The following is a 56,079-nucleotide window of genomic DNA, read 5'->3' as shown; positions in this document are numbered from 1 at the left end:
CAGAGGAGTCGGCCCAACCCTCCCTCCCGTGCGGCTCGAGCCGCCCTCAATCCGGCCCGGCAGATCGCATCCGCCAGGAAAATTGCGACCGCCCGTTCCCAAGCTTCGCGTCGGCCGACCACGATGCCGATCCTGGGTGGCCCCCGAAGCCACCGTTCTCGAAGGCTGGGGAGGCGGCGCCTGATGGCCGGACCCTCCACCCCTGCCCAGCCGCCGGGTGGCAACGGCACCATCGACGTCAAGCCGAGCGACCTCTGGTCGGTCTCCGGCCGCGTCGCCGTACAACAGGACTTTCTGGTACGCGGCGCGAAGAGGCTTCTGGAGGAACTGGGCAAGTACCCCGATGCAGGAGGCGCAGGCACCGAGGCCCAGAAGTTCGCCCAGGCGTACAAAAGGATCGGTGACCGCTGGCTGGAGGTCTGGGGCCGGTCCGTACTCAGCGTCGGCGGTGTGGCAGTCGGGTTCACCGAGACGGCCAACGCCTACACGAACGCCGACGTCGCGGCCCACCCCAAGCCCGGCAGGACAGCCGAGCAGCGCCCCCGGCCCGCGGTCATCGACAAAGACCCGAACCTCGGCTCCATCCCCGACATCAAGTGGGGCGACGACGACGGCGGCGACGACATCCTGCGCGGCCTGATGGAGGGCATACCCGAAATCGTCCGGGACCTCCTCCATCCACTGTGCAAGAACGTATTCCGGGTCGGCAGGGTGGCAGACGTCTACCCCTATCCGGAACAGCACTACCTCAACTCCCTCTGTCACAGCTGGATGAACGTCTCCATCACCGCGTCGCTGGGAGCGGACCAGCTCACCCAGGCCGTCGGGGCCATCACCAGCCACCAGCAGGCCGAGTGGGAGGCCGCGATGCGGACCTTCTGCAGCGCCCTGTGGGGAGGAACAGCCTGGGGGCAGCAACAGCACGGCTACCAGTGGGCGCAGACCGCCAACTCCGGCCGCGGCACGCCACGCGTCCCCACGGGCAGTCAGCCCGTCCTGGCCGTACTGAAGGACACGGCGATGACATCGCCACCATCTTGCGCGAATACGCGGAAGCCGCCGTCGACCTGAACCGCGACGTCAAGGACGAGCTCGACCGCGCCATGTGGAAAGCCGCCAAGGACATCATCGAGGACCTGGCCAAGCCCAAAGATCTGAAGAGCGCGCTCGGCGCAGCCACATCTCTCCTCGGCAGCGGCGCCGGCCTGCTCCTGTCGTTCGACGTCAAGACGGTACTGAACCTAGACACCGGCAAGTTGAACGGATCGTCACCAAATACACCGGCATCCTGGACGGCCTGACCACCCGGATGACGGCACTGAAAGGGCCGCTGGACGAGGCGTACCGCAGCGCCCCCAAGTTCGAGGCCGGCGTCGCCCGTGCGCATGGCTTCGGGGCCCGGGCCCTGGAGGAGTTCAAGGGCTCGCAGGTGTGGATGAAGGTCGACTCGAAGGGCGACTACGACCTGAATCTCGCTGCCAACGAGTACATGGCGGACGGCCACACGCTGGACAAGCACGTCGGTAAGACGGACGAGCAGCTGGCGCAGCGCCTGCGCGACCAGCAGGCGAGTGGACCGACACAGGCCTGGCCACACGGCAAGCCGAGGATCGGCAGCTCCTCCGCCTTCCCGAACTACCAGCGGGCGGAAGATCTGACCGAGTACAACCTCAATAGGAACAAGGCCACCATCGACGTGTGGATCAAGGGCCCGCCCCAACTGACGGACGGAGATGTCGAGAAGTTCCGTTCGACCGCCCCGCCCGGCGAGACCAGCGGCCGCAGCGTGTTCAAGCAACCGGTGGATCCGAGCGACCCGACGTCCGGTTACAAGGAGGGAGGGACCGGTGCCAAGGCGTATGACGTAAACGGCATCGAGACGCGTCTCAAGTACGACAGCAGCCGCAACCCGCCCTTCACTGTCATGACGTCGATGCCCTACAAGCCCTAGGTGTATGCCCCGCCCAGAAAGGCACGTACGACATGCCCTCCGTCAACCAGACTTCCTGGGACGCCGCGGTACGCCACCTGTACAGGGACGCATACGCCTATATCGCCACCGGTCCGCGCCGCCATGAGGACTGGACGCGCGATGTTCCCCCCCTGATGAGTCGAGGCGTACCGGACCCCCGAGGCTGGGTTCGCATCGACGACGCGGAAAGGGACTCCGAGCGCGTGGGGAACCCCGCGTGGCCCTTCGCCCCGCACCCTCCGGAGTACGTCGCGCCGCGCCTCAAGGAGATTGACCGGAGCAGCGCCGAGAACCTGCTCCTGGCTCTGACGGAGTCCGGCTGCACCCTGTCCAATCTCCGGTACTTCGACGAGTCCCCGGCCGAACTGCGGGCGATGGCGCGCACGATCCTCGAGCGATACGGGAACGGAGCCTCATATCACACCAACGTCAGCAAGCGTGGTAGTGCGCCGGGCACACTCGACTTCAGCTTGGAGAGCCTGGGGTACAGCCCGCTGAGCATCTTCACCGAGGACTGCGGTCTCGTCATCGTCTCGGCCACCGAGGTCGGCCTGTTCTGGTCTTTCTCCGACTGGTGATATGTACGAGCACAGTTCCTGACCAGGTGATTCGAGAGGATGCCCCGTGCTGACCCGTTCCGCTTCCTACCCCGACCGGGAGACCGCCCAGTGGGCCACCCAGCAGGTGGTGACCGCCAACGAGCAGGCCATTCACCGCTGGCTCGCCCAGAACACCCGGTCCCGCCTCACCATCGAGACGGCCTGGCCCTCCCGAGAAGAACCCGTGGGACGGGTCCAGCTGGAGGCCGAGCTTCTGGCCGGGCGCGGGCCCGTGGATGTCCGCGCGGCGCGCGTGGTGCTGCGCCGCGAGCCGTCGAACCCGCACGGCTTCGTCGTCCACACGACCATCCCGTTCTACCTCTAGGGATCGCAGGCACATGCCCATGAAGCCCCTCGAACACGACCGCCGCTACGGCGAGCTGGACCAGGTCATGCGCGCATACCTGGGGCAGCCCGCCGACGACACCCCGGAGCGGCGCAGCCGTGCCCTGGACGCGTACCTCCGCCACACCTGGCACACCCGCCCCTCAGCCATCGCGGAAGCGGAGCGCCAGCTGCGCGAGTACAGCCGCAACCCCCCGGGCCGCATCCGGCTCAGCCTGGGCGAGTTCTACGCGATCCCGGACACCGGCATGCCCGAATCGAAGATCGGTGAGTGGCTGACGGTGCTGGCCGACCACCTGAAGCAGAGCATCGAAGAAGGCGACGTCCCCAAACCGTCCTCCCCTCAGACCCACTGGGAATGGCATATGCGGTTCCCCGAGACCGCGCAACTGCTCGGCGGCTGGTTCTCGCAGGACATCGTCGACGAGTTTCCCGACCACGACGCCGCCGTCACCGACTACACCGCCACCACCGACCCCCAACTGGTCGCGCGCCTCGTGGGCGAACTCCACGAGCTGCTCGCCCTCCCTCTGGACGAGGGCGACTACGCCTTGGCCGCCGCCGAGCTCGGCATGGAGGTGGGCCCGCCCGAACCGTTCTCCCACGGAGCCTGGTTCCAGTCGCTGGCGACGACGCTACCCAGTATCTGATCGGAACTCGCTATCGCTGCCCACGCGCGCACGAAGGCGTGGGCAGCCCACGACAGGGCGGGTGGGAACATTCTCAACGCCCCCGCCGGCGCGGGACTACAAAAGCCCAGGTCACAGCCTCACAAAGACCATCCTGGATGCGCGATGGCCCATGTCCGCCACACCTCCGCCACACACGAAACACCCCCGAAAAACGTGTATCCCCAGGTCAGAACGATTCTGCCTGGGGACACTCGGTGGGGCGGGTGGGACTCGAACCCAACGAGGTGACGCCTCTCACCTGCGACGCTGCCGGAATACCCGACGAAGCAGCCCATTTCCGTCCGGCTGAATCCCGCTCGATCCAGCTCCAGCGGATGCGGTGCAGCGTTCGCTGCACCGCATCAGGTCACGTCGGGGCTGAGCACAGCCGATCAGGGCGTCGGTCTGTGTGACGGCGTCGGCCTCGACCGTGGGATCTGAGCAACATCGGTTCCACCGCCAGGCCGCATGATCGACCGGACTGCGGCGTCTCAGGGCCGCGGCATCCGGGCCCGCTCCTCCTCGGCTGCGAGAACGCAGGCCTTGATCCGATTACGGTCGACTTTGCCGGTGGAGGTCCTGGGCAGCGGGTCCGTCACCATCTCGATCACGCTGGGGATCGCCGCGCGCACCGTTCGCTCCGAGCAATGCAGGCGCAGCGAAAGGCTGTTCACACTTCCCACATCGGTCAGCCGAAGGCGGGCATGCAGGCGATGACCGGCGACCGGATCGGGGAGGGCGATGACGGCGGCCTCGGCAACGGCCGGGTGGTCCAGAAGGATCTGCTCCACACTCTGGGTGCTGACCTGGAAACCACGCACCTTCACCAGGTAGTCGGTCCGGCCGATCACGCTCAGGGCGCCGTCCTCGTGCAGGGTGACCACGTCACCGGTGCGGTAGTAGACAAGGCCGGGTGCACCGTCCGGGTGCGGGGCGAAGGTCTTCGCGTTGGGCGCGTTCACGTATCCCGCGCTCTGGAAAGGGGTGTTGACCAAGAGCTCACCCTGACCGGGACCGGTCAACGACCGGCCGTCCTGGCCGATGATCAGCCAGCGCACACCGGCCAGCGGCCGGCCGATCGGCAGCGGGGTACGGAGGGGCCGGTCCTGGTCCACTTCGTGGAGGAAGCTGTTGTTCGTCTCCGTGCAGCCGTAGTTGTTGTACCAGCGTGCCTTGGAGAAGGTGGTGGACACCCCGGCCAGCACACGAGCGGGCATGCTGTCACCGGCGAAGATGACGTGCTCGGGCGTGTCGAGAGGACCGCTTTCCGCTGTCGCCTCTGCGAGCAGCTGGAAGAGCATCGGCACACCCTGAACCACGGATACCGCGTGATCGGCGACCAGATCACGCAGATAGCCGGCCGAGGCACCCCTGTCCGGGTCGACCAGCACGACGGTGCCGCCGTACGCCAGCGTCGTCCACACGTCCAGCATGCAGAGATCGAAGTTGAGCGGCGCGTAGTTGAGGACAGCGACGCCGGTCGCGATCCCGAAGGTGTCGGCCGCCCACTCGGTGAAACGGCCGACCGCCCCGGACGACAGCGGAACGACCTTGGGCAGACCGGTCGAGCCGGACGTGGTGAGCATGAAGGTCACGGCTTCGTCGTCGACGGCCGCAGCCGGGGGGTACTCCTCACAGCCCATAGCCACGGCTGGATCCACCACCCGGTCGACGGGTGGAGCGTCGGCGAGGCCGAGCACCACCGCGCATCCCGTTTGCTGGAAGAGGGCTTTCAGGGGCGCCTCGGGAAGCTCGTGCGACGGCAGGAGGAAGGAGCGGCCGGCCATCAGACAGCCGAGCACCAGAGCCACGGCTTCCGGTGACTTGCGTACCAGCAGACCGACGGGACGGTCGGCGTCCGGCGCCGCCTCCTCGACCTGGGTGCGTGCCCTGACCGCCATGGCGTACAGATCGCCGTAACTTACGGGCCGGTCCTCCCAGACGAGCGCGGGTGCGCCGGGCTGGGCGGCCGCGCGAGCCGTGAACGATGCGACGAGCGAGCGGGTCATGCCGCACCACCCGCTTGCGGCCGCTCGGCCGTCGCCCGGATGGTCCGCACGGAACGGAAGTTCCCGGCCGTCAGTTCAGGGCCGGTCAGAGTGATGCCGTGCTGCTTCGCCAGCCAGCTCGCGATCTGCAGCACCCCGAGGCTGTCGATCACTCCCGTCGTCAACAGATCGTAATCCGGGTCGAGTTCGGTCCACTCGACATCGGAAAGAAAGCGCTCGACGACGAATCGGGCGATCTGATCCTCGGAGATCCTGATCAGTTCCTCCGGCTCGATCCCGGACTCGGTGGTCATTTCTGTTTCCCATCCTGGGGTCGTGACATGGGGAGCACAGCCTCGTCTCGATGTTCCGGTCTCACACCTCGAGGAGCGTGCAGAACCAGTGCATCCCGGGGGAGGCGACACCCGCGAGGGCGACGAGGTCCCCCGGCGCCAGCTCTCCGGCCTCCTCGTGCAGGTGAAGGGAGACCAGTTGATCGGCAGCGCCCATGTGGCCGAGTCGGCGGGCGAGTTCGGCGTTGGTGCGGGCGACGTGGATGCCGATCGCGTCGGCGGCACCGTGGATCGCCCGTTGGCTGTCGTTGAAGTAGACGAGCCGGGTCAGTTCGCTCCGGTCCCGGCCGGCCCGCGCCAGAGCATGATCGACCACGTCGGTGAACCGTCCGACGACCTCCCCGATGAACCGCCCGAACCGCTCGGGGTCCGCGCCGAAGTGCTCGTAGACCGCGATCATCGGGTCCAGGTCTCGGTGGGTACGGCCCGGGGGCGGTACGGGGTGGGCGGAACCACCGATGTCGATACGGAACAGATCCGCGAACTCAGGATTGGTGAAGCTGGCGGAGGAGAGCCGACGGAGGCGTGGATGCCCCCGGCGCAGGACAGCGGCGGCGGCTCCGTCACTGGCGATGGTGCCGTTGAAATCCATCCGGTTGGTGTGCGTCTCGCTGACCACGTTGACCATGGCCACCAGTACGGTGCCCGTGTCGGGCGAGAGCGCCATCGCACCGGCTGCGTGGTCGAGGGCCAACGACCACGCGGCGCAGGACTGGGTGAACAGCACGGTCGGGGTGCCCTGGGCGTCGAGCGCCCTGGCCACCGCCGCCGAGGGGTCCCATCCCAGGTACTGAGGGATGTCCGAGTGGCCGAGGACGATCAGGTCCACGTCCTCGATGCCGAGGCCGGCGTTCTTCAGGGCGACGCGGCACGCCTCAGCCGCCAGGTCGACCGCGGTCACCCCGTCGGCCACCCGGTGATAGCTCTCGTAGCCCAGTTTGGTGACAGCCTCGGGATCGGGAAGGTACTCGTGCGCGGTTCCCGCCACATCACGTGGAGTGCCGAAAGCGGTACCGGTCGCGACGATGCCCATCTCCGTCGGAGTCTCCACTGGTCGTCCTTCAGTTCTCACGGGTATCGGTCCCCCGGGCGGTGAGTACAGCTTCGAGGCCGAGGCCCCAGTGCAGCAGGGACTCGTCCTCACCGGCACGGCCGACGCACTGGAAGCCGAGCGGGAGGGCTCCCGCGGGACGGGCGGTGGGGATGGTGAGGCACGGGAGGCCGACGCCGCTCCACGGCAGGGACATCACCGAGTCTCCGGCGCTCTCCAGGCCGAGCGGAGCCGGTCCGGTGGCGGCAGGGGTGATCCACAGGTCGACGCCGTGCTCGGCCGTGGAGGCGGCCAGCCGGTCACGGAACGCGTCGCGTCGCGCCAGTGAGTCGGCGTGGTCGGACGCCTGGGCGCCCTGGCCCTGGCGGATGGCCTCGGCGGTGCGCTCGTCGTAGAGCTCCTCGTAGCGTGCGAACCGGTCGGCGTGCGCCTGGGACAGCTCGTAGAGATTGATCACGAAGAAGTCGAAGACTTCTTCCTCGAAGTTCTCGAACATGGGGACGCTCACCACGTCGTAGCCCGCCGTGCGCAGCGCGGCCACCTGCTCGTCGAAAGCGCTACGGGCCTCCGGCTCGGCGAAGTTCATGTACGGACCCTCCGGGATGCCGAGCACCGGCCGGCCGGGGACCGCACGGTCGGACCGCCAGTCGTCGCACAGACAGCTCGCGGCCAGCGCGACGTCGGCGACCCGAGCGGTGATCATGCCGACGGTGTCGAAGGTCGGGGCGACGGGGAGAACACCGTCCAGCGGAATGCGTCCGTGGCTGGGCTTGAAGCCGACCACTCCGCAGTACGCGGCGGGGCGGATGAGCGACCCGATGGTCTGGGTACCGATGGCGAGGGGCACCAGACCCGCGGCGACGGCCGCGGCGGAGCCGCTGCTCGTTCCGCCCGGGGTGTGCTCCGGACGGTGCGGATTACGGGTGGCCCCAGGCGCCGTGACGGCGAACTCGCCCGTCACTGTCTTCCCCGCGATGATCGCCCCGGCATCGAGCAGCCGGTCCACGACGGTGGCCTGCCCTCCTGCCATGGCCTCGGGCGGCAGTGCCGAACCCGCAGCGGTGGGCAGCCCCTCGACGTGGATGATGTCCTTGATCCCGACCGGAACACCGTGCAGCGGAGGCAGGTCTCCCGGCTCCGTCCCGCGCCGGCCGGCTTCCTGGGCCGCGTGGGCCAACCGGTCCGCCCGGCCGGGCTCCGCCACGAAGGACTGGACGGTGCCGTCCACTTCCGCGATGCGCTCGATGGTTCTCGCCGCGTACTTCTGCGGCTCGACAGCACCCGTCCGCAGGCTTTCGGCGGCGTCCGTCAGCGATATGGGCTGAACAAGATCTTCCATGGTTTCCTTCATACGTTCCGGTCGGCGGGCATATGTTCCGGTCGGCGGGCCGAGGCCCGTCACCGCTGCTGTGCCTCTCCAAGCGTCTTGGTACCGGTCGCCGGAGTGGGGATGTCGTTCTCCGGAGGGGCCGTCGGCCCGCTCTCCTCACCGGGGGGCGGCACGCCCGGCGGGAGCAGTTCCTCCACGTCGGCCAGCGGGATGTCGAGCACCCTGAGATACCGCCGCGCCGCGTGCAGGGTGACAGCCAGCAGGGCCATGGCGGCGGCCAGCACCAGGATGGCCCTCTCCACGCCCGCCGCGTCGGCGAGGATGCCCGCTCCCAACGGGCCGATCCACTGGACCCCTTGGACGAAGAAGCGACTGGTCGCCGCGACTCTGCCCTGGTACTGGTCCGGGACCAGCCGGACCTCGTACGACTCGGTCACGACGTTCATCGGCACCATGCTGATCATGGCCACCATCACCACCAGGCCGATCTGCCACGGCTGGGAGACCGACACAACTACGGCGAAGGAGGCCATGAAGACCCACGCGGAGATGATCAGGACCCGCCGTGCGCCCAGCTTGCCCATCAGCAAGGGACCGAGGACCGCTCCGATGACACCACCGGTGACCGCGAGCGAGGTGGCGAGACCGACCGCCGTGGGCCCGCCTCCCCGATGCTGTATCAGCACCACGAAGAGCAGGATGAAGCCCTCGGCGACGGCGTTGAGTACAGCGCCCCAGATGAGCGTGAACACCAGGTAGTCGCTGCGCCTGATCATGCGCAGGCCGTCGCCCACGTCCTTGGCCAGGCTGGACCTGGGCCCGTCGCCCGGGTGCCGATCCGGGCCGAGGGGCCGGCGGATCAACAGGGAGCCCAGGGTGACGAAGAGGAAGGAGACCGCGTCGAAGAGGAACGGGATCCAGCGGCCCATCGCGTAGAGGAGGCCACCGAGCGGAGCGCCGACCAGCTGGGCGACCATGTCGCGCCCCATCCCTTGGGCCGTCGCGGTCGCTATCTGCTCCTTGGGGACGATCCTGCGGAGAACCGGCATCGAGACAGCGACCCGCAGGCCGGCCGCCAGACCACTGACCAGGGCCATCGCGCCGATCGCGGTGATCGAGGGGGCGCCCCGGTACACCAGCAGGGCGACGACGCCCATCGACACCGCCTGGACCAGCGGTGCGAGACAGAGGATGGCGCGGCGGGACACCCGGTCCGCCAGCGCCCCGCCCACCGCGAGGGTAGCCAGCTTGCCGACCATGTGCAGGACGGTGATGACGCCGGCTTGGGCGGCGGATCCGGTCAGGTGGAGGACCAGCAGCGGGAAGGCGAGCGTCGACACGCTGGTGCCCAGCGTCGACAGGCCGTTGCCCGACCACCAGTACATGTAATCGCGATCCCGCCACAATGACGGGGGGCTGACCGAAGCCGGCCCGGTCTCCTCGGGACGCGCCTGCGCCATGGCTAGTCGTCCCCTGTCCTTTGTCTCCACGCTCGTCCGGGCGTATGCCGCCGACCTGCGATGCATGCTGGTCGATGGAGAACAGGCCGGGCCAGGCAGCGCACCGGCAACTCACGGGGCGGGAATTGCCGCTCGATCGACCGGACCACGGTCGTACACCTCGATGGTCCCGGCGCGGATCCGGCCCGCCCCGCCACCGGATCGAACCCCCGACGCAGGACCGGCGCACCGCTACCGGAAGAATCGCGACGCCCGCGTAACCCGTTGTCCAGCAGGAGGAGGCGAGGCGTGATCGCTGAGGTGGTGCCCACCGAGGTGCGAGCACGGGAGGCATTCGACGACGACGGCCCGGACGGCGCCGTCACCCTCTTCGCCACCGAACAGGCGGTGGTGGAAGGGGTGCTCGACGAGCGGCGCAAGGAGTTCACCACGGTGCGGGGGTGCGCCCGTGCGGCACTGACCGCCCTTGGGGTGGACCCGGCGCCCTTGGTGCCCGGCCCCCTGGGCGCACCCGGTTGGCCCGCGGGGGTCGTGGGGAGCATGACCCATTGCCGGAACTATCGCGCGGCCGCTGTCGCGCTGACCAAGGACTTCGCGGCTCTGGGCATCGACGCGGAACCGCGGGAGCCCCTCTCCCCCTTTATGGCGGAGCGGATCGTTTCGGACGTCGAAGCGAGCTGGCTCCGGCAGGACTTTCCCTCGGCCGCCGGTCTGCCACTGGACCGTCTGCTCTTCTGCGCCAAAGAGGCTTCCTACAAGGCGCTCTCGCCGTGGACGGGAACCCGTTTCGGCTTTCGGGACTTCACTGTTCGACTGCGGCCCGACGGCACGTTCCTCGCAGTTCCCCCGACGCCTGAAACACCCATTTCATCCCGCGGCCCAGCTGGGTTCACCGGCCGCTGGGCGGCATGTTCCGGCCTCCTCCTGTGCGTAGTGGCACTTTCGGCCAGCTATGTGTCGTCCGACCTCCTGGACGATTTGGCGTCGAAAGCAGGGAAAAATTGGGACAATCAGAAACAAGCAACCCGGCGGAACAGCTGATCTTCACCATGCGGCAATGTCATTTCAAGCCAATCTCGCCCGTCCGAGAGCACATCGATGCGGTACTTTCAAGCCGTCATGAGCGTTCGTCGACTCGGTCAGCGCCCCTTCGGGGACGGTAGCCACCATCGACCTCGGAAGAGTGCGGCGTTTCTTGTCCGGGCGCCCGGAAGGACGACGTGTTGGACGGGCGCTGCGCAGGCGATACGAGCAAGCATGCCCTTGCCGTACCCACGCCTCCCCATGCACGTGCTCCACAAGGAACGAATAGGCACATGCTGATGATTTCAGCATGTACATCGGTGGGCCGTGTGATTGCCGACGAGTCACAGCTGGTCAAAGCCGGAGCGGTCCGAGCCGTCCTGCTCAGCCGAATTTTCTGCCGCCTCCACATCTCCCACTCGGATGAGGTCTTGGAGTAGGGTCCTCCGTAATTGCAGGAGATGCTTCACTGAGCCGCTCGTCAGCGCACACGCGAACCTCACGGCGCTACAAACGCCACGGCTCGCCTATCGGCACCACCGCTCTCATAAAGAATGCGGCGACCGGATTTTCGCATCGCGCGGATGCGCACGACTGGCACTGTTAATAATTCACGGGGGGCTTACATGCCGATTCTGAAGGAACACTACTCTTTCGACAGAACAGACATTCATCAGCTCCGCGACTTCCTGGTCAATCAACGCAGACTGTCCGGCTGGACGCAGGAGGAGCTCTCCGACCGCTCCGGCGTCAGTGTCCGGACCATCCGCAATCTGGAAACCGGCTCCAACACCAATCCACGTCGGACCTCCGTCAGCCTGCTGCTCACCGCGCTCGGCGCCACCGCCACCGCGTTCCCCGAGCCGACGCCCTGGGACAGCGGGCGCAGGCCGGCTCTCGGGCAGTCCCCGGACCTCCAATCCGACCCGACAGCACTCCCGCCGTGGCAGGGCCCCCGGCCCTTGGGCGACGCGTTGGTGGGCCGCCAGGCCGACCTGGGGCACGTCCTCTCCGCCGCGCAGCGCAGCCGGCTGATCGTTCTCACCGGACCCGGCGGAGTGGGCAAGACCCGCATCGCCCTGGCAGCGGCGTCCCGGCTGCGCCCGCTGTTCCAGGGCGGCGTGGCGGTCGCCGAACTGCACGACATCCCGCCCCAGCATCTGGAACCCGCCGCCTCGGCAGCTGAGTTGACGCGTGTAGTGCGGCGCCTGACCAGCAGCAACGAAGGCGGTGTGCGGGGCGGTGCCGGGCTCGGACGGCGGCTCCTGGTCCTGGACAGCGCCGAGCATGTCTCGCAGCATACGGCGCGGATCGCGCGGCAACTCCTCGACGAGCACCCCGGGCTCCAGATCATCGTGACCTCGCGCCGCGCCCTGGCCGTCGGCGCGGCCGAGACCTGGGAGGTCGAGCCGCTTTCGTGCGACCGACGGGACGGCTCGGACACCGAACTCCCGAGCGCGGTGGAGCTGTTCCTGCGCCGGGTACGGGCCAGTCTGCCGACGCTCGACCTGGGCAACCGCCTGCCGCTGGTGCAGCAGCTCTGCCGGCTCCTCGACGGCATGCCACTCGCGATAGAAGTGGCCGCGCGAGGACTCAGATCGCTCCCTCTCACCACCCTCCTGCACGACGGGACGCTCTTCCACCTGCTCGCACATGTCGACGCCGGTGACCTGTCGCGGCACCGCACGCTGTCGGACAGCGTGCGGTGGAGCTACGAACTGCTGCCCGCCCCTCATCGCGAGTTGCTCCGTGAGCTGTCCTCGCTGCCCAGCACGTTCTCCCTGGACGCGATCCCGGCCCAGGCGGGCGGGGGGTTCGGTAGCACACGCGTCGCCCACCTCCTGGCCGAACTCGCCGACGTCTCACTGGTCCAGATCAATCGGGGGCAGCAGTACAGATACGGGGTCCACGCACTCGTACGCCATTGGGTCACACAGGAGGAAGCCTCGACGGACCTCGGACGGTCCGCCGAGCAGGCCCGCGACCGGCCTGTACTCGCGGGCAGCGCCTGACGCCGGGCCATCTGACGCGCCACCGGGGACCGCGGCCCGCTCATGCCTGCGCCGGCCCGGCAGCTGACCTGACCGTCTGGAGCGAGAAATGCCGCGGGCCTTCGAGGCTCGACAGCATCAGCTCCTCCAGCCACGGCAGGCAGCTCTCCTCCAGCTCGGTCGTGTGGTCGAGCCGCCGCAGCAAGCGCTGAAGCGCCAGCACCAGCCATCCGCTGCCGCCCGGCTCCGCGCGCTCCCGCTCGAACGAGTAGAGCCAGGTGTAGAGGCAGGAGGCAGCCGCGTGGTGGACGCTGTGCTCGGTGGCCTGATCCTGCCCGTGCGTGGAGGCGGCGTCCGGCGCCTCGGCGGCGATCCGCGTGTAGAACTCGGTCCGGCGTCGGGAGAGCTCGCTGAGAACCTTGACGAGCGCGGCGCCCTCGGGACCGGCGAGTTCGCGTTCCGCGATCCGGCGGGCCTCGTCGGCCGCCGGACCCCAGCCCCGGGTGATCTCGTCCTCACTGGCGTTGGTCAGCCGCAGCGCCCTGCCCGACGGATGCCACTGCGGGGCGTCCTCCGACCAGTCGAAGAGCTGCCGCAGCACCCCTTCCCCGCCGACGGCGGGACGGTCGGCCACTCGCGCCACCGCGGGAAGCTGTGCGGCGATGCTGTGGAGGTTGACGTGCGTGGTCCCCTCGAAGATGCTCGCTATCGCATGGTCGCGCTGGAGCTTCTGGAACGCGCCGGAAGCCACGCCTTCCCGCAGATAGCTCCGGGCTCCGAGAACCCTGGCCGCCTCCTGCACCACCTCCTCGCCAAGGGTCGGGACGAGGTATTTGACCACCGACGACCACAGGCTGAGCCGGGACGGCACGATGGAGAGCGAACGCGCCACCGGCAGCGCCGTGCACTCCGCGATCAGCAGGTCCACATGGGCATGGACCAGATGCCGCCGGATGACCGGAAGCTGGTAGATCTCCTGTCCGTAGAGCACTCGCTCACGCGCGTGACGCAGAGCGATCCGCAACACCGAGTCCATGGTGCCGATGGACAGTGCTCCGATCGCCGTCCGGGTGATCTGGAGCACCTGAAGGATCCCGACCAGTCCGGACCCGGCGCGCCCGAGGAGTGCGCCGGCGGGCACCCTGGTGCGGTCGAAGGTGATCCCGCTGAGGTCGTGACCGCGCAGCCCGACCGTCCTCACGAACGGGTGGTTGGTCCAACTGCCCTTCTCCATCTGCTCCTTGTCAAGGAGCAGCAGGGAGGACCGCGAACCGTCGATCGCGGCGTAGACGGTGACGAAGCGGCCCCGGGTCGCGTTGCCGACGGGCCACTTCTCTCCGGTCAGGAGGAAATCGTCACCGTCGGACTCGGCCACGGTCTCGTTGGTGCCGAGATCGCTGCCGTGGTCGGGTTCGGAAACCGCGAAGCAGGCCAGTTCTCCGTCCAGGAGGGCACCCGCGACCCGTGCGCGCTGCTCGTCGTTCCCCCACAGCCAGACCGAGTTGACCCCGAGGAGCGCGGAGCCGAACATCACCGCGAGCGTCAGATTGCGGCGCGCGAGCGTACGCGTGAGCAGGAAGAGGTCTTCGAGGTTCCGGAGCCGGCCGCCGAAGTCCTCGGGCACCAGGTATCCGGAGAATCCCCACGATCTGAGCAGCTCCACCGCCCCTGGTGGAAGACTGTCGTTCTCCTCGTGCGCCACGATCTCGGCGAAGCTGAAGGGGCCGCTCTCGGCGGCCGGGTCACCGAGCGTCCGCTCCAGATCGGCGACCAGCGCGTGGGCCGGGCGCTCGCCCGCGGGGCCGCTCATACCAGGGGGCTGTCGACGCCGTAGCGGCTGAACATGCCGTCCAAGGCTTCCGCGTCGGGCAGTTCCGCCCGGCCCGCAACCACCTCGGCGCTGACCAGCTCGATCACATCACTGACCCGCTCCAGCTTCATGGCGGCCTCAGGGTTCAGCGCCTGGAGGGTGAAGAGATCCTCCAGGTTGTAGCCGAGCTCCGCGAGGACCAAGGAGTGGAAGCCGAGGTCACCGACGAGCCGGTGGTCGAGATCGATCCGGTCCAGCTTGCGAGGCGCGACCACCTGGACCATACCGACCACCACGGGAGCGATGGCCTCGGTGCCGATCGCGGCAGGAGTGTGAGTCATGCCGTCGACGCTAGGACCCGCCGATGACCGGGCCCAGGCAACGGGCCCGGCAAGCGCGCGGCAACTAGAAGCCTGTCGGGCAACCCGGCCGACCATCCGTCCAGGGCATCATGACGCCTCGCCAGTCGTCATGGCCCCAGGAGGTGGACCCGGCCCGGCCGTCGAGGCGTGAACAGCGCTCCGAGAACCCGCCGCCCCGCCGAAGCTGCCGCCCGCCTGCCTTGCCGGAACCGGGCTCGGCGAGGAGGCTGACCGGCATGAGCACAGCGGACAGCACGCCGGCAGTCGACTGGGTCAGCGCCCGGTTCACCGTCGGGAACCCGCGCCTGAGGCTGATATGCCTTCCGCCTGCGGGCAGTGGCGCGGGCGCCTTCCATGCCTGGCGACCTTACGTCCCCGAGCACCTGGAGCTGGTGCCGGTGGAGCTGCCGGGCCGCGGCTCGCGGATCGACGAGCCCGTACCGGACGATCTCGACGCACTGGTCGAGGCCCTTCTCCACGGCCTTGAGCCGGAACTGAACCTGCCCTACGCCCTGTTCGGCCACAGCTTCGGAGCCGTGGTGGCGTACGAGCTGGCGCTGCGGATCGAGCGGGCGGGGCTGCGGCCGCCCAGCGCCCTGCTGGCCTCGGCGTCCCGCGCGCCGCATCTGCCCCTGATGCGTGAGCCGATCTCGGCCGGCTCCGACGACGAGCTGATCGCCTGGCTGCTGAGTACCGGCGGGCTGCCGCGCGAACTCCTGGCCTTCCCCGACTTTCTGAGCGATCTGCTGACGGCTGTCCGGGGCGACCTGGCCCTCGCCGAGGGCTACGTCATTCCGCACCCGGTCGCGGTGAGCTGCCCGCTCTTCACCTTGGCCGGCGAGGACGACACGGTGGCCCCGGTGGCACAGGTCAGACCGTGGGCCGCGTACACACCGGCGGAGCACCGGACCCGGGTGCTGCCCGGCGGTCACTCGTTCCCGGGCACCCACCCCCGGCAGACGATGTCAGCGGTGCTCGACTCCCTGCCGGCTCTCCGGTGAGGCTCACCGGCTGGGACGAGAGACCGCTCAGGAAGTTCGAGTACACGTAGGTCGGCGGGCCTGTCGGACGAGCCTGCGCGACCAGGTCGCGCAGGCTCTCCAGGAGGGCCGTCAGCTCGGCGCGGGCGAGGAACGCGCCGAGGCAGAAGTGGGGCCCGTAGGCGAACGTCAGGTGCTTGTTGGGGGTCCTCGCAAGGTCGAACTCGTCGGGCTCGGCGAAGACCCGGCCGTCGCGGTTGGCGGAGGCCAGCCAGGTGGTGACGATGTCGCCCTCCTCGACGAACTGGTCGCCGAGGAAGAGGTCCTGGGTCGCGGTCCGCCCGCTGTGCAGGGCAGGGCTCGTCCAGCGCAGTACCTCCTCGACCGCCGAGTCCACCGTCACCTCACCGGACTTGAGGGCCCGCCACTGGCCGGGCCGCTCCATCAGCGCCTGGAGCCCGCCGACCATCGAGAAGCGGGTCGTCTCGTGACCGCCCATGATGATGCTGTAGCAGTTGAAGACGATCTCCTCGTGCGTGAGGGGCCGCCCGTCGATCTCCTTGGTCACCAGCAGGCTGACAACATCGTCGTACGGTTTGTCGTGCCGGGCGGCGGCAAGCTCCGAGAAGTAGAGCAGCAGCCCGTTGCGCGACGCCCAGGTGGCCTCCTCGTCGGGGAGCCCGTCCTCGGTGGACAGGGCGGAGGAGGTGAGCTCGATGATGTGCTGCCGGTCGGTGGGCGGCACGCCGAGCAGGTCGCAGATGGCGGCGAGCGGGATGTGCGCGGCCACGTCGGCGGCGAAGTCCACCTCGCCCCGCTCCACCGCCTCCTCGACCAGCCGCCGGGTACCCCGCCGCACGCTCTCGACCACCACGTCGAGGGAGCGTGGCGAGAACGGCTTCAGCAGGGCGCTGCGCAGCGCCTTGTGCGGCTGCCCGTCCGTGACGGCGAGCATCCTCCCGGCCGCCGAGTCACCGCCGGCGAGCAGGGTGTCCAGCACGTTTCCCCGCTCCGAGGTGAAGCTCGCGCTGTCGCTGAGCACCGAGACGACGTCCGCGTGACCACTGATCACCCAGAACCCTGGACGGCTGTCGTTCTCGGGCTGCCAGTGCACCGGCGCCTCGTCCCGCAGGCGGCGCCACAGCGGCCCCAGGTCGTGGTGGGCGTGCAGGAGCGGATCGGCCAGATCGACGGCGTCGAGCGGGCCCTGGTCGAGCGCGGGGCGGGTGTCCATGGGGCGGTTTCCTCGGACTCGGTTACGGGCGGGCGACAGCGGAAGGGCGCGATGCGGACAGCGGCCGGGCGCCGCCGTCCGGGTCAGCGCATCGGCTCGGTGGGGCCGGGGAAGAACGCTGTGGTGGCACCGGCTGTCTCCGCGCCGTCCACGGTGAACTGCTGACCGGAGATGAAGGACGCCTGCGGCGAGGCCAGGAAATGGAACACGTCCGCGATCTCCTCGGGCAGGGCGTGGCGCCGGGCCGGGATGCGTTCGTTGACCTCGTCGAGCATCGCGTCGGTGTACTCGGCGCGCTGCATGGGTGTCAGTACGGCGCCGGGGGCGACGCACGCCGTCCTGATCAGCGGGCTCAGCTCCACGGCGAAGGTCTGGCACAGCGAGGCGACACCTGCCTTGCTGGCGTTGTAGTCCGCGTAGAGGGGGTAGCCGCGCGACCCGTTGACGGACGCCGTCGCCAGGAGCACCCCGCGTCCCTCCCGCAGCATGTGCGGAACGGCGTGCCGCCACAGGGCCAGGACACCCATCAGATTGACATCCAGGGTGCGCCGGGCGTCCGCCTCGGTGAGGTCGAGGATGGAATGCCGGACGCTGATGCCCGCATTGGCGATGACGACGTCGATGCGGCCGCGCTCGGCGTGCACCCGGTCGACGGCCTCACCCACGGCGGTCCAGTCCGCGATGTCGAGCATGACCGTCCGGATCTCGCCTCCCCCCTCGCGAGGGCCGTCCACCGCGTCCCCGGTGGGTGCCTGGATGTCGAGATTGACCACGTGGTCGCCCGAGCGGGCGAACCGCTCGGCGGTGGCGAGTCCGATACCGCTGGAAGCGCCGGACACGATGACTGTGCGCATGATGCCTCTCCTGCTCCTTCCGCCCGACCGGCTCAGACGATGACGCGGTGGTTGCCGAGTACGTATCCGCTGGAGTTGCGGCGCAGGTTGCGGCTGACGGTGAGCTTCTTCAGCCAGCGGTCGCTGCCGTCGTACCGGGCCTTGAACGACCGGCGGCCGTGCACAGCCCGGTAGTTGTCCACGATGAGCAGCGAGCCGGGGCCCACAGCGACGTCCCGCTGTACCCGGTGCAGCTCGGCCATCAGCCGGTCGAGCGCGCCCTCGGCCTCGGTGTCCCCCGGTGCGACATCCATGAACGGCCGGTCGATGCGCAGGTAGGGATTGAAACGGTCGCCCGACAGAACGGCGGTCGGAACAGCGCTGTCGATCATCCCGTACAGCTTCTCCAGCGCGGGATGTGCGGGGTCCAGGGCCTCCAGCTGCCGTATGTGCTCGGTGTCCGGCATGATCCGGAAGCGGGCCTCGGCGAGTACCGCGCGGTCGTGGTCGCTCAGCCGGACGTCACGGACGGAGGCGACGATGGTCGGCACCAGGTCGGGGTTGCGCAGCCCGAAGAGCAGGAGGTAGTCACAGCGGTTGGGGTGGAAGCCGTCCTCGGTGTGGAACTCCAGCAGGCTCTCGCTACCGTAGCCGCTCTGCCGCAGCTCGTCGCCCCGGATCGGCAGGATGTTCTGGATGATGCGCCCTTCCTGGAGGGTCTCCCAGCCGAACGGGTCGCCCAGCGCCATGCCGCACATCGCCAGCCACAGCTCCTGGGACCGGGCCGCGTCGGAGCGGATGGCGTGGCGCCAGTGGTCGGGTGTGGGGCCGATCAGCGCGTCGTCCACCGGGAAGCCGTGCACCAGACATGCCGCGGACCTCTCGGTCCTGCGGTAGGAGAGGAGGAATCTGCGCAGACCGGCGGGGAGAAGCTCCTCGGCCGTGTGGGCGTGGTCGTAGAAGTCCGGCAGGCCGGGTGCCCCGTGGGCGTCACGGAGTCGTGCGGCGGCCTCCTCCAACTGAGTGACTTCGGTGGTGTCCAGGTGGTATTCGGCGGGAGTGTCGCCGCGGTCCTTCCCCGGCAGGGCCGCCGCGGCCACGTCCGGGGAAGGTACGTCAACAGTCGGGGTGCTGCTGGTCATGTCGGTTGTCCTCACCTGGTCGTGACCGCTCGGGTCGTCCGTCGTTCGGTCCTGTGCGGTCCGCGCCGGTGGCCGGGCCGCGTGGTGGTGCGCACCGGACCGGCCTGGCAGGGTCCAGGCCTTTCGTGGTCCGGTGATGGCGCTCGGTGCGGTGGTGCGTGTTCGGTGGCGCGTCGGCCCCGTGTGCGAGGGGCCGGCTACCGCCAGTCCTCGGCGAACTCGTCGAGTTCGCTCTGGTCCAGGGTGATCAGCGGTTCCTGCGAGTCGGCCTCATCGGCGTCCGCCGCCGGAACCAGATCCTTGACCGCGGTGGCGAGCGCCGCCACGGTCTTGTGGGCGAACACGTCGCGCGGGGCGATGTCCAGGCCCTCCGCGTAGGCCATCGTGACGAGCTTGATCGAGACGATCGAGTCGCCCCCCAGGTCGAAAAAGCTGTCGTCGATGCCGACGCCCTCCGTGCCGAGTGCCTTGTCGAACAACGCGCACAGCAGCTTCTCGCGCTCGGTCCGCGGTGCCCGGCCGCCGTCGGCTCCGGAGAAGTCGGGAGCGGGCAGAGCGGCGCGGTCGAGCTTGCCGCTCGGCGTCACCGGCAGTCGGTCGAGGGCGACGACGGCCACGGGCACCATGTGGTCCGGCAGCACGGCGGCGACGCGTTCACGGAGCGCGGCCGGGTCGAGCGGGCCGGCCCCCACCGGGGCCGCGTACGCCACCAGGCGTGGTGAGCCGGGGGTGTCCTCCCGTACGACCACGACGGTCTGCCCCACCGAGGGGTCGGCGGCGAGCACCGCTTCGATCTCACCCGGTTCGATACGGAAGCCGCGTATCTTGACCTGCTCGTCGACGCGGCCCAGATACTCCAGGCCCCCGTCCGCCGTGCGCCGCGCCACGTCGCCCGAACGGTACATCCGCGCGCCCGGCGATCCGAACGGGTCGGCCACGAAACGCTCCGCGGTGAGCCCGGACCGCCGCAGATAGCCGCGGGCGAGGCCCTGGCCCGCCAGGTAGAGCTCACCCGCCACCCCGACGGGCGTCGGCCGCAGGGAGCCGTCCAGCACATGGACCCGGGCGCCGACGACCGGCCCGCCCATCGGCGGAGCGGTCCGCCCGGACAGCGGGCGGCTCATCGTCGCGATGACGGTCGCCTCGGTGGGACCGTACGCGTTGACCATGCGGCGCCCGGCCGACCAGCGTGCGACCAGGTCCGGCGGGCACGCCTCGCCGCCCACGACGAGGGTGACCCCGTGGGGCAGGGCGTCCTCGGGCAGTACGGCGAGCGAGGACGGCGGCAGCAGGAGCGCGGTCACACCGTGGCGCGCCACGGTCCGCGCCAGGGCCGGTCCGGGGAGCAGTTCGTCGGGGTCCGCGGTCACCGCACTCGCCCCGGTCAGGAGCGCCGTGGCCAGTTCCCACACGGACGCGTCGAAGCTCGGCGAGGCGAACAGCAGCACCCGCTCCTGCGGACGGAGCGCGAGCCCCTCACGCTGCTGGGCGATCAGAGCGGCGATCCCGAGGTGGGACACCACCACGCCCTTGGGGCGGCCGGTCGACCCGGAGGTGTAGATCAGATAGGCGGCGTTCGCGGGCCGCAGCGGCGCGATCCGGTCGGCGTCGGTGAGCGTCGCCCCGGACAGACCGGCGGTCAGCTCCGCTTCCGGGTCCAGGAGTTCGGTGACGTTCCCGGCATCCGGCCCGGGCCCGTCCAGGCACAGCACCTTCCCCGCACCGGCCTCGGCCATGACCGCCGCTCCCTCACCGGTGGTGAGGACGAGATCCGGTCGCGCGTCACCGATCAGGTAGCGGAGCCGGTCCGGCGGGTAGCCGAGGTCCAGCGGAAGATAGGCCGCGCCTGCCTTGAGGACCGCCAGCACCGCGAGGACGGACCGTGCCGACTTCGGCATCGCGATCGCCACGACACGCTCCGGGCCGACGCCCCGGTCCACCAGCGCGCGGGCGAGCCGGTTGGCCTGGACATCGAGTTCCCCGTAGGTGAGGGCCAGCTCGTGGTCGTACACCGCGACGGCGTCGGGTGTGGCTCGTACGTGCTCCTCGAAGAGCTCCGGGAAGGTCGCCGTCCGCTCGTGGGCCGCCCCCTCCGCCGCGGCCAGGAGCTGACCGCGTTCCCGGTCCGTGAGCAGGTCGATCCGGCCCAGAGGTACGGTCCGGTCGTGCACGAAGCAGTCGAGGATCTTACGTACCCGGGCCAGCAGCGCGCCGGCCGCCTCGGCCGTGAACAGGTCGGCACGATAGCTGAGTTCGAGGCTGAGGCGCTCGTCGGGCATGACGACCAGGCTGAGCGGATAGTGCGAAGCGCCGGGTACGGGCTCCTCGTCGAGGGAGATCCGCAGGCCCGGAACCTGCTCCTGGATGGCCGCCCCGTCGAAGGGGGTGTTCTCGAAGCCGATGACGGTGTCGAAGAGCTCCCCCAGTCCCAGAGCCCGCTGCACGTCGGGGAGCCCGACGTGGTGGTACGGACGCAGCTCGGCCTGGTGCGACTGGAGGTCGGTCAGGATCTGGTCGAGCGATCGTGCGGGGTCCAGCCGTACCCGTACGGCGACGGTGTTCATGAACAGGCCGACAATATCCTCGACGCCGGCCAGTTCCGGTGGGCGCCCGGCGGTCGTCGCACCGAACACGACGTCGTCGCGTCCCAGTTGGTGACCGAGTGCCACCGCCCAGGCTCCTTGGACGACCGTGTTGAGCGTCAGGCCCGCGCCGCGCGCCGCGGCGGTGAGCACGTCCGTCCCCTCCGCGTCCAGGACCTCCGTCACCAGGTGGGGCACGGTCGCGGTGGCCGCGTCGGCGCCAGGGGCGACCAGCGTCGGTTCGTCGAAACCGGCCAGGGCCTCGCTCCAGGCCCGCGTCGCCGCCTCATCGTCCTGGCGGGTGAGCCAGCCGAGGAAACCGGTGAACTGGGCCACCGGCCGGTCCGTGCCGGCTCCGCCGCGGGCATAGAGGGAGAAGACGTCACGGAAGAACAGCGGCAGCGACCATCCGTCGAGCAGGGCGTGGTGGTAGGTGGTCAGCAGGGCGTGGTCGTCGGTCCCGAGCCGGACCAGGGTGACCCGCATCAGCGGAGGGGCGGTGAGGTCGAAGCGGGTGACGCGGTCCTCGTCGACCAGCTCCGCCAGTCGCCGGCGGCGTTCGTCCTCACCGTGACCGGATAGGTCGATCTCCCGCCACGGGACGCGCAGGCCCTCATGCACCACCTGGACGGAACGGCCCGATGCCAGGAGCCGGAAGGAGACACGCAGCGCGGTGTGGCGGGCGAGAGCCGCGTCGAACGCTTTGCGCAGCACGGCGGGCGTCAGTGGCCCCTCCAGCCGTGCGGGCGCCTGGGCGGTGTAGACGTCGATGCCGTCTGCGGCCAGCAGGGCGTGGAAGTGCATGCCCTGCTGGAGCGGGGTGAGAGGCAGTACGCCGGTCAGCTCGTGTCCGCCGGCGGTGATCTCCGCCCGTTCGGCATCGTTCAGCGACAGCAGCGGCCCGGTGCCGGAACTGTCCGCCGCCGTGGGGGCCCCCGCCTCGATGTCCTCGGCCGCCTCGGCGAGCTTGGCGATGGTCTTGTGGACGAAGACGTCCCTGACGGTGAGGGCGAGTCCGGCGCGGTGGGCGCGGGCCGCGAGCTGCATCGAGATGATGGAGTCGCCGCCGAGGTCGAAGAAGCTGTCGTCGACACCGATACGCGGCTGCCCCAGCCCCGCCACGAAGCAACCGCCCCGCCACGAACTCACGCAACGCACCCGCATCCGGCCGCTCACCGGAAGCCGCCCGTACGTATCCGACGATCCGCCGTACGCCCTCGGCGTCGGCGGACACCGCCGCGACCGCCTGGCCCACCGAGGGATGGTCGGCCAGAACGGCCTGGATCTCGCCGAGTTCGATGCGGTGGCCGCGTACCTTGACCTGGAAGTCGGACCGGCCGCGGTATTCCACGACACCGTCGGGTCGGCGGCGCCCCAGGTCGCCGGTGCGGTACATCCGGGCACCCGCCGGGCCGAACACGTCGGCCACGAAGCGCTCCGCCGACAGGCCCGGGCGGCCGAGATACCCGCGGGCGACCCCGTCACCGGCGATGTACAGCTCGCCGACGACCCCGGCCGGCACCGGCCGCAGGAACGCGTCCAGGAGATAGACCCGGGTGTTGTCGGCGGGGACACCGATGGCGGGCGGGTCCGCCGCCGCACCGGTTGAGCCGCCGGGGTGCCAGAGCATCGCGTCGACCGTGCACTCGGCGGGACCGTAGAGGTTGTAGACCGACAGGCCGGGTACGCCGTGGAGTTCGGCCCACAGGTCGTCGCCCACCTCCTCGCCGCCGAGCGCGAGGACTCGCACGCGGTGCCGCTCCCCCGCCGCCTCGAACATGCCCGCGTCGAGCACCTGCCGCGCGACGGACGGCGTGGTGTCGACGACGTCGATCCGTTCTTGCGCCGCGTGGCGGACGAGTGCCAGAGAATCCTTGCGCACGGTGTCACCGACGATGTGCAACTCGTGTCCGGCGACCATCCACAGGAGCTGGCTCCAGGAGGCGTCGAAGCCGAGCGAGTTGGTGAGCGCGGCACGAAGCGGCCGGCCGCCCGCCCTTGCCCGCTCGGGTTCGAAGAAGTTCGCCCGGTGGCTGTGGAACATGTTGGCCAGGTTGCGGTGCTCCACGGCCACACCCTTGGGGCGCCCCGTGGAGCCCGAGGTGTAGATGACGTAAGCGAGGTGGGCGGGCAGCAGCGCACCGGTGCGGTCGTCGTCGTCGAGGTCCGTCCCGTCCGCGGGCGGAATGGTCTCGTCGAGCAGGAGCGCCGGCACCGATTCGGGTACGTCGCCCACCGTGGCGACGGCAGCCAGGACGAGGGCCGGCCGGGCCTCCGCGCAGATCGCCGCGATGCGCGCCGCCGGGTGGTCGACATCGATCGGAAGGTACGCCGCACCCGACTTGAGGACCGCCAGGATCGCCACCACGGCGTCCGCGGACCGCGGCACGGCGACACCGACGAGGTCGCCCGGTCCCACGCCACGGGCTGCGAGCAGCCGGGCCAGGCGGTTGGCGTCGGCGTTGAGCAGACTGAAGCTGAGGCTGGTCGTGCCGTCCGTGACGGCCACCGCGTCGGGCGTCGCGCGGACCTGTGCCTCGAACAGGCCGGGCAGCGTCCCGGCCGGACGCTCGACGGCGTGTCCGCTCGCCTCGCGCAGGATCTCGTGCCGCTCGGCGTCCGTCCGCGAGGGGAGCCGCCCGGCCGGCTCGTCGGGCTGGGCGGCGATGTCCTCCAGCAGACCGGTCAGGCGCCGCAGTACGCCGCTCGCGGTGTCGGCGCTGTAGACGTCCTCGCGGTAGTTGAGTTCGAAGCGGAGCCGGCTGCCGGGGTGGACGGCCAGGCTCAGCGGGTAGTGGGTGCCCTCGAACGCCTCGTCGACGGCGTCCCGCAGAAGGCCGACGTCGAGCCCGGGCACCGAGGCGCCCTGGACGGCCCGTTCCACGGGAACGTTCTCGAAGGCGACGGTGGTGTCGAAGAGTTCGGTGGCGCCCACGGCGCGGTGGATCTCGGCAAGTCCGAGGTATTCGTGCCCCATCACGGCCGTGTGGTCGTGCTGGATACGGGCCAGCAGGTCCGCCACCGGCTCTGCCGGGTCGATCCGGACCCGGGTGGGCACGGTGTTCATCATCAGGCCCACCATGCGGTCGCTGCCCGGGAGCTCCGGTGGGCGGCCGGCGACGGTGTTCCCGTAGACGACGTCCTGGCGCCCGGTCAGCTCGGTCAGCAACAGCGCCCAGGCGCCCTGGACCAGGGTGTTGACGGTGAGTTCGCGGCTCCGCGCCAGGGCGGTGAGTTCCGTCGTGGTCCGCTCGGACAGCTCCGTCACGACGCGCCGCTGCCCCCGGTCGGAGGAGCCGGTGCCTGCCTTGTCCGCGACGAGCGTGGCGCCGTCGACCCCCGAGAGCACGCCCTTCCAGGCCCGCTCGGCCCGGTCCCTGTCCTGCTCGCCGACCCAGCCGAGGTAGTCCTGGAAGGGCACTGTCGGCTCCAGCCGATCCGCCGTGCCGCCGTCTCCGTAGATGCGGAACAGATCGCCGAGGATCAGGGGAAGCGACCAGCCGTCCAGCAGGATGTGGTGGTTGGTGATCAGCAGGATGTGCCGGTCGGGTGCGAGCCGTATCAGCGTGAACCGGAGCAGCGGCGGCTTCGCCATGTCGAAGCGCCTCGCGCGCTCCTCGGTGAGCAGCCGGGAGAGGCGTGGCCTCAGTTCCTCCTGGCCGAAGCCGGAGAGGTCGATCTCCTCCCACGGCGGCTCCACGACGCGCGCGACGGCCTGGACGGCCTCGCCCGAGCGGCGGCGCAGGAATCCTGCCCGCAGGCTCGCGTGCCGGCCGACCAGCGCGCCGCAGGAGACACGCAGCAGGTCGGTGTCGAGTGCCCCGGTCAGCTCCAGCGGCGTCTGGACGTTGTAGAAGTCGATGTTCCCGCTGTCCGCTTGTCCCTCCTCGTAGAGGGCGTGGAAGAGAATGCCCTGCTGCAACGGCGAGAGCGGCAGGACCGCTTCCAGGGATGTCTGTCTCACAGTGCTGTCCCCCACTGGGCTTCTAGCTCGTCGAGTTCTTCCGCGTCGATCCGCACCAGGCTCCCGGCACGCGGTGTCGCGGCCCGCTCGCCGGCGTACTCGGCCGCCTCGGCGAGCTTGGCGATGGTCTTGTGGACGAAGACGTCCTTGACGGCGATGGCGAGTCCGGCCCGATGGGCCCCGGACGCCACCTGTACGGCGATGATGGAGTCGCCGCCGAGGTCGAAGAAGCTGTCGTCGACACCGATACGCGGCTGCCCCAGCCCCGCCACGAAGCAACCGCCCCGCCACGAACTCACGCAACGCACCCGCATCCGGCCGCTCACCGGAAGCCGCCGGTGTCACGTAGGCCACCAGGTGCCGGTGGCCCGGCCGGTCCTCGCGGACGGCCGCCACGGCCCGGTCGACTCCGGGTGCCTCGGCGAGAACGCTCTCGACCTCGCCGAGTTCGATGCGGAAGCCCCGAACCTTGACCTGGCTGTCGGCACGGCCCAGGTAGGACAGCTCGCCGCTCTCCGACCGCCGTGCCACGTCTCCCGTCCGGTACATCCGGGTGCCGGGCGCGCCGAAGGGGTCGGCGACGAAACGTTCCGCGGTGGTTCCGGGACGGCCGAGGTAGCCGCGGGCGAGCCCGTCACCGCTCAGATACACCTCGCCCGCCACTCCGGGCGGCACCGGCCGCAGCGCGTCGTCCAGCAGCCGGACGCGGGTGCCGGGGACAGCACGGCCCATGGGCGGGACGGTCCGCCCGGACAGCGCGCCGGTCTGGGTCGCGATGACCGTCGACTCGGTGGGGCCGTAGGCGTTGACCATGTGCCGGCCGGGCGACCAGCGTGCGACCAGGTCCGGCGGGCACGCCTCGGCGCCGACGACCAGGTTGATGCCGTCCGGAAGCCCCCCGGCCGGCATGGCCGCCAGCGTGGACGGGGCCAGCAGCAGACAGTCGACGCCGAGTTCGGCGACGAGCTCGGCCAGGGGTGGCCCGGGCGTGAGCCGCTCGGTCGGCGCGACCACCGCGGCGGCGCCGGTGAGGAACGCCGCACACAGCTCCCATACGGAGGCGTCGAAGCTGGGCGAGGAGAACTGGAGTACGCGGGTGCGGGGGGTCAGGCGCAGCAGGTCGCTCTGGTGGCGCGTCAGCGCGGCGAGGCCGGTGTGCGTGACGATGACGCCCTTGGGCCTGCCGGTCGACCCTGAGGTGTAGATGACGTACGCCGGGTGGGTGAGGCGCAGGGACGTGCGGAGGTCCCGGTCGTCGAGATCGCCGCCGTCGGTGTCGCCGTCCGCCGGCGGGTGGTCCACGGGAGCGGCCGCCTCGTCCAGGTACAGGCGCGGCACCTCGGGGGCGAGCGTGGCGTCGTCGGCGGCGCGGGTCGTCAGCAGCAGCAGCGGTGCGGTGTCGTCGAGCATCGCGGTGACCCGGGACCGTGGGTAGTCGAGGTCGACCGGGAGACAGGCCGCGCCCGACTTCAGCACCGCCACCGTGGCGGTCAGGGCGGCACTGCCGCGCGGGAGGGCGACCGCCACCAGCCGCTCGGGGCCGGCACCTTGCCCGACCAGCACCCTTGCCAGCCGGTTGGCACGGACGTTGAGCGCCGCGTAGTCGAGGGATTCGGTCGGGGAGAGCACGGCACAGGCGTGCGGGGTCTGCCTGACCTGCTCCTCGAACAGCTGCGGAAAGGTACGCGGGACGACGGGTTCCGTGTCCGGCCCGGGGCCGCCCGCGGCGAGTGCCCGGGTGCGTTCCGCCGCGGTCAGGACGTCGAGGCGGGCGAGCGGCACATCTGCGGGACCGGCGAGGAAGCGGGAGAGGAAGTCCGTGAACCGGTGCTGGTGTGTGCGGAGTTCGGCGAGGCCGTACCGGTCGGGGTTGGCCTCGAACTCGATGCGCATGCCCCGGCCGCCCGGATCGGGGTGGCAGGTGATGTTGAGGTCGGTGACGGGTCCGCCGGACAGGGCCATGACCTCGGCCTCGCGCCCGGTGAACGCGGTCTCGGACCCCGACGGCATGATGTTCACGAGCACCCCGAACAACTGCTCGTTGGTGCCGAGCATGCGCAGGTCACGCCGGAGTTCGTCGTACGGGTAGCGCTGATGGGTGAGCAGTTCCCCCAGCCGCCGCGCGACCTGCCGCACCAGCTGGGTGCGGTCGGCCGCCGGGTCGACGGTGATCCGCAGCGGAAGCGTGTTCGACAGCATCCCGGGCACGTTCTGGGACCTCGCCCCGAGCCGCGCGGTGGTGGGCACCCCGATCGTCAGGTCCTGAGCCCCCGTCATCCCGTGGAGATAGGCGGCGACCGCCGCCAGCATCGGCACCGTCCAGGGAGTGCGGGCGGCCCGTCCGGCGGTGTGCAGCGCCCGCAGTCCGTCCGGTGGGAGCACTGTCGTCGTGGCGATCGCCATGCCCGCCGCGGTCGTCGGTGCTCCTGGCGCCAGACCGGCCGTCTCGGGCCGGTCGGCGAAGATGCCGGCCCAGTACGCCCGGTCGGCGGTGTAGTCCGCCGACGCACGGTAGTCGCTCTCGTCCGCCAGCAGGTCCTGGAGCCGGCCCAGCGGTTCACCGTCGGGTTCCGTCCCGGTGGCCAGCGCCTCGTAGCACGCGGAGATCCGGCGCGAGTGCAGCACCGACCCGAAGGCGTCGGACAGGATGTGGTGGCTGCGCTGGTACCAGACGTGGTGGTCGGCTCCGACCCGTATCAGGATGTGCGCCGACAGCGCGTCCTTCTCCAGGTCGAGCGCGGTCGCGCGGTCGCGGTCGATCAGCGTCCGCGCGGCGGCGAGGGGGTCCGGCTCGTCGCTGAAGTCGTACTCCTGCCAGGTCGAACAGCCGGGTGGGACCGGCCGCTGGTACGTACCGTCCGGCCGCTCCACCAGTTCGACGTCGAAGCTTCCGCTCTCCCCCTCGGCCCGGCGGATCGCGCGCTGGAGCAGTCCGCCGTCCAGCGGCCCGCGCACCTCCATGGCGACCATGGTGTTGTAGGCCGGGTTGGCGGGGTCGAGCCGTTGGGCGAAGAACACCCCCCGCTGGGCCGCCGTCAGCGGCAGCAGACCGTTCTCGGCGCGTGAAGTCATCGGGTCGTAACCGCTCTCTCGTGCATCCCCGCGAGCCTGGAGGCCCGGATCTCGCGACGATGCTGCATCGCCCGCCCGTGCGGTAACCAGGCAACCGAACCGGCAATCAGCGGCGCTGGTCGAAATGCCGCCCGGACCGGGCCGAGTTACCGGCCGCTTGCCTGGTTCTCGTACGGGAGGCGGGTGATGCTGCGGCGAGCCGGGCACGGCGCCACGCCTCGCGTGTGCCGGAAGTGCCGTGAACCATGGGAGAGGACAGGGACGTTGGGAGACCGGAACCGAGGCCTGCTCGATTGGCTGGACCAGCCGTCCACCGAGCGCGGCCTGTACTACGCGGATTCCGCCGACGGCTGGGACTTCTGGTCCTACCGTGATCTGGCCGCGCTGGTGCTGAGAACCGCCGCCGCCCTGCGGGCGCAGGGGGTCGGGCAGGGCGACGTGGTCGCCCTGGTGCTGCGCTCCAGCCCGGGCTTCGTCGCCGGGTTCTTCGGCGCGCTCGCGGCCGGCGCGACGCCGTGCTCCATCCCGCCGCCCTTCGCCTTCCAGCGTGCCGACGAGTACGAGAAGCACGCGAGCCATCTGTTCGCGACGGCCGCGCCCCGGTTCACCGTCTGCGACGACGAGTCGCTGGAGCAGATCCGTAAGGTCGCGAGCGGACTGGGGCTCCAGGAGCCGGTCGCCTTCGACGAACTCGTGGCCGGGGCGGAGCCGTTGGAGCGGCCGATGCCGCTGCCGGAGACCGCGTTGATCCAGTTCACCTCCGGGTCCAGCGGCTTCTCGCGCGGCGTGCTGATCTCCGCCGACGCCCTGGAGACCAACCTCGCCGGCATGAGGCAGTGGCTGGGCTGCGCGCCCCAGTACCCGGCGATCAGCTGGCTGCCGGTCCACCACGACATGGGTCTCGTCGGCTTCCTGCTGAACGTCGTCGTCACCGGCTTCGACGGCTGGATGATGCAGCCGGACGACTTCATCCGCTCACCGCTGCGGTACCTGCGCTGCATCAGCGACCAGGGCGCCGTCATGACGGCGATGCCCAACTTCGGGCTGGCGTACATCCTTCGCCGGGTGAGACCGGCCGACCTGCGGGAGCTGCGCTTCGACTCGGTCCGGTGCGTGATCATCGGCGCGGAGCGGGTCGACCGGCAGGTGCTGGAGGACTTCCACGCCCTGCTGGGGCCGCACGGTCTCAACCGCGGCGCGCTGCTCCCCGCGTACGGCAGCGCCGAGGCGACCCTCGCGGTGACCGGGCTGGCCCCCGGCGAGGGCTGGTCGGCGCAGGCACCGGACGCCGGAGACGCGGCGTCTCTCGCCGGAGCGGCGGTGGTCGGCTGCGGCCGTCCGCTGGAGGGCAGGACGGTGCGGATCCTGTCCGAGGAAGGTGAGGAACTGCCGGACGGACGGGTAGGCGAGATCGTCGTCACAGGGGTGTCGATCGCGAGCGGGTACATCGGTACCACCGGGTCCGCCTCGAGTACCAGCGTCGATGACGGGGGCCTCGCCACCGGTGACGCGGGTTTCCTCCGGGACGGGCAGCTCTTCGTGATCGGCCGGCTCGGCGACGGGCTGAAGGTGAACGGGAAGATGGTCTTCGCCGAGAGCCTGGAGGCCCTGCTGCACCACCGGGGCATTCCCGAGCGGCGCGTCGCCGTCCTGCTGGGGGTACGCGACGGGGTGCCGACCGGCGTGGCGGTGTTCGGCGGCGTGCGGCCCGGCTGGCGGGAGGCCGCCCACGAGGTTCTCTCCGAGTGGCTCGGCGACGCGGAGCTCCACATGGTCGAGCTGCCCCGTGGCGGTGTCTCGGTCACGTCGAGCGGAAAACCGCGCCGGAGGGTCATCTGGAAGGCGCTCTGCGCGGGCGAGTTCGACGCGACGACCCGACCGCTGACGGCGGAGGCGGACGCGCCGGTCGCAGCGGACTGATCGGTCCTCGACGAACCGTACGCGTGACAATAGTGTGTGCCGCACAGTACAGTGCAGCGTATGGCTACAGAAGAGATCGCTCTTGGCCAGGCCCAGGAGCTGCGGCGCGGCACGGTCGTCCTGGCCTGCCTCGCGCTGCTCCGCAAGCCGCAGTACGGCTACGCGCTGCTGGAGACACTCAACGACGCGGGTGTCACCGTCGACGGCAACACCCTCTATCCCTTGCTGCGCCGACTCGAGAAGCAAGGCCTGCTCACCAGCGAATGGAACACCGACGAGTCCCGGCCACGGAAGTTCTACCGGGTGAGTCCCGAGGGCTCCCGGGTACGCACCTCACTGGTGCGCGAATGGCAGGACCTCGTCGCCTCGATCTCACGGCTTACCAAGGAGAATGGATGAGCACGAACACGCTCACCGAGCGCTACGTGCACGAGGTCGTCAGGCGGCTGCCCGCGGATCAGCGCGACGACATCGCCGACGAGCTGCGCACCACCATCGCCGACACCATCGAAGCACGCGACCCGGCCCGTCCCGAGGCGGTCGAGCGCGAGGTGCTGAGCGAGATGGGCGATCCGATCCGGCACGCCGCGCGCTACGCCGACCGGCCGCTCGCCCTGATCGGCCCCGATCTCTACCCGACCTACATCCGGCTGCTGGCCTTCCTGCTGACCACCGTGCTGCCGGTGATCACCGCCGTGTTCGTGCTGCTGGAGATCGTGGACGGCAACGGCCTCGGGGCGGCCGTGGGCGCCGGCGTCGAGACGGTGTTCACGGTCGGCGCCCAGATGGTCACCGTACTCACCGTGCTGTTCGCCGTCGCCGAGCGCGCCGGCCACCGGAAGGGGACTCTCATCCGTACCACCGACTGGACCCCCGACGACCTGCCCGAGACCCGTGAGCCCCAGAAGGTCGGCGTCGGTGCCGTCCTGACGGCGGTCTGGTACGCGCTGCTGCTCGGCCTGACCGTCTGGCAGCAGCTCTCCGAGCCCTACCGGACCAACGGCGGCGAGCGGATCGCCGTACTCGACCCGGACCTGTGGTCGGGGTGGATCTGGCCGATCCTCATCGGGCTCGCCGGCCTCGTCGTGCTCGCTCTGGTCCGCGTGATCACGCACGGCTGGACCAGTCGGCTGGCCGTCCTGCACGCCATCGCCCAGGCGGTGTTCGTGCTGCCGCTGGCCTGGATCCTCCAGCAGCGGCAGATCTTCAACCCGGACTTCCTGGCGGACGTCACCGACAACACGACGCCCGAGGTCTACACCGGAGCGGCGCTCATCGTCCTGGTCGCGAGCCTGATCGCCGTCGTCAACGGCTTCCGCGCGGCGAAGAAGTAGGACGGGAGCCAGGCGAGGGAAGCGGGAACGCCGGCGCCGATGCCACCCGAGGTGGCATCGGCGCCGGCGCGACGGTGGAGGAGCCCGGAATCAGCGCGTCACCGCCATGATCTCGGGACGCACCAGGTTCTCCGCCAGTAGCAGGCTCTTGACCCGGTCCGAGAGCATGTCCAACTGCCGCAGGACATGGATGACCTGCTGGAACAGCATCTGCCGGTAGGTGGCCATCATCGGGTTCGTCCGCGCGAACAGCAGCCCCTTCTCCACATCGAGGTCCATCCGCTCCCAGACCTCGCGCAGCATGAACCGGCGCGACATCAGCTGGATGGCCTCCAGCAGGAAGTCCTCGCGCTCACGCAGCTCGGCGGCGGTCACCTGTCCGTACATGCCGGTGAGCGCGGTGACCCCGAAGGCGATGTGCCGGGCCTCGTCGCTCGCGACCATCTTGGTGATCTGACGGATGATCGGGTCCCCGAAGCCGCTGCTCGCGAGGCGCAGCGCGGTGATCGCCAGCCCCTCCACGACCACCTGCATGCCGAGATAGACGATGTCCCACCGGGATTCCGACAGCAGATCGTGCAGCAACGTCTTGAGCCCGGGATTGATCGGGTAGGAATCGCCCAGCTTCTCGTCGACATAGCGGGCGAACGCCTCGACATGCCGCGCCTCGTCGGCGACCTGCGAGGCCGCGTAGGTCTTGGCATCCATGTCCGGCACCGTCTCCACCAGCCGGGCCGTGGTCACCAGCGCGCCCTGTTCGCCGTGCAGGAACTGGCTGCACATCCACGACTGGTACTGCCAGCGGAACTGCGTCAGCAGTTCGCGGGGCACGGGACTTCCCTCGCCGACGACGAAGGACGCGAGTCTCCCCCCGCTCTCCTCCGACATCTCCGACCCGAAGTGGATCTCGTGGTCCCAGTCGATGTCGGTGGCGGCGTTCCACTGCGAGAGCTTGTTCTTCTCGTAGAGGTTCCACACCCGGCTGTCGCGTTGGCCGTAGTCCCAGTTCAAGAATGCCTTGAACATCGCGTCGACCTCCATGAGGTCCGCGGTGACGGTGTCCAGTGTGAAGAAGGTCGATTCGGCCGAGCCGGTCGTGGCGGCCGACCCGCCAGGAGCGGCCGCCACGCCGGTCACCGAGTCCGGAACTGTGGTCATTGGATTACGGTCCACCCCTCGGGCACGGAACAGGACTGACGCTCGTGGAGTCTGACGCGCCCCGGAACAGCTCTCCAGGCACCCGTGGGGCAACTTGGCGGCAGACCGGTTGCCGGTCCCATGCCTGGCCCGCTGCCACCCGCCGGACCATGATGCCCAAAAGGGGCTGCTGCCCCGCATGACCGTCGGCCGACCGAAGGGGCGGGACGCGCATGACTGCCGCCGCACCACCCACCCGCTCAGGGAACCCGTCCGGCTCGCGAAGCGCACCGGCTCCCCATGACGACTGCCCCTGGATCGTGGGCCGGGTCCGCGCTTCCCGGCCCCGGGTGCGGCTGTTCTGTCTGCCGCAGGCAGGCGGCAGCGCGGCCTCGTTCGCCCCGTGGCGTCTCGCCCCGCCCTCCGGCGTGGAGCTCGCGACGGTGGAGCTGCCGGGCCGAGGTGTACGCGGCACGGACCCGCTGCCGGAGACCATGGAGGAACTGGCCGACGCGGTGATCGACGGCATCTCGGACGAGTTCGACCTGCCGTACGCGATCTTCGGTCACAGTTTCGGCGCGCTGCTCGGCTATGAGATCGCCGTCGGGATCGCGCGGCGCGGCCTGACCCCGCCGCGCGCACTGCTGGTGTCCGCGGCACGGTCGCCGCACACCCCGGTGCGCCGACGCGTATCGGACCGGGACGACGCCGGGCTGCTCGCCTGGCTGAACAGCTTCGGCGGCATTCCTTCGGAACTGTCGCGCTATCCGGCGTATTTGCGGTACGCGCTGCGCACCGTCCGCCGCGACCTCGCCCTCACGGAGGCCTACCTGGCGCCCGGGCCGGAGCGGGTGGACTGCCCGCTGCATGTCCTCGGCGGTGCGGACGACCCACTGATCAGCGGGGCGCAGTTGGAGCGCTGGCGGGACTGCGCGGCGGGCGAGTTCTCCCTCCGGCTGCTGCCCGGCGGGCACGACTACCTCTTCACCGGCGCGCCTGCGGCGCTCGACGCCCTCGGAACGACGCTGCGCTGAGGGCGGGGCCGGACGGGGAAGCTGCCGGTCGGCTGCCTGTCCCCGCATGCGAACCGTGCGGCAGCATCGCGCTGTCGGCCGCGCCGGCGTCCTCGGCACACCACCCGCCGCCATATCACTGCCACCACCGACCGCTCACGGGGAAGACCTCACAGTGAACGAAGCGACCGAGTCGCCGATCGAGATGGCGCTGCCCCTCACGCCACTGCAGGAGGGCATGCTCTTCCACGCGCTGTACGACTCCGAGACGGTGGACGTCTACAACATCCAGGCCGGCTTCGAACTGACCGGGGAGCTCTCGGCGGAGCGTCTGCGCGCGGCCTGCGCCGCCACACTCCGCCGCCATGCCGTCCTGCGGGCCGGCTTCCGGCTGCGTGCCAACGGGAAGCCGGTGCAACTGGTACGCCGCGTCGTGGAGACGCCGTGGACCGAGCTCGATCTGTCGGCGGAGTCCGAGTCCGGGCGGCGGAAGAGGCTGCTGGCCTTCCTCGAGGACGAGCGGCTGCACCGCTTCGAGATGGGGGCGCCACCGTTGATGCGGTTCGCGCTGATCCGACTGGCGCCCGACCACCACGCCTTCGTCATGACTTACCATCACATTCTGCTGGACGGGTGGTCTCTGCCACTCGTCCTCCAGGACCTGCTGGCGTTCTACCGGAGCGACGGCGACGACGCCGGACTCGGCCCCCTCACACCCTTCTCGGACTTCCTCAGGTGGCTCTCCCGCCAGGACCGGCCCGCCGCGAAAGAGGCATGGCGCGACGCTCTGCACGGTCTGGACGAACCGACCCTCGTCGCCCCCGGCGCGCCCTTCGCGGAGACGATGCCCGGGCTGGCCTTCGTGACGCTGTCCGAGCAGGCGACCAAGGCGCTGACCGCTACCGCCCGGGAGCACGGCCTCACGCTCAACACCGTTGTACAGGGCGCCTGGTCGCTGCTCCTCTCGCTGCTGACAGGGCGCGACGACGTGGTCTTCGGCCAGACCGTGCACGGCCGCCCGCCACAGCTCCCCGGGGTCGACTCGGTCGTGGGCCTGCTCATGAACGCGATCCCGGTACGGGTACGGATCGCCCCCGAGGATTCGATGGCCGCTCTCTTCGCCCGGATCCAGAACGAACAGGCCGCACTCGCACCGCACCACCACCTGGGGCTGGCCGAGGTGCAGCGGCTGGCCGGGCTCGGCGCGCTCTTCGACACCTCCACCGGCTTCGGGAACGCTCCCTTCGACCGGGAGGCGGTACAGGACGGTCCGGCCGGCCTGCGAGTGACGCCGCTGGAAGGGGACGAGGAAGCGGCCGGACAGCAGGAGATCACCGGATCGACCCACTACCCCCTGAGTGTCTTCGCCGTCCCCGGCCCCAGCCTGCGGCTCGAACTCAACTACCGCACGGACCTGTTCGACGCTGAGCGTGTCGAACTGATCGGCTCTCGGCTGAGGTTGCTGCTCAGGACATTCGCCGAACGGCCCGCGACGCCGGTCGCCGCCGTTGCGCTGCTCACCCACGAGGAACGGGAGCAGGTGATCGGCGACTGGGGAGGCCGGCGAGCGGAGTCCGGGCACGTTCCCGCCCGCGTACCGGCGACACTCACCCAGCGGTTCGAGGACCAGGTGCGCGCCACACCCGACGCCCCGGCCGTGGCGGACGGGGAGCGGTCGGTCAGCTACCGCCGACTCGACGCGGCGGCGAACAGGCTGGCACGGCTCCTGCTGGCCCGCGGGGTGAAGCCCGGCGACTTCGTCGCCGTGGCGCTGCCGCGCGGGACGGACCTGATCGTGGCGCTGCTCGGCACGCTGAAGGCGGGAGCCGGATACCTGCCGATCGACCCCTCCTATCCCGCCGAACGCGTTTCGTTCATGCTCGACGACGCCTCCCCGTCCGTCGTCGTCTGCGCCGGCACCACCCGCCCTGCGCTCATCACGCACCCGTCGGTCGTCCCGCTCGCCGACCCCGCCGTCCAGGACGAGTTGGCGCTGCTGCCCGAGCATCGCGTGGAGGACGGCGAACGCGGCGCGCCGCTGCGGCTCGCGGACGCCGCGTACGTCATCTACACCTCGGGGTCGACCGGCCGGCCCAAGGGCGTCGCCGTCGAGCACCGTACGGTCGACAGCTACCTCGCCTTCGCCCGCGCCGCCTATCCCGGCCTCGCCGGACAGGCGCTGGTGCACTCACCGCCCTCCTTCGACCTCACCGTCACCGGCATCTTCGGCCCGCTGACCTCCGGCGGTCTGGTGCGCATCGTCGATCTGGAGGACTTCGACGCCCCGGCCGGCGCCACCCCGCCGCCCACCTTCGTCAAAGCCACGCCCAGCCACCTGCCGGTGCTGACGGCTTCGTCCGACTGGTACTCGCCGACCGGGGAACTGGTCCTGGGCGGTGAACAGCTGAACGGCGAGGCGCTGGCGCAGTGGCGTGAGGCCCACCCGGGCGTGACCATCGTGAACGAGTACGGACCCACGGAGGCCACCGTGGGATGCATGGAGTACCGCCTGGAACCCGGCGATCCGCTGCCGGAGGGTGCGGTGCCGATCGGCCGTCCGGTCCCCGACGCCCGGGTCTACCTCCTGGACGCTTTCCTGCGTCCCGTCCCCGCGGGCCTGCCCGCCGAGCTGTACATCGGCGGTGACGTGCTCGCCCGCGGCTACGTCAACCGGCCCGGGCTCTCCGCGTCCCGCTTCGTCGCCGACCCCTTCGGCCCGCCCGGTTCCCGGATGTACCGCACCGGCGATATCGCGTGCTGGCGGCCCGACGGCACCATGGTCTACCGCGGCCGGTCCGACGACCAGGTCAAGGTCCGCGGCTTCCGGATCGAACTGGGCGAGGTGGAGACCGTCGTCGCGGCCGATCCCGCCGTCGCCCAAGCCGCGGCAGCCGTACGGAAGGACCGGCACGGGAACGAGCGGTTGGTGGCCTATGTCGTACCGGCGGCCGACCCGTCCGCGGACCCTGCCGCGCTGGCGGACCGGATCGGGGCGCGGCTGCCCGCGAGCATGGTTCCCTCGGCGTTCGTCACCCTGCCCGCACTGCCGATGAGCCCGAACGGCAAGGTGGACCGGGCCGCGCTGCCGGCCCCGGACGAAGCGCGCGAGTCCGGGCAGCGGCAGCGGGCGGACCAGGCGGGGGACGAGAGCGTCGAGAACGTTCTCGTCGAACTGTTCGTCCAGGTACTCGGTGTGGACAGCGCCGTGGCGGCGGACGACTTCTTCGCCCTCGGCGGCGACTCCATCACCGCCATCCAACTCGTCGTCCGCGCCCGCGCCGCAGGCTTCCACCTGACCCCGAAGCACATCTTCACCCACCGCACCGCCGGCGCTCTCGCCGCCTTTCTCGTGGTGAGCCCGACCGGCGCGGTGGAGTCCGCGGACGGCGTCTCGGGCGCGGCCGACCCGGCGGCACAGTGGCCGGCGGACGTGATCCCCGCGACGCCGATCATGCTCTGGCTGCGGGAGCAGGGCGGAACGACCGACGCGTACCACCAGTCGACACTGCTCCGGGTGCCGGCCGCACTCGACGCCGACCTGCTGGCCACCGCCGTACGGACTCTCGCCGAACGGCATCAGTCCCTGCGCGCACGTCTCCAGGAGGACGGGGCGCTGACGCTGGACCCGGTGGACCCGGTCATGTCGCGGAACTCGGTACGCCGGGTGGATGTCGTGGGTCTCGCGCCGGAAGGTGTCCGTCTGCGGATCGCCGCGTGCGCCCGCGAGGACGCCGACTCCCTCGCCCCACGTGCGGGCGCCATGCTGCGGGTGTCCTGGTTCGACGCCGGCGAGGGTGCCCAGGGGAGGTTGCTCGTCACCGTCCACCACCTGGCCGTCGACGCGGTCTCCTGGCACATCCTGCTGACCGACCTGTACGCCATCTGGCAGGACCTGGCAGCGGGTGCCGTCCCGGAGACCGGTCCGGTGCCGTTCTCGATGCGGGAGTGGAGCCTGCTGCTCCGCGCCGCAGCGGAAGCACCCGCTCTGCGGGATGAGCTGCCCCACTGGCGGAGGACTCTCAGCAGAGGACGGGGGCCGGGTGACGGCAGGCTCGCCGACGTGGAGCTCTCCCCGTCGCACGACGTCTACGCGACGGCCGGTGAACTCTCCCTCACCCTGCCGCCGGATCTGACCGCCCCGCTGCTCACGACCGTGCCCGCCGTCTTCGGCACCCACACGAACGAGGTACTGCTCACCGCTCTCGCGGTGGCCGTCGCCGCCTGGCGTCGTGACCGGTCGCCCGATGAGGGCGACAGCACGGCCGTACTGGTCGACGTCGAGGGCCACGGCCGCGAACAGATGTCCGAGGACGTCGACCTGTCCGGCACCGTCGGCTGGCTGACCACGCTGTACCCGGTACGCGTCGACGCCAGGATCGCCGACTGGGCGCCGGACGACGATCCGGCCGGAGCCCGCCTCGGCGAGGCCGTGCGCCGGGTCACGGCCCAGTTGGAAGCCATCCCCCGGCGTGGCACCGGCTTCGGTCTGCTGCGCTACCTGAACCAGGAGACAGCCGCCGAGCTGGCGGCCCGCCCCGCACCCCAGATCGGGTACAACTACCTCGGGAGACAGGGCGGCGCGGGGACCACCGACTGGAGCGTGGCCCCCGAGTCGGACGTGCTGCCCCTCGGGGCCGACCCCCGTATGCCCATGGCGCACGTCGTCGAACTGACCGCGGCGGTCAGCGACGGCGCGGACGGGCCACGCCTGGTCACCAACTGGCTGTGGGCCCGTCGGCTCCTGTCCGACCAGGACGTCGCCGAGCTGGGCCGGCTCTGGTTCGCGGCTCTGCGCGCGCTGGTGGAGCACGGGACGAGCACGGAGGCCATCGTCGCGCGGCAGACGATGCCGCCCGCCCTTCCACGGGAGGGCGGGCCACTGGGCGGGGAACCTCTCGACCGGCACGACACCGAGCTCGCCGGTCTCGGCGCCCGTATCGGCCTGCCCGTCGTCGAGGCCCTGCCGATGACGCCGCTCCAGGAGGGGCTGCTCTTCCACGCCCGGTACGACAGCCGGGACCTCGATGTCTACAACGTGCAGATCTCGTTGGAGGTTGAGGGCCGGCTCCACGCCGAGCGGTTCCGGAGCGCCTGCGACGCTCTCCTGGAACGGCACCCGATGCTGCGGGCAGCCTTCGTGCAGAAGCGGTCCGGGGAGCCGGTGCAGGTGATTCCGGAGCGGACGGCCATGCCGTGGTACGTCCATGACCTGGCCGGCCTCGACCCGCGCGAACAGGCCGACAGGCTGGCGGCGGTGCTGGCGGCCGACCGGCGCCGGCGCTTCGACCCCGCCGACCCGCCGCTGATGCGCTGCACCGTGGTCGGCCTGGACGAGGACAGGCAGAGAATCGTCCTGACCATGCACCACCTGCTGGTGGACGGCTGGACCACTTCGCTGCTGCTGCGCGACCTGCTCGCTCTCTACGACCACGGCACCGCGAGCGGGCTGCCCGCGCCCGGCCACTACCCCGACTATCTGCGGTGGCTGGCCGAACAGGACCGCGAGAAGGCGCGTACGGCCTGGCTGGAGGCGCTGGCGGGTCTGAAGGAGCCCACGCTGGTCTGCCCCGGCACGGACACCGCGCGGATACGCGTCCTTCCGGAGCGGATCGTCATCGCCCTCTCCGAGGCGGACACCTCCGCGCTGCTCGACATCTCGCGCCGCCACGGTGTCACGCTCAACACCCTGGTCCGGGTCGCCTGGGCGCTGTGCCTGCACCGGCGGACCGGGCAGCTGGACATCACCTTCGGGGCCACGGTCTCGGGCAGGGAGGCCGAGCTCCCCGGCGTCGAGGAGATGGTGGGGGTGTTCATCAACACGGTGCCGGTACGGGTGCGTCTCGACCCGTCCGAGCCGGTGGCCGAACTGCTCGAACGCCTCCAGGGCGAGCACGCCGAACTTCTCGAGTACCACTACCTCCCGCTGAGCGACATCCAGCGGACGGTGGGACTGGGGACCCTGTTCGACAGTTGCGTCGTCTTCGAGAACTTCCCGACCGCCGAGACCCTGCCGAGCGGTCCGGACAACGGCTTGCGGCTGACGGATGTCGTCGGCCACGACGCCTATCACTATCCGCTCAAGCTGATGGCCGCACCCGGCCGGCAGCTGGAGCTGGAGATCAGCTACCGCCCGGACCTGTTCGACGCACCGCTCGGGCAGCAGGTGGCCGATCGTCTACGGGAACTGCTGATCGAGCTGCCCGGAGCGCTGGCCCTCCCGACGGGCCGGTTCCTGGAACACACTCCCGCACCACCTGCCGAACCAGGGCAGCAGATGATGTGCGAGCTGATCGCGGAGGTACTGGGACGCGACTTCGTCAGCGCGGACGAAGACGTGTTCGAGCTCGGCTGCGACTCCCTGACGGCCCTGCGCCTGGCGGGCCGGATCGAGACGGAACTGGGACGGCCCGTCGACGTGGAGAGCGTCTTCCGCTGCCGTACCGCCCGCGCCCTCGGCACCGCACTCACCTGAGGGCCACGCGAGGCCTGGAATCAGCCCAGGCCGAACTCCGAGAACAGAAAGACTGAAACCATGACAAACCCCTTCGACAACGAAGACGGCGTCTTCCACGTGCTCGTCAACGACGAGGGTCAGCACTCCCTGTGGCCGGCGTTCGTCGAGGTCCCGGCCGGCTGGAGCGCGGTGGTGTCGGACAGCACCCGGCAGACCTGCCTCGACTACATCGAGGAGAACTGGACCGACCTCCGGCCCGCCTCGCTCGCCGCGACCGACGCGGCCTGACCCGTTTCCCTCATCGAACGCTCCGGCAGAGACAGGTGGCTGCACATGCCGAACAACTTCCCACCCATCGTCAACTCGTGGAACGAGTGGGACACCCTCCGGGAAATGGTGGTCGGCTCCGCCGACAACGCCTGCTTCGAACCGGCTGAACCAGGCAGCCGGCCCGCGATACGCAACGCTCCCGACCAGCCGTTCCCGACGGGCCCGAAGTCCAAAGAGGCCATCGATCTGGCCAATGAGGAACTCGCCGGTCTCGCCCGGCTCCTGGAATCCCAGGGCGTGACCGTACGCCGCCCCGAGACGCACGACTTCTCCGCCCCGGTCACCACCCCCGACTTCGAGGTCGAGAACCAGTACTGCGCCGTCTGCCCACGCGACGTGATGATCACCATGGGCAACGAGATCATCGAGGCGACCATGTCGCGCCGCGCCCGCTACTTCGAGTACCAGCCCTACCGGAAGCTGGTCTACGAGTACTGGAACGCCGACCCGCGGGTGGGGTGGACGACCGCGCCCAAGCCGTCGATGAAGGACGGCATGTATCGCGAGGACTTCTGGGAGTGGCCGCTGGAAAAGCGCCACGCGAAGATGCACTCGTTCGAGTTCTGCATCAACCAGGACGAGGTGGTCTTCGACGCAGCCGACATGAGCCGGCTGGGCCGCGACATCCTGGTCCAGGAGTCGATGACCACCAACCGGGCCGGCATCCACTGGCTCAAGCGCCACCTGGAACCCCGCGGCTTCCGCGTCCACCCCGTGCACTTCCCGCTGGACTTCTTCCCCTCCCACATCGACTGCACCTTCGTACCGCTGCGCCCCGGCCTGATCCTCACCAACCCGGAACGGCCGCTGCGCGAGGGCGAGGAGAAGATGTTCCTCGATAACGACTGGCAACTGGTCGATGTGCCCCAGCCCGTCCTGACCAACGACGAGATGCCGATGTACTGCCAGTCGTCGAAGTGGCTCTCGATGAACGTGCTGAGCATCTCGCCGACCAAAGTCATCTGCGAGGAGCAGGAGAAGCCCCTCCAGGACCTTCTTTCCTCGCACGGTTTCGAGGTCTTCCCGATTCCGTTCCGCAACGTCTTCGAGTACGGCGGCTCCCTCCACTGCGCCACGTGGGACATCCACCGTGACGGCGACAGGCAGGACTACTTCCCCTCCCTCCGGTACGAGCCGCTGATCTGACCGCTCCACCCGACGCCAACAGCGGGCACCGTGTCCGCCGTAGTTCCCCAGCACCTCGGGCAGGGGCGCACACGGCGCATCCATGGCAGCGCCCCGCCACATACGTAGACTCGCTCGAATCGCTTTCCGGAGCGGCAGAGGCGGCCCCGGACACCGGCCGGGGCCGCCTCTGCCGCTCCGGGTGAGGCACCCACGACTCCGGCGCATCGCGAGCAACCGCCGAGGTGCGCCCGTCGACTCGCTGGCGACGAGGTACGCGCTCGCCCGCAGGACAGCACACGGACCTGCTCCACCTACCCACACCGGGATCGGCCGTCGGCGTGCACGCCCCACAGACCGTCCCGGGAAACACGTATCCCCAGGCAAGAACGATTCTGCCTGGGGACACTCGGTGGGGCGGGTGGGACTCGAACCCACGGCCGACGGATTATGAGTCCGCTGCTCTAACCGGCTGAGCTACCGCCCCGTTTCGGCGTGGCGCGTACAAGTGTGCGCACCGTCTGCCGCAGCATAGCCGGTCATACGATCTCTCGCTTCGGTTGACCGACTTCAGCTGATCTTGAGGACGTCGCTGCGTGCTGCCCGGTTGCAGGGAAGATCGGGGAGACCCGAAAGAGTCACCCCGAGGGCCCGGCCAAGGCCCGGAGGGCGATGGGGCGCGCACGCGAAAGAGGACCCCGAAGGGCCCTCTCGCGTTCCGCTCCCCCGACTGGACTCGAACCAGTAACCCTCCGGTTAACAGCCGAATGCTCTGCCAATTGAGCTACAGGGGATCGCGCTCCCCCGACTGGACTCGAACCAGTAACCTGCCGGTTAACAGCCGGCTGCTCTGCCAATTGAGCTACAGGGGATTGCTGCGTTGCTTCGAAATCGTACCTGCCTGGCGGCTGCCGGGCGGCGCGCGTTCGCTGCGACACATACATTAGCGCAAGCAGGGGGGTGCTCCGCCAATCGGTATCGCCCGGGGTGATCTCGGGTGCTCGCGGGTAGGCGGGCTGCACACGTCGCACCAAGCGTAGGAAGGGTGGCAGCCATGCGGTACCGGCTCACGTTCATCGCCGGAGTGGCCCTCGGTTACGTGCTCGGCACGCGAGCCGGGCGCGAGCGTTACGAGCAGTTGAAGAAGTCGGCCCAGCGGTTCGCGGAGAACCCCGCCGTGCGCAACGCCGCCGAAAGCGCCGCCCACAGCGGGCGGGACATCGCCGGCAAGGCGTACCACTCGGTCAGCGACAAGGTCGGGGACAAGGTGCCCGCGTCGGTCGCCGAGCGGGTCCGGTCGCTGCGGGACCGCAGCAGCCAGAACGGCTTCGAGGACGACTGGGGGACCACCAATACGTAGCCGCTCCCTGGGTGCGGTGACTGTGGTGTGAGTTCCGGGATGGTCCCGCGGTGCGGCAGAATCTTCGTATGGGCATAGTCGCGGGGCTGGACAGTTCTTCCGCCTTCACTCACATCGTCGTCTGCGATACGGATTCGGGCGCCGTGCTCCGGGAGGGGTACGCCACCCATCCGGTCGAGGCCAAGGCCGCCGAGGTCGATCCGCAGGCCTGGCTGCTCTCGCTCGGTGAGGCGGCCTCCGGTGGACTGCTCGAAGGTGTGCAGGCCATCGGGGTCTCCGCGCAGCAGCACGGGCTCGTCCCCCTGGACCAGCAGGGCAATCTCGTACGCCCCGCCCTGCTCGGCAACGACCGGCGGGCGCAGGTCGCCGCGGCCGATCTCGTCGACGGGCTGGGCGGGCGGCAGGCCTGGGCCGAAGCCGTCGGGGCCGTGCCGAGCGCCGCGCAACCGGTGGCGAAGCTGCGCTGGCTGGCGCGGACCGAGCCGGAGAACGCCCAGCGGGTGGCCGCCGTGCTCCAGCCGCACGACTGGCTCGTGTGGCAGTTGCTGGGCCGGCCCGCCCGCCGGACCACGGACCGGGGCGCGGCCTCGGGCACGGGGTACTGGTCGGCCGGGACCGCCTCCTACCGGCCCGATCTGGTCGAGCTGGCTCTCGGGCACTCCGCCGCGCTGCCCGAGGTGCTCGGGCCCGCCGACTCCGCCGGGATGACCCCGGAAGGGCTGCTGATCTCCGCGGGCACCGGCGAGACCATGGCCGCCGCCTTCGGGCTCGGGGTCGCCGTGGGCGACGCGGTCGTGTCGCTGGGCGCCTCCGGGTCCGTGATGGCCGTCCACCACGAGGCGCTCGCCGATTCGAGCGGGATGATCACCTCGTTCGCCGACGCCACCGGCATGCATCTGCCGGTCGTCCACCTCTCCAACGCCGTACGTGCCCTGCGCGGCACCGCCGAGATGCTGGGTCTGGACGGGCTGGAGGAGCTGTCCTCGCTCGCCCTGAAGTCGACGCCCGGCGCCTCTGGGCTCGTCCTGCTGCCGTATCTGGAAGGCGAGCGCACTCCTCGGCTTCCCCACACCGCCGGCACCCTCTGCGGGCTGCGGCGTGAGTCGATGAAGCCGGAGCACCTGGCGCGCGCCTCGTTCGAGGGCATGCTGTGCTCGCTCGCCGACGCCCTGGACGTACTGCGCGGGCGGGGCGTGGAGGTGCGGCGGGTGTTCCTGCTGGGGGCTGCCGCCGAGCTCCCCGCCGTCCAGGCGCTGGCCCCGGCGCTGTTCGGCACCCAGGTCGTGGTGCCGCAGCCCGCCCAGTACGCGGCGATCGGCGCGGCCCGACAGGCGGCCTGGGCGCTCGGGGTCTCGCAGGGTTCCCTCGACCCGCGCACTCCCCCGCCCTGGCAGGGCGCGGCCGCCCAGGTGCTGGAGCCCGGCGACGAGCTGGCGGTGGGCGGGGCGGTGCGGCAGCAGTACGCGGCGACCCGGGATCAGATCCACCCCGGGGCCTTCGGCGGTCGGCACCAGGCTTAGGGCCCGTATCTCCCTCAGCGGCGCACGCCCGGCGCAGGCCGGGCGACAGCGTGAGCCCGAGCGTGGGGGCCTCCCCCGCGCTCCAGGTTTGACCCGGGCTTGGGGAAAACGGTTCGCCCGTGGAGTACGGCGTACGCGAAACTGGGTCGGCCTCTGCCTGCCGCCGATTCCGAGAGACCCGCGTGCTCATAAAACTCCTGCGGGCCCATCTGGGCCCGTACAAGAAACCCATCGTGCTGCTGGTGCTCCTCCAGCTGCTCCAGACCTGCGCCACCCTGTATCTGCCCAGCCTGAACGCCGACATCATTGACAACGGTGTCGTCACGGGCGACACCGGCTACATCCTGGAGTTCGGCGGTCTCATGATCGCCGTCAGCGTTCTCCAGGTCCTGTGCAATGTGGGTGCCGTGTATTACGGGGCGCGCACCGCCTCCGCCCTCGGGCGTGATGTGCGGGCCGCCGTCTTCGACCGGGTCCAGTCCTTCTCGGCCCGGGAGCTGGGGCGCTTCGGGGCGCCCTCGCTGATCACCCGGACCACCAACGACGTCCAGCAGGTCCAGATGCTGGTGCTGCTGGCGTTCACGCTGATGGTGTCGGCCCCGATCATGTGCGTCGGCGGGATCATCATGGCGCTCGGCCTCGATGTGCCGCTCTCCGCCGTGCTGCTGGCGGTCGTGCCGGTGCTCGGGGTCTCGGTCGGCCTCATCGTGCGGAAGATGGGACCGCTGTTCCGCACCATGCAGGAGCGGCTGGACGGTGTGAACCGGGTACTGCGCGAGCAGATCACCGGCAACCGGGTGATCCGGGCGTTCGTCCGGGACGGGTACGAGGAGAAGCGCTTCCGGCGGGCGAACACCGAGCTGACCGATGTGTCGGTGGCGACCGGGCGGCTGATGGCGCTGATGTTCCCGACCGTGATGACGGTGGTGAACCTGTCGTCGATCGCGGTGGTGTGGTTCGGCGCGCACCGGATCGACAGCGGCGGGATGCAGATCGGTGCGCTGACCGCGTTCCTCGCCTATCTGATGCAGATCGTCATGGCCGTGATGATGGCCACCTTCATGTTCATGATGGTGCCGCGCGCCGAGGTGTGCGCGGAGCGCATCGAGGAGGTCCTCGGGACCGGGTCGAGTGTCGTGCCGCCCGTCTCGCCCGTCACCGAACTGCGCCGGCACGGGCATCTGGAGGTGCGGGGCGCGGAGTTCCGGTACCCGGGTGCGGAGGAGCCGGTGCTGCGGAACGTCGATCTGGTGGCCCGGCCCGGGGAGACCACCGCGGTCATCGGGTCGACGGGCAGCGGGAAGTCCACGCTGCTCGGGCTCGTACCCCGGCTGTTCGACGTGACGGACGGCGAGGTGCTGGTCGACGGCGAGGACGTAAGGACGCTGGATCCGGCGCTGCTGGCGAAGACGGTGTCCCTGGTGCCGCAGAAGCCGTACCTCTTCTCAGGGACCGTGGCGACGAACCTGCGGTACGGGAATCCGGACGCCACCGACGAGGAGCTGTGGCACGCGTTGGAGGTGGCGCAGGCCAAGGAGTTCGTGGAGGCGCTGGAGCACGGGCTCGACGCGCCGATCGCGCAGGGCGGCACCAATGTCTCCGGCGGTCAGCGGCAGCGGCTCGCGATCGCGCGGACGCTGGTGCAGCGCCCGGAGATCTATCTCTTCGACGACTCGTTCTCCGCGCTGGACTACGCGACCGACGCCGCGCTGCGGGCGGCGCTGGGCCGGGAGACGGCCGGGGCGACCGTGGTGATCGTGGCGCAGCGGGTGTCCACCATCCGTGACGCGGACCGGATCCTGGTGCTGGACGAGGGCCGGCTCGTGGGCACCGGCACCCATCACGAGCTGATGGACGGCAATGAAACGTACCGGGAGATCGTGCTCTCCCAGCTGACGGAAGCGGAGGCCGCGTAATGGCCGGTCCGGGCGGACGGATGATGGCCGGGGGCGCGCCCACCGACCGGTCGATGGATTTCAAGGGGTCGAGCAAGCGGCTGCTGAAGCGGTTCGGGCGGGAGAAGGCCTCGCTCTGGCTGATGCTGGGCGCGGTGGCGGTGAGTGTCGCGCTGTCGGTGGCCGGGCCGAAGATCCTGGGCAAGGCGACCGACCTGATCTTCGCCGGTGTCGTCGGGCGGGAGATGGCCGAGGGCACGACGAAGGCGCAGGCGCTCGATGGGCTGCGGGAGGACGGCCGCGGGTCGATGGCCGACATGCTGTCGGGCGTGGACTTCACCCCCGGCGAGGGCATCGACTTCGGCGCGGTGGGGAACGTCCTGCTGATGGCCCTGGTGGTCTACGTCGGGGCCGGGCTGCTGATGCTGGTGGCGACCCGCCTGTCGATCCGGGTGATCAACCGGATCGTGTTCCAGCTGCGTGAGGACCTGCAGACGAAGCTGGCGCGGCTGCCGCTGTCGTACTTCGACCGGGCCAAGCGCGGTGAGGTGCTGAGCCGGGCGACGAACGACATCGACAACATCTCGCAGACGCTCCAGCAGACGATGGGCCAGCTCATCAACTCCCTGCTGACGATCGTCGGCGTGCTGATCATGATGTTCTGGATCTCGCCGCTGCTGGCGCTGGTCGCGCTGGTGACGATCCCGCTGTCGGTGGTCGTGGCGACGCGGGTCGGCAAGCGGTCGCAGCCGCAGTTCGTGCAGCAGTGGCGGGTGACGGGCACGCTCAACGCCCATATCGAGGAGATGTACACCGGGCACACCCTGGTGAAGGTCTTCGGCCGGCAGGAGGAGTCCGCGCGGGACTTCGCCGAGCAGAACGAGGCGCTGTACGAGGCGGGCTTCAAGGCCCAGTTCGCCAGCGGGATCATGCAGCCGCTGATGTTCTTCATCTCGAACATCAACTATGTGCTGGTCGCGGTGGTCGGCGGGCTGCGGGTCGCCTCGGGCGCGCTGTCGATCGGTGACGTCCAGGCGTTCATCCAGTACTCGCGGCAGTTCTCGATGCCGCTGACGCAGGTCGCCTCGATGGCGAACCTGGTGCAGTCGGGTATCGCGTCGGCGGAGCGGGTCTTCGAGCTGCTGGACGCCGAGGAGCAGGACGCGGACCCGGAGCACGGGGAACGCCCGGAGCGGCTGGACGGCCGGGTCTCGCTGGAGAAGGTGTCCTTCCGCTACGAGCCGGACAAGCCGCTGATCGAGGGCCTGTCGCTGAGCGTGGAGCCGGGGCAGACCGTCGCGATCGTCGGTCCGACCGGTGCGGGCAAGACGACGCTGGTCAATCTGCTGATGCGGTTCTACGAGGTGACCGGCGGGCGGATCGCGCTCGACGGGGTCGACGTGGCGAAGATGTCCCGGGACGACCTGCGGTCCTCGATCGGCATGGTGCTCCAGGACACCTGGCTGTTCGGCGGGACGATCGCGGAGAACATCGCGTACGGCGCTTCGCGCGAGGTCACCCGGGAGGAGATCGAGGAGGCGGCGAAGGCGGCGCACGCGGACCGGTTCATCCGGACGCTGCCCGACGGGTACGACTCGGTGATCGACGACGAGGGGACCGGGGTCAGCGCGGGCGAGAAGCAGCTGATCACCATCGCGCGTGCGTTCCTGTCCGACCCTGTGATCCTGGTGCTCGACGAGGCGACGAGTTCGGTGGACACCCGGACCGAGGTGCTGATCCAGAAGGCGATGGCGCGCCTGGCCCACGGGCGTACGTCGTTCGTGATCGCGCACCGGCTCTCCACGATCCGGGACGCGGACGTGATCCTGGTGATGGAGAGCGGGTCGATCGTCGAACAGGGCACGCACGAAGAGCTGTTGGCGGCCGGTGGCGCCTATGCCCGGCTGTACGCGGCCCAGTTCGCTCAGGCGCTGGCCGAGGTGGACTGATTCGTCTCGCGCGGATCAGTCGAGGTAGCCGCGGAGTTGGTCGGCGAAGGCGTGGTCCCGCAGCCTGCTGAGGGTCTTGGACTCGATCTGGCGGATACGTTCGCGTGTCACGCCGAAGATGCGTCCTATCTCCTCCAGGGTGCGGGGCCGCCCGTCGTCCAGGCCGTAACGCAGCTGCACGACCTTGCGTTCGCGCTCGCCGAGGGTGGAGAGCACCGCCTCCAGGTGCTGGCGCAGCAGCAGGAAGGCGGCCGACTCGACGGGCGATGCGGCGTCGCCGTCCTCGATGAGGTCGCCGAAGGAGACGTCGTCCTCCTCGCCGACGGGGGCGTGCAGGGAGACCGGTTCCTGGGCCAGGCGGAGGACTTCGGTGACCCGCTCGGGCGTCAGGTCCAGCTCGACGGCGATGTCGTCGGCGGTCGGCTCGACGCCGCGCTCCTGGAGGAGGCGGCGCTGGACGCGGACCACGCGGTTGATCAGCTCCACGACGTGGACGGGGACGCGGATGGTGCGGGCCTGGTCGGCCAGGGCGCGGGACATGGCCTGGCGGATCCACCAGGTGGCGTACGTGGAGAACTTGTAGCCCCGGGCGTAGTCGAACTTCTCCACCGCCCGGATCAGGCCGAGGTTCCCCTCCTGGACGAGGTCGAGCATGGTCAGCCCGCGCCCCACATACCGCTTGGCGACGGAGACGACGAGGCGGAGGTTGGCCTCGATGAGGCGGCGTTTGGCGGTGCGGCCCATCACCACCAGCCGGTCCAGGTCCACGGCGAGGCGGGAGTCGAGGTCCGGGGTGCCCGCGAGGCGTTCCTCGGCGAAGAGCCCGGCCTCGACGCAGCGGGCGAGCTCGACCTCCTCGGCGGCGGTGAGCAGCGGGATGCGGCCGATCTCGCGGAGATACTGGCGGAACAGGTCGGAGGTGGGGCCCCCGGAGTCCGCCCGGTTCCTGGGGTCCGGCGGTTCGGGAAGGTGCGTCGCTTCCACCATGACTGCCTCGGGTGCGTGTCCGGGCGGGCCGGCTGCGGTCTCCGGGTGGTGCAGGGCCCTGTTCTGCGCGGGGATGGCCGCCATGGGCGCGGTCGTGGTCGTCACGGTCCGGGTCTGCACGGGGGCGACCTCCAGGTGATCGCTGCCGGTTGACGGGGGCGGAGGCCTGTCCGGGCCCGGGTGTTCCCCTGCGGACCGGTGTGCTCCGATGACTCAGACATTCCCCAGTGTGGGGTACGACACACGGCTGTCACGAGGGGCGTGCGGGGACTTTCTGATTCCGGTCCGTCACCGGGCGGTTACCGGCCCACCCGGGCGGTGAACGGGCTCAGAGCGCGGCGGCGCCGTGGGCGCGCAGGGTCTGGGCGTACTGCTGGAGGACCCAGACCTCGTTCTGCGCGGCGGCCAGGTCCTGGGGGGCGACGTGGTTGCCGAGGCGGGCGAGACTGCTCTGTACGTCGGCGATGCGGCGGTCCACCGCGCGCAGCCGGACGTGGACGAGGTGCATGCCGGCGTAGGTCTCGTCGATGGTGCGGCCGTGGAAGACCTCGACGGCCAGCTCGGTGACGAGGTTGCGGACGGTGTTGTCGGGGGCGGCGTCCAGGACCGCGCCCAGATAGGCCCGGTCGTCGGCGATGCCCTGCTCGGCGCCGCCCGCCTCCTCGATGCAGCGGCGCACGGCGGCGTAGGGCGGGGCGGTGAACTCGTCCACGCCGTAGGCGTCGAAGGCCGGGGAGACCAGGGCGGGCTTCTGGAGGGCGAGCTTGAGCAGTTCGCGCTCGGTGCGGTGGGCGGGGCTGCGGAGGTTGAGCGCCGGGCCGGAGAAGGCGGGGGCCGCTGCGGGAGCGGTCTGCTGCGGGGCGCCGCCGCGCGGGCCCCGGCCCCGGGGTCCGCCCCGGCCATCCCGGTCCCCGTGGTCGCCGCCCTTGTCGCGGGCCCAGCGGGCGAGCTGGGCGACGCGGTGGACGACGAACTCCTGGTCGAGGATGCCGACGAGACCGGCGAGCTGGACGGCGACCTCGCGCTGGACGCTGCTCGTCTTGATCTTGGCGACGACGGCGGCGGCCTCGTCGAGGGCGGCGGCGCGGCCGGCCGGGGTCTCCAGGTCGTAGCGGCCGACGATCTGGCGCAGCGCGAACTCGAAGAGCGGGGTGCGCGGCTCGACGAGGTCGCGCACCGCGTCGTCGCCCTTGACGAGGCGCAGGTCGCAGGGGTCCATGCCGTCCGGGGCGATGGCGATGTAGGTCTCCGCGGCGAACTTCTGGTCGTCCTCGAAAGCGCGCAGGGCGGCCTTCTGACCGGCCGAGTCGCCGTCGAAGGTGAAGATCACGCGGGCGCTGCCGTTGTCCATGAGGAGGCGGCGCAGGATCTTGATGTGGTCGTTGCCGAAGGCGGTGCCGCAGGTGGCGATGGCGGTGGTGACCCCGGCGAGGTGGCAGGCCATGACGTCGGTGTAGCCCTCGACGACGACGGCGCGGCTGGCCTTGGCGATGTCCTTCTTCGCCAGGTCGATGCCGTACAGCACCTGGGACTTCTTGTAGATCGGGGTCTCGGGGGTGTTCAGGTACTTCGGGCCGTTGTCGTCGTCGCGGAGCTTGCGGGCGCCGAAGCCGACGATGTCGCCCGCGGTGTCGCTGATCGGCCACATGAGCCGGCCGCGGAAGCGGTCGATGGGGCCGCGCCGGCCGTCCTGGGAGAGGCCGGAGGTGATCAGCTCCTTGTCGCTGAAGCCCTTGCCGCGGAGATAGCGGGTGAGGTGGTCCCAGCCGGCCGGGCTGTAGCCGACCCGGAAGTGGGTGGCGGCCTCCTGGTCGAAGCCGCGCTCGGCGAGGAACGTCCGGCCGATCTCGGCCTCGGGGCTCTCCAGCGCGCGGACGTAGAACTCGGCGGCGGCCTGGTGGGCCTCGATCAGCCGGATGCGTTCGCCGCGCTGGTGGGAGGGGTTGTAGCCGCCCTCCTCGTACCGCAGGGTGATGCCCGCCTTGGCGGCGAGGCGCTCGACCGTCTCCGAGAAGGAGAGATGGTCGATCTTCATCACGAAGGCGATCGTGTCGCCGCCCTCCTGGCAGCCGAAGCAGTGGAACAGGCCCTTGGAGGGGCTGACCTGGAAGGAGGGGGACTTCTCGTCGTGGAAGGGGCAGAGGCCTTTGAGATTCCCGCCGCCCGCGTTGCGCAGCTGGAGGTACTCGGACACGACGGCGTCGATCGGGACCGCGTCCCGTACCGCCTTCACGTCGTCGTCATTGATCCTGCCAGCCACGCATGAAGTCTACGGGTGGGCAAGACGCCCCCTAGGACAGCCCGGGTCCCGGCGGCCGGCCGGCCGGGGCGCGGGCGGCGTGGCCCGCGCCCCGGCCGTGCGTCTCAGAGCAGGGAGTCCAGCGGGACCGACGGGTCGGCGAGGGCCTCCGGGTCGTGCTGCTGACGGGCCCGGATCAGCTCCTGGATCGTCTCGGTGACATCCCACACGTTGACGTTCATCCCGGCGAGGACGCGGCGGTCCTTCAGCCAGAACGCGATGAACTCCCGCTTTCCGGCGTCGCCCCGGATGATCACCTCGTCGTAGGAGCCGGGCGGGGCCCAGCCGGAGTATTCGAGGCCCAGGTCGTACTGGTCGGAGAAGAAGTACGGGATCCGGTCGTACGTCACGTCCTGGCCGAGCATGGCGCGGGCGGCGGCAGGGCCGCCGTTGAGGGCGTTGGCCCAGTGCTCGACGCGCAGCCGGGTGCCGAGCAGCGGGTGGGCGGCCGCGGCGACGTCCCCGGCGGCGTAGATGTGCGGGTCGGAGGTGCGCAGCGAGGCGTCCACGGCGATGCCGCCGCCGTGGGCGCGCTCGGCCAGCTCCAGGCCCGCGGCCTCGGCGAGGGCGGAACGCGGGGCGGCGCCGATCGCGGCGAGCACGTCGTGGGCGGGGTGCTCCTCGCCGTCGTCGGTGCGGGCGGCGAGCACCATGCCGTCCTGGCCGGTGATCTCGGTGAGGCGGGCGCCGAAGTGGAAGCGGACGCCGTGCGAGCTGTGCAGCTCGGTGAAGATCTGGCCCAGCTCGGGGCCGATGACCTGGTGCAGCGGGGTGGGCTCGGCCTCGACGACGGTCACCTCGGCACCGTATCCGCGGGCGGCGGCGGCGACCTCCAGGCCGATCCAGCCGGCTCCGGCGATGACCAGGTGGCCGTTGTCGCGGCCGAGGGCGGCGAGCACGTTGCGCAGCCGGTCGGCGTGGGCGAGGCGGCGCAGATGGTGGACGCCGGCCAGGTCGGTGCCGGGGATGTCGAGGCGGCGCGGTTCGGAGCCGGTGGCCAGCAGCAGCTTGTCGTAGTGGATGACGGTGTTGTCGCCGAGCTGCACGGTCTTCGCGTACCGGTCGAGCGCGGTGACCGGCTGGCCGAGGTGCAGCTCGACGTCGGCGCCCGCGTACCAGGGGCGTTCGTGGGTGAAGACGCTGTCCCGGTCGGCCTTGCCGTCCAGGTATCCCTTGGAGAGCGGCGGGCGTTCGTAGGGGTGGTCGCGCTCGTCGCCGATGAGGATCACCCGGCCGGTGAACCCTTCGGCCCGCAGTGTCTCGGCCGCCTTCGCCCCTGCGAGTCCTGCTCCGACGATGACGAACGTCTGGTGTGCGTCGACCACTTGATGCCTCCTCAGTGCTGTGCTGCGCGGCGCCCCCACGGCTGCGAGCGTCCCGCACGCAGCGTGATGGCGAAAGAGGGTGTGCCCCGGACAGGTCACACCCAGTGGTCAGAAGTCCGGCCCCTTCCAGTCTGCCGGTCAGCCGCGACGGGCGGTGAGTGCGGCGTGCAGGGATCGTGCGGAGGCGTCGGTGAGGGCGGCGATCTGGTCGATCAGGACCCGCTTGCGGGCGTGGTCGTCGGGGGCCTGGTCGAACAGGGCGCGGAAGTGCGGCTCCAGGCCCTCGGGGGCGCGGGCGGTGAGGGCGGCGGCCAGCTCGGCGATGACGATGCGCTGGTCGGCGCGGAGGGTCTCCTGCTCGGCGCGCTGCATCACGTAACGGTCGGCGACCGCCTTGAGGACGGCGCACTCGTTGCGGACGGTGCGCGGGACGACGAGCTCCGCGCCGTACCGGCCGAGGCGGCCGGGGCCGTACACCGCGCGGGTGGCGGTCTCGGCCTCGGTGCAGAAGCGGCCGATGAGCTGGCTGGTGGCGTCCTTCAGGCGGGCCTGGGCCACGGCGGAGCCGTCGTAGCCGTGCGGCCACCAGTCCTGGTCGATCAGCCGGTCCAGGGCCTCGGCCAGCTCCTGCGGGTCGGTGCCGGCGGGGACGTAGCGGCCGATGGCGACGGCCCAGATCTCCTCGCGCTCCGGTTCGGCGTAGAGGCAGTTGGGGTCGATGTGCCCGGCGTGCAGCCCGTCCTCGAAGTCGTGGACGCTGTACGCGACGTCGTCGGACCAGTCCATGACCTGGGCCTCGAAGCAGGTGCGGTCCTCGGGGGCGCCTTCGCGGGCCCAGGCGAAGACCGGGAGGTCGTCGGCGTACACCCCGAACTTCACCGAGTGCGGGTCGGTGGGGTGCGCGCCGCGCGGCCAGGGGTACTTGGTGGCGGCGTCCAGGGCGGCCCGGGTGAGGTTGAGGCCGACGCTGACCAGCTCTCCGGTGCGCGGGTCGTGGACGAAGCGCTTGGGCTCCAGGCGGGTCAGCAGGCGCAGCGACTGGGCGTTGCCCTCGAAGCCTCCGCAGTCGGAGGCGAAGTCGTTGAGCGCCTGTTCGCCGTTGTGGCCGAACGGCGGGTGGCCCATGTCGTGCGAGAGGCAGGCCGTCTCCACCAGGTCGGGGTCGCAGCCGAGGACCGCGCCGAGCTCACGGCCGACCTGGGCGCACTCCAGGGAGTGGGTGAGCCGGGTGCGGGGGCTGGCGTCCCACTGGTGGGAGCGGGTGCCGGGGGTGACGACCTGGGTCTTCCCGGCGAGCCGGCGCAGGGCGGCGGAGTGCAGGACCCGGGCGCGGTCGCGCTGGAAGGCGGTGCGGCCGGGCCGCTTGTCCTCCTCGGTGTCGAAGCGCTCGGTGTCGGCGGGGCCGTAGGGGCTCGCCGTACCGCTCTGTGCGCTTCGCCTGCCGTGTGCCGGTTCTGCCCCGTGTGCGCCCTGTGTGCCGTCCATGCTCCCGACAGTAGCGACCGGGACGGACAACGGGCGTGAGCGGGCCGGGATGTCAGGCGCAAGCGAGCAAGCTCTCCGCGTCGGCGAGGGCTCGGGCCTGTCCTCAAACCGCCGCCTGCCGCGCTCCGGGCGACGACGACAGTGTGACGACAGGCCTCAGGGGGCGGACGCCCCCTGAGGCCGTCCTTGCCCGGTCGTAGCGGTGCAGGACGAGGCGGGCCATCGCCGGGTGGGCGCCGAGCGGGGCGGCGGCCCGGTGCGGTACGGCGTCGGCGCAGGCGCTCGCGAAGCGGCCGGGGGCGGTGAAGTACGAGGCGACGAAGGTCCGGTGGCGTCCTCGGGCGGCGAGGGCGCGCAGGGCGGCCGGGACGGTGGGCGTGGCGGCGGAGGCGTACGCGGGGACGACGGGCACACCGAGGCGTTCGGCGAGCAGGCGGGCGGTGCGACGGGTGTCCTGGGCGGAGTCGGGATCGCGGGACCCGGCGGCGGCGAGGACCACGGCGGCGTGGCGGCCACCGTGGTCGGCGACGTCCCAGCCGGCCTCGACGAGCCGCCCGTACAGCGCCTCCGCCAGCAGGGGGTGCGGGCCGAGGGGCGCGGCGATCCGGGTCCGTACGCCGGGGGCGGCGGCCGTCGCCGCGGGCAGGTCGCGCTTGACGTGGTGGCCGCGCCCCAGGAGCAGCGGTACCAGGACGGCTTCGGCCCCGCACAGGCTGTCCAGGGTGTCCGGGAGCAGCGGCGCGTTCAGCTCGATGTGGCCGAGCCGGACGTCGAGGCCGGGGCGCAGGTCGCGGACCCGGTCCAGGAGGGTGAGCACGGTGCGCAGGGCCTGCGGGTCGCGGCTGCCGTGCGCCACGGCGACCAGCGCCGGGGCGGAGGTGCCGCCGTCCGCTGCGGGGCGGTCGGGGTGCCGGGTGCGGTGCATGGATCTGCGGGTTCCGTTCCGGGAGACGAGGCTGAGCTGTGCGCCGAGCTGGTCGGTGATGCGGGCGAGAAGGTGCGCGGTGCTGTCGGTCAGCGGGGGTGACTGCTGGGGCTGTTCCGGGGCCGGCTCCGTCATGGACCGATGGTGCCGGGCGGAGGTTGCCGGACCGTTGCGTGGGGGTCACCAGTGTTTTCCGCCGCCTCACGGCGGGGGTGGGGGCGGTGTGCGTTGCCCCGGAGGGCCGGGGCAACGCACACCG

The 56,079-nt window shown here is 70.6% G+C and carries 36 protein-coding genes, 3 tRNA genes and 2 pseudogenes; 20 read left to right on the top strand and 21 right to left on the bottom strand.

From position 1 onward, the window contains the following. Positions 1 to 183: 183 nt before the first annotated feature. From D3105_RS11990 to D3105_RS11965, 6 genes are all read left to right on the top strand, one after another. Positions 184 to 1,071: a hypothetical protein gene (locus D3105_RS11990; RefSeq protein ID WP_118903197.1), complete on the top strand. Its 888-nt coding sequence runs from the start codon at positions 184 to 186 to the stop codon at positions 1,069 to 1,071. After that, positions 1,038 to 1,301, top strand: a complete 264-nt coding sequence (locus D3105_RS11985) for a hypothetical protein (protein ID WP_118903195.1) — start codon at positions 1,038 to 1,040, stop codon at positions 1,299 to 1,301. Before D3105_RS11990 ends, D3105_RS11985 begins: the two co-directional genes overlap by 34 nt. Positions 1,302 to 1,309: 8 nt before the next feature. Continuing rightward, positions 1,310 to 1,951, top strand: coding sequence for an RNase A-like domain-containing protein (locus tag D3105_RS11980; RefSeq protein ID WP_118903193.1), 642 nt, complete (start codon positions 1,310 to 1,312; stop codon positions 1,949 to 1,951). 224 nt (positions 1,952 to 2,175) lie between these two features. Continuing rightward, entirely contained in the window at positions 2,176 to 2,550 is a 375-nt protein-coding gene (locus D3105_RS11975; protein ID WP_240646878.1) for a hypothetical protein, read from the top strand. A gap of 46 nt (positions 2,551 to 2,596) precedes the next feature. Continuing rightward, positions 2,597 to 2,896 carry an RNase A-like domain-containing protein gene (locus tag D3105_RS11970; protein ID WP_118903189.1) on the top strand — a complete coding sequence of 100 codons (300 nt, stop codon included), beginning with the start codon at positions 2,597 to 2,599 and terminating at the stop codon, positions 2,894 to 2,896. Between the two features lie 13 nt (positions 2,897 to 2,909). Beyond that, a complete protein-coding gene (locus tag D3105_RS11965) occupies positions 2,910 to 3,566 on the top strand; it encodes a contact-dependent growth inhibition system immunity protein (RefSeq protein ID WP_118903187.1) in 657 nt (218 codons plus the stop codon). A gap of 512 nt (positions 3,567 to 4,078) precedes the next feature. Here D3105_RS11965 and D3105_RS11960 read toward each other — a convergent pair. The 5 genes from D3105_RS11960 to D3105_RS11940 form a co-directional block, all read right to left on the bottom strand. Continuing rightward, positions 4,079 to 5,596, bottom strand: coding sequence for an AMP-binding protein (locus D3105_RS11960; RefSeq protein ID WP_118903185.1), 1,518 nt, complete (start codon positions 5,594 to 5,596; stop codon positions 4,079 to 4,081). Then, complete coding sequence (locus tag D3105_RS11955) at positions 5,593 to 5,889, bottom strand: phosphopantetheine-binding protein (protein ID WP_031122359.1); 297 nt, start codon at positions 5,887 to 5,889, stop codon at positions 5,593 to 5,595. The genes D3105_RS11960 and D3105_RS11955 overlap by 4 nt, the downstream gene beginning before the upstream one ends. Positions 5,890 to 5,950: 61 nt before the next feature. After that, entirely contained in the window at positions 5,951 to 6,979 is a 1,029-nt protein-coding gene (locus D3105_RS11950) for a 3-oxoacyl-ACP synthase III family protein (protein ID WP_118903183.1), read from the bottom strand. Positions 6,980 to 6,989: 10 nt separating this feature from the next. Beyond that, positions 6,990 to 8,318 (bottom strand): amidase, encoded by a 1,329-nt coding sequence (locus D3105_RS11945; RefSeq protein ID WP_055558901.1) that lies wholly within the window; start codon positions 8,316 to 8,318, stop codon positions 6,990 to 6,992. Positions 8,319 to 8,377: 59 nt separating this feature from the next. Beyond that, entirely contained in the window at positions 8,378 to 9,694 is a 1,317-nt protein-coding gene (locus tag D3105_RS11940) for an MFS transporter (protein WP_240646877.1), read from the bottom strand. 363 nt (positions 9,695 to 10,057) lie between these two features. On the opposite strand from D3105_RS11940, the gene D3105_RS11935 reads away from it, so the two are divergent. Next, positions 10,058 to 10,810 carry a 4'-phosphopantetheinyl transferase family protein gene (locus D3105_RS11935; RefSeq protein ID WP_094213182.1) on the top strand — a complete coding sequence of 251 codons (753 nt, stop codon included), beginning with the start codon at positions 10,058 to 10,060 and terminating at the stop codon, positions 10,808 to 10,810. A 608-nt stretch (positions 10,811 to 11,418) separates the two neighbouring features. Next, positions 11,419 to 12,804 (top strand): helix-turn-helix domain-containing protein, encoded by a 1,386-nt coding sequence (locus D3105_RS11930; RefSeq protein ID WP_118903181.1) that lies wholly within the window; start codon positions 11,419 to 11,421, stop codon positions 12,802 to 12,804. A gap of 40 nt (positions 12,805 to 12,844) precedes the next feature. On the opposite strand, the gene D3105_RS11925 is transcribed toward D3105_RS11930, so the two are convergent. Next, positions 12,845 to 14,593, bottom strand: a complete 1,749-nt coding sequence (locus D3105_RS11925; protein WP_055558903.1) for an acyl-CoA dehydrogenase family protein — start codon at positions 14,591 to 14,593, stop codon at positions 12,845 to 12,847. After that, on the bottom strand, positions 14,590 to 14,934 hold the full coding sequence (locus tag D3105_RS11920) for an acyl carrier protein (protein WP_031122366.1): 345 nt from the start codon (positions 14,932 to 14,934) through the stop codon (positions 14,590 to 14,592). Before D3105_RS11920 ends, D3105_RS11925 begins: the two co-directional genes overlap by 4 nt. A 110-nt stretch (positions 14,935 to 15,044) precedes the next feature. Here D3105_RS11920 and D3105_RS11915 point away from each other — a divergent pair. After that, positions 15,045 to 15,869, top strand: a pseudogene (locus tag D3105_RS11915) (thioesterase II family protein); the annotation flags it as partial. On the opposite strand, the gene D3105_RS11910 reads toward D3105_RS11915, so the two are convergent. The 5 genes and pseudogenes from D3105_RS11910 to D3105_RS36035 all read right to left on the bottom strand — a co-directional run. Beyond that, positions 15,826 to 17,169 carry a cytochrome P450 gene (locus D3105_RS11910; protein ID WP_055558904.1) on the bottom strand — a complete coding sequence of 448 codons (1,344 nt, stop codon included), beginning with the start codon at positions 17,167 to 17,169 and terminating at the stop codon, positions 15,826 to 15,828. The pseudogene D3105_RS11915 and the gene D3105_RS11910 sit on opposite strands and share 44 nt — an antisense overlap. An 83-nt stretch (positions 17,170 to 17,252) precedes the next feature. After that, on the bottom strand, positions 17,253 to 18,023 hold the full coding sequence (locus D3105_RS11905) for an SDR family NAD(P)-dependent oxidoreductase (RefSeq protein WP_031122369.1): 771 nt from the start codon (positions 18,021 to 18,023) through the stop codon (positions 17,253 to 17,255). A gap of 32 nt (positions 18,024 to 18,055) precedes the next feature. Beyond that, positions 18,056 to 19,144, bottom strand: a complete 1,089-nt coding sequence (gene gntD / locus D3105_RS11900) for a guanitoxin biosynthesis L-enduracididine beta-hydroxylase GntD (RefSeq protein ID WP_118903179.1) — start codon at positions 19,142 to 19,144, stop codon at positions 18,056 to 18,058. Positions 19,145 to 19,341: 197 nt separating this feature from the next. Next, on the bottom strand, positions 19,342 to 22,890 hold the full coding sequence (locus D3105_RS35290; protein ID WP_118903177.1) for a non-ribosomal peptide synthetase: 3,549 nt from the start codon (positions 22,888 to 22,890) through the stop codon (positions 19,342 to 19,344). Positions 22,891 to 23,023: 133 nt separating this feature from the next. Beyond that, a pseudogene (locus tag D3105_RS36035) lies at positions 23,024 to 28,762 on the bottom strand (amino acid adenylation domain-containing protein); the annotation flags it as partial. 264 nt (positions 28,763 to 29,026) lie between these two features. Between D3105_RS36035 and D3105_RS11880 the strand changes: the two are divergent. The 3 genes from D3105_RS11880 to D3105_RS11870 are packed head-to-tail and all read left to right on the top strand — an operon-like array spanning position 29,027 to position 32,016. Beyond that, complete coding sequence (locus tag D3105_RS11880; protein ID WP_118903174.1) at positions 29,027 to 30,682, top strand: AMP-binding protein; 1,656 nt, start codon at positions 29,027 to 29,029, stop codon at positions 30,680 to 30,682. Between the two features lie 60 nt (positions 30,683 to 30,742). Further along, positions 30,743 to 31,081 (top strand): PadR family transcriptional regulator, encoded by a 339-nt coding sequence (locus D3105_RS11875; RefSeq protein WP_018961692.1) that lies wholly within the window; start codon positions 30,743 to 30,745, stop codon positions 31,079 to 31,081. Next, positions 31,078 to 32,016 carry an HAAS signaling domain-containing protein gene (locus tag D3105_RS11870; RefSeq protein ID WP_118903172.1) on the top strand — a complete coding sequence of 313 codons (939 nt, stop codon included), beginning with the start codon at positions 31,078 to 31,080 and terminating at the stop codon, positions 32,014 to 32,016. Before D3105_RS11875 ends, D3105_RS11870 begins: the two co-directional genes overlap by 4 nt. A gap of 90 nt (positions 32,017 to 32,106) precedes the next feature. On the opposite strand, the gene D3105_RS11865 is transcribed toward D3105_RS11870, so the two are convergent. After that, the gene (locus D3105_RS11865; protein WP_079035918.1) at positions 32,107 to 33,174 is read right to left on the bottom strand and encodes a diiron oxygenase; all 1,068 of its coding nucleotides are present in this window, start codon (positions 33,172 to 33,174) and stop codon (positions 32,107 to 32,109) included. A 212-nt stretch (positions 33,175 to 33,386) separates the two neighbouring features. Between D3105_RS11865 and D3105_RS11860 the strand changes: the two genes are divergently transcribed. The 4 genes from D3105_RS11860 to D3105_RS11845 all read left to right on the top strand — a co-directional run bounded on the left by D3105_RS11860 (position 33,387) and on the right by D3105_RS11845 (position 42,096). Further along, entirely contained in the window at positions 33,387 to 34,187 is an 801-nt protein-coding gene (locus D3105_RS11860) for a thioesterase II family protein (RefSeq protein ID WP_233289534.1), read from the top strand. 154 nt (positions 34,188 to 34,341) lie between these two features. Next, positions 34,342 to 40,638, top strand: coding sequence for a non-ribosomal peptide synthetase (locus D3105_RS11855; RefSeq protein WP_118903170.1), 6,297 nt, complete (start codon positions 34,342 to 34,344; stop codon positions 40,636 to 40,638). Between the two features lie 60 nt (positions 40,639 to 40,698). Next, on the top strand, positions 40,699 to 40,908 hold the full coding sequence (locus D3105_RS11850) for an MbtH family protein (protein WP_031126055.1): 210 nt from the start codon (positions 40,699 to 40,701) through the stop codon (positions 40,906 to 40,908). A 45-nt stretch (positions 40,909 to 40,953) separates the two neighbouring features. Beyond that, positions 40,954 to 42,096 (top strand): glycine amidinotransferase, encoded by a 1,143-nt coding sequence (locus D3105_RS11845; RefSeq protein ID WP_031126054.1) that lies wholly within the window; start codon positions 40,954 to 40,956, stop codon positions 42,094 to 42,096. Positions 42,097 to 42,488: 392 nt separating this feature from the next. Here D3105_RS11845 and D3105_RS11840 read toward each other — a convergent pair. The 3 genes from D3105_RS11840 to D3105_RS11830 all read right to left on the bottom strand — a co-directional run bounded on the left by D3105_RS11840 (position 42,489) and on the right by D3105_RS11830 (position 42,947). Next, positions 42,489 to 42,562, bottom strand: a tRNA-Ile gene (locus D3105_RS11840). Between the two features lie 234 nt (positions 42,563 to 42,796). Next, positions 42,797 to 42,869, bottom strand: a tRNA-Asn gene (locus D3105_RS11835). Between the two features lie 5 nt (positions 42,870 to 42,874). Continuing rightward, positions 42,875 to 42,947, bottom strand: a tRNA-Asn gene (locus tag D3105_RS11830). A 182-nt stretch (positions 42,948 to 43,129) separates the two neighbouring features. On the opposite strand from D3105_RS11830, the gene D3105_RS11825 reads away from it, so the two are divergent. The 4 genes from D3105_RS11825 (at position 43,130) to D3105_RS11810 (ending at position 48,799) form a co-directional block, all read left to right on the top strand. Continuing rightward, positions 43,130 to 43,435 carry a YtxH domain-containing protein gene (locus D3105_RS11825; RefSeq protein ID WP_030577619.1) on the top strand — a complete coding sequence of 102 codons (306 nt, stop codon included), beginning with the start codon at positions 43,130 to 43,132 and terminating at the stop codon, positions 43,433 to 43,435. A 68-nt stretch (positions 43,436 to 43,503) separates the two neighbouring features. Next, positions 43,504 to 44,955 (top strand): FGGY family carbohydrate kinase, encoded by a 1,452-nt coding sequence (locus D3105_RS11820; protein WP_118903168.1) that lies wholly within the window; start codon positions 43,504 to 43,506, stop codon positions 44,953 to 44,955. Between the two features lie 182 nt (positions 44,956 to 45,137). Next, a complete protein-coding gene (locus D3105_RS11815) occupies positions 45,138 to 46,871 on the top strand; it encodes an ABC transporter ATP-binding protein (protein ID WP_118903166.1) in 1,734 nt (577 codons plus the stop codon). Continuing rightward, positions 46,871 to 48,799, top strand: coding sequence for an ABC transporter ATP-binding protein (locus D3105_RS11810; RefSeq protein WP_118903165.1), 1,929 nt, complete (start codon positions 46,871 to 46,873; stop codon positions 48,797 to 48,799). Before D3105_RS11815 ends, D3105_RS11810 begins: the two co-directional genes overlap by 1 nt. 15 nt (positions 48,800 to 48,814) lie before the next feature. On the opposite strand, the gene D3105_RS11805 is transcribed toward D3105_RS11810, so the two are convergent. The 5 genes from D3105_RS11805 to D3105_RS11785 all read right to left on the bottom strand — a co-directional run bounded on the left by D3105_RS11805 (position 48,815) and on the right by D3105_RS11785 (position 55,955). Continuing rightward, positions 48,815 to 49,906, bottom strand: a complete 1,092-nt coding sequence (locus D3105_RS11805) for an RNA polymerase sigma factor (RefSeq protein ID WP_118903163.1) — start codon at positions 49,904 to 49,906, stop codon at positions 48,815 to 48,817. A gap of 208 nt (positions 49,907 to 50,114) precedes the next feature. Beyond that, on the bottom strand, positions 50,115 to 52,046 hold the full coding sequence (gene dnaG / locus D3105_RS11800) for a DNA primase (RefSeq protein ID WP_118903161.1): 1,932 nt from the start codon (positions 52,044 to 52,046) through the stop codon (positions 50,115 to 50,117). 104 nt (positions 52,047 to 52,150) lie between these two features. After that, positions 52,151 to 53,410 carry an NAD(P)/FAD-dependent oxidoreductase gene (locus D3105_RS11795; RefSeq protein ID WP_118903159.1) on the bottom strand — a complete coding sequence of 420 codons (1,260 nt, stop codon included), beginning with the start codon at positions 53,408 to 53,410 and terminating at the stop codon, positions 52,151 to 52,153. A gap of 138 nt (positions 53,411 to 53,548) precedes the next feature. Continuing rightward, a complete protein-coding gene (locus D3105_RS11790; RefSeq protein WP_118903157.1) occupies positions 53,549 to 54,895 on the bottom strand; it encodes a deoxyguanosinetriphosphate triphosphohydrolase in 1,347 nt (448 codons plus the stop codon). Positions 54,896 to 54,998: 103 nt separating this feature from the next. Beyond that, the gene (locus tag D3105_RS11785) at positions 54,999 to 55,955 is read right to left on the bottom strand and encodes a sirohydrochlorin chelatase (protein WP_240646876.1); all 957 of its coding nucleotides are present in this window, start codon (positions 55,953 to 55,955) and stop codon (positions 54,999 to 55,001) included. Positions 55,956 to 56,079 lie beyond the last annotated feature (124 nt).

The sequence above is a fragment of the Streptomyces globisporus genome (assembly GCF_003501885.1).
GTDB lineage: Bacteria > Actinomycetota > Actinomycetes > Streptomycetales > Streptomycetaceae > Streptomyces > Streptomyces globisporus_D.
The sequence above is the reverse complement of the archived record's forward strand: the minus strand, read 5'-3'. Positions and strand labels throughout refer to the sequence as shown.

Bases quoted from the DNA above. Each gene is read 5' to 3' on its own strand.
- D3105_RS11920 (WP_031122366.1), bottom strand. From the start codon at position 14,934: ATGACTCACACTCCTGCCGCGATCGGCACCGAGGCCATCGCTCCCGTG.
- D3105_RS11790 (WP_118903157.1), bottom strand. From the start codon at position 54,895: ATGGACGGCACACAGGGCGCACACGGGGCAGAACCGGCACACGGCAGG.
- D3105_RS11980 (WP_118903193.1), top strand. From the start codon at position 1,310: ATGACGGCACTGAAAGGGCCGCTGGACGAGGCGTACCGCAGCGCCCCC.
- D3105_RS11865 (WP_079035918.1), bottom strand. From the start codon at position 33,174: ATGACCACAGTTCCGGACTCGGTGACCGGCGTGGCGGCCGCTCCTGGC.
- D3105_RS35290 (WP_118903177.1), bottom strand. From the start codon at position 22,890: ATGCGGGTGCGTTGCGTGAGTTCGTGGCGGGGCGGTTGCTTCGTGGCG.
- D3105_RS11965 (WP_118903187.1), top strand. From the start codon at position 2,910: ATGCCCATGAAGCCCCTCGAACACGACCGCCGCTACGGCGAGCTGGAC.
- D3105_RS11870 (WP_118903172.1), top strand. From the start codon at position 31,078: ATGAGCACGAACACGCTCACCGAGCGCTACGTGCACGAGGTCGTCAGG.
- D3105_RS11930 (WP_118903181.1), top strand. From the start codon at position 11,419: ATGCCGATTCTGAAGGAACACTACTCTTTCGACAGAACAGACATTCAT.
- D3105_RS11940 (WP_240646877.1), bottom strand. From the start codon at position 9,694: ATGTACTGGTGGTCGGGCAACGGCCTGTCGACGCTGGGCACCAGCGTG.
- D3105_RS11960 (WP_118903185.1), bottom strand. From the start codon at position 5,596: ATGACCCGCTCGCTCGTCGCATCGTTCACGGCTCGCGCGGCCGCCCAG.
- D3105_RS11845 (WP_031126054.1), top strand. From the start codon at position 40,954: ATGCCGAACAACTTCCCACCCATCGTCAACTCGTGGAACGAGTGGGAC.
- D3105_RS11990 (WP_118903197.1), top strand. From the start codon at position 184: ATGGCCGGACCCTCCACCCCTGCCCAGCCGCCGGGTGGCAACGGCACC.
- D3105_RS11810 (WP_118903165.1), top strand. From the start codon at position 46,871: ATGGCCGGTCCGGGCGGACGGATGATGGCCGGGGGCGCGCCCACCGAC.
- D3105_RS11785 (WP_240646876.1), bottom strand. From the start codon at position 55,955: ATGACGGAGCCGGCCCCGGAACAGCCCCAGCAGTCACCCCCGCTGACC.
- gntD (WP_118903179.1), bottom strand. From the start codon at position 19,144: ATGACCAGCAGCACCCCGACTGTTGACGTACCTTCCCCGGACGTGGCC.
- D3105_RS11925 (WP_055558903.1), bottom strand. From the start codon at position 14,593: ATGAGCGGCCCCGCGGGCGAGCGCCCGGCCCACGCGCTGGTCGCCGAT.
- D3105_RS11955 (WP_031122359.1), bottom strand. From the start codon at position 5,889: ATGACCACCGAGTCCGGGATCGAGCCGGAGGAACTGATCAGGATCTCC.
- D3105_RS11945 (WP_055558901.1), bottom strand. From the start codon at position 8,318: ATGGAAGATCTTGTTCAGCCCATATCGCTGACGGACGCCGCCGAAAGC.
- D3105_RS11910 (WP_055558904.1), bottom strand. From the start codon at position 17,169: ATGGACACCCGCCCCGCGCTCGACCAGGGCCCGCTCGACGCCGTCGAT.
- D3105_RS11825 (WP_030577619.1), top strand. From the start codon at position 43,130: ATGCGGTACCGGCTCACGTTCATCGCCGGAGTGGCCCTCGGTTACGTG.
- D3105_RS11905 (WP_031122369.1), bottom strand. From the start codon at position 18,023: ATGCGCACAGTCATCGTGTCCGGCGCTTCCAGCGGTATCGGACTCGCC.
- D3105_RS11820 (WP_118903168.1), top strand. From the start codon at position 43,504: ATGGGCATAGTCGCGGGGCTGGACAGTTCTTCCGCCTTCACTCACATC.
- D3105_RS11860 (WP_233289534.1), top strand. From the start codon at position 33,387: ATGACTGCCGCCGCACCACCCACCCGCTCAGGGAACCCGTCCGGCTCG.
- D3105_RS11850 (WP_031126055.1), top strand. From the start codon at position 40,699: ATGACAAACCCCTTCGACAACGAAGACGGCGTCTTCCACGTGCTCGTC.
- D3105_RS11875 (WP_018961692.1), top strand. From the start codon at position 30,743: ATGGCTACAGAAGAGATCGCTCTTGGCCAGGCCCAGGAGCTGCGGCGC.